This is a genomic window from Streptomyces sp. NBC_00083 (assembly GCF_026343295.1).
Lineage (GTDB): Bacteria > Actinomycetota > Actinomycetes > Streptomycetales > Streptomycetaceae > Streptomyces.
Genome location: NZ_JAPELY010000002.1, coordinates 1,417,361 through 1,475,031, shown reverse-complemented (window position 1 = coordinate 1,475,031; position 57,671 = coordinate 1,417,361). Strand labels below are relative to the sequence as shown.

45 protein-coding genes and 1 pseudogene (2 of these 46 running past the window's edge) are annotated in these 57,671 nt (G+C 72.3%); 10 read left to right on the top strand and 36 right to left on the bottom strand.

What is annotated here, in order from left to right; translation table 11 throughout:
• On the bottom strand, positions 1-520 hold the 5' portion of the coding sequence (locus tag OOJ98_RS22955) for an ABC transporter ATP-binding protein (RefSeq protein ID WP_267056815.1). It extends 296 nt beyond the left edge of the window; the window shows 520 of its 816 coding nt (coding positions 1-520); the start codon lies at positions 518-520; its stop codon lies off the left edge, out of view.
• A 159-nt stretch (positions 521-679) separates the two neighbouring features.
• Here OOJ98_RS22955 and OOJ98_RS22950 point away from each other — a divergent pair, with 159 nt between their 5' ends.
• Positions 680-1,363, top strand: coding sequence for a response regulator (locus OOJ98_RS22950; RefSeq protein ID WP_267056814.1), 684 nt, complete (start codon positions 680-682; stop codon positions 1,361-1,363).
• A 32-nt stretch (positions 1,364-1,395) separates the two neighbouring features.
• Here OOJ98_RS22950 and OOJ98_RS22945 read toward each other — a convergent pair whose 3' ends face one another.
• From OOJ98_RS22945 to OOJ98_RS22920, 6 genes are all read right to left on the bottom strand, one after another.
• Positions 1,396-2,991 (bottom strand): cation acetate symporter, encoded by a 1,596-nt coding sequence (locus OOJ98_RS22945; RefSeq protein WP_267057064.1) that lies wholly within the window; start codon positions 2,989-2,991, stop codon positions 1,396-1,398.
• Positions 2,991-3,539 carry a DUF485 domain-containing protein gene (locus OOJ98_RS22940; RefSeq protein ID WP_267056813.1) on the bottom strand — a complete coding sequence of 183 codons (549 nt, stop codon included), beginning with the start codon at positions 3,537-3,539 and terminating at the stop codon, positions 2,991-2,993. The genes OOJ98_RS22945 and OOJ98_RS22940 overlap by 1 nt, the downstream gene beginning before the upstream one ends.
• Before the next feature lie 117 nt (positions 3,540-3,656).
• Positions 3,657-4,352: a response regulator transcription factor gene (locus OOJ98_RS22935; RefSeq protein WP_267056812.1), complete on the bottom strand. Its 696-nt coding sequence runs from the start codon at positions 4,350-4,352 to the stop codon at positions 3,657-3,659.
• Entirely contained in the window at positions 4,349-5,539 is a 1,191-nt protein-coding gene (locus OOJ98_RS22930; RefSeq protein ID WP_267056811.1) for a sensor histidine kinase, read from the bottom strand. The genes OOJ98_RS22935 and OOJ98_RS22930 overlap by 4 nt, the downstream gene beginning before the upstream one ends.
• Entirely contained in the window at positions 5,536-6,069 is a 534-nt protein-coding gene (locus OOJ98_RS22925; protein ID WP_267056810.1) for a CcdC protein domain-containing protein, read from the bottom strand. The genes OOJ98_RS22930 and OOJ98_RS22925 overlap by 4 nt, the downstream gene beginning before the upstream one ends.
• Before the next feature lie 199 nt (positions 6,070-6,268).
• Positions 6,269-8,389: a type IIA DNA topoisomerase subunit B gene (locus tag OOJ98_RS22920; protein ID WP_267056809.1), complete on the bottom strand. Its 2,121-nt coding sequence runs from the start codon at positions 8,387-8,389 to the stop codon at positions 6,269-6,271.
• 432 nt (positions 8,390-8,821) lie between these two features.
• Here OOJ98_RS22920 and OOJ98_RS22915 point away from each other — a divergent pair, with 432 nt between their 5' ends.
• Complete coding sequence (locus OOJ98_RS22915; protein WP_100575885.1) at positions 8,822-9,052, top strand: hypothetical protein; 231 nt, start codon at positions 8,822-8,824, stop codon at positions 9,050-9,052.
• Between the two features lie 92 nt (positions 9,053-9,144).
• Here OOJ98_RS22915 and OOJ98_RS22910 read toward each other — a convergent pair whose 3' ends face one another.
• From OOJ98_RS22910 to OOJ98_RS22870, 9 genes and pseudogenes are all read right to left on the bottom strand, one after another.
• Positions 9,145-9,960: a serine protease gene (locus OOJ98_RS22910; protein WP_267056808.1), complete on the bottom strand. Its 816-nt coding sequence runs from the start codon at positions 9,958-9,960 to the stop codon at positions 9,145-9,147.
• A 132-nt stretch (positions 9,961-10,092) separates the two neighbouring features.
• Positions 10,093-11,646: an RNA polymerase sigma factor gene (locus OOJ98_RS22905; RefSeq protein WP_267056807.1), complete on the bottom strand. Its 1,554-nt coding sequence runs from the start codon at positions 11,644-11,646 to the stop codon at positions 10,093-10,095.
• A gap of 322 nt (positions 11,647-11,968) precedes the next feature.
• Positions 11,969-12,853 (bottom strand): FadR/GntR family transcriptional regulator, encoded by an 885-nt coding sequence (locus tag OOJ98_RS22900; protein ID WP_267056806.1) that lies wholly within the window; start codon positions 12,851-12,853, stop codon positions 11,969-11,971.
• Between the two features lie 160 nt (positions 12,854-13,013).
• Positions 13,014-14,738: an ATP-binding cassette domain-containing protein gene (locus tag OOJ98_RS22895; RefSeq protein WP_267056805.1), complete on the bottom strand. Its 1,725-nt coding sequence runs from the start codon at positions 14,736-14,738 to the stop codon at positions 13,014-13,016.
• Positions 14,739-15,052: 314 nt separating this feature from the next.
• The gene (locus tag OOJ98_RS22890) at positions 15,053-15,817 is read right to left on the bottom strand and encodes an NUDIX domain-containing protein (RefSeq protein WP_267056804.1); all 765 of its coding nucleotides are present in this window, start codon (positions 15,815-15,817) and stop codon (positions 15,053-15,055) included.
• A gap of 95 nt (positions 15,818-15,912) precedes the next feature.
• Positions 15,913-17,943, bottom strand: a complete 2,031-nt coding sequence (locus OOJ98_RS22885; RefSeq protein WP_267056803.1) for a glycogen debranching N-terminal domain-containing protein — start codon at positions 17,941-17,943, stop codon at positions 15,913-15,915.
• A 205-nt stretch (positions 17,944-18,148) separates the two neighbouring features.
• The gene (locus OOJ98_RS22880; RefSeq protein ID WP_267056802.1) at positions 18,149-19,486 is read right to left on the bottom strand and encodes a DUF4192 domain-containing protein; all 1,338 of its coding nucleotides are present in this window, start codon (positions 19,484-19,486) and stop codon (positions 18,149-18,151) included.
• Positions 19,487-19,945: 459 nt separating this feature from the next.
• Positions 19,946-20,150: pseudogene (locus tag OOJ98_RS22875) on the bottom strand (acyl-CoA carboxylase epsilon subunit).
• A 126-nt stretch (positions 20,151-20,276) separates the two neighbouring features.
• The gene (locus tag OOJ98_RS22870) at positions 20,277-20,666 is read right to left on the bottom strand and encodes a hypothetical protein (protein WP_267056801.1); all 390 of its coding nucleotides are present in this window, start codon (positions 20,664-20,666) and stop codon (positions 20,277-20,279) included.
• 386 nt (positions 20,667-21,052) lie between these two features.
• On the opposite strand from OOJ98_RS22870, the gene OOJ98_RS22865 reads away from it, so the two are divergent.
• The gene (locus OOJ98_RS22865) at positions 21,053-23,224 is read left to right on the top strand and encodes a RecQ family ATP-dependent DNA helicase (protein ID WP_267056800.1); all 2,172 of its coding nucleotides are present in this window, start codon (positions 21,053-21,055) and stop codon (positions 23,222-23,224) included.
• A 427-nt stretch (positions 23,225-23,651) separates the two neighbouring features.
• Complete coding sequence (locus tag OOJ98_RS22860) at positions 23,652-24,290, top strand: hypothetical protein (protein ID WP_267056799.1); 639 nt, start codon at positions 23,652-23,654, stop codon at positions 24,288-24,290.
• Positions 24,291-24,459: 169 nt separating this feature from the next.
• Here OOJ98_RS22860 and OOJ98_RS22855 read toward each other — a convergent pair whose 3' ends face one another.
• The 4 genes from OOJ98_RS22855 to OOJ98_RS22840 all read right to left on the bottom strand — a co-directional run bounded on the left by OOJ98_RS22855 (position 24,460) and on the right by OOJ98_RS22840 (position 28,269).
• Entirely contained in the window at positions 24,460-25,083 is a 624-nt protein-coding gene (locus OOJ98_RS22855; protein ID WP_267056798.1) for a hypothetical protein, read from the bottom strand.
• A gap of 320 nt (positions 25,084-25,403) precedes the next feature.
• A complete protein-coding gene (locus OOJ98_RS22850; protein ID WP_267056797.1) occupies positions 25,404-26,114 on the bottom strand; it encodes a ribonuclease HII in 711 nt (236 codons plus the stop codon).
• A gap of 562 nt (positions 26,115-26,676) precedes the next feature.
• Entirely contained in the window at positions 26,677-27,597 is a 921-nt protein-coding gene (locus OOJ98_RS22845; RefSeq protein ID WP_267056796.1) for an ADP-ribosylglycohydrolase family protein, read from the bottom strand.
• A gap of 12 nt (positions 27,598-27,609) precedes the next feature.
• Entirely contained in the window at positions 27,610-28,269 is a 660-nt protein-coding gene (locus OOJ98_RS22840) for a histidine phosphatase family protein (RefSeq protein WP_267056795.1), read from the bottom strand.
• A gap of 279 nt (positions 28,270-28,548) precedes the next feature.
• Here OOJ98_RS22840 and OOJ98_RS22835 point away from each other — a divergent pair, with 279 nt between their 5' ends.
• A complete protein-coding gene (locus tag OOJ98_RS22835; protein WP_267057063.1) occupies positions 28,549-29,238 on the top strand; it encodes a TetR/AcrR family transcriptional regulator in 690 nt (229 codons plus the stop codon).
• A gap of 23 nt (positions 29,239-29,261) precedes the next feature.
• Here the strand turns inward: OOJ98_RS22835 and OOJ98_RS22830 are convergent, their stop codons facing one another.
• Both OOJ98_RS22830 and OOJ98_RS22825 read right to left on the bottom strand, forming a co-directional pair.
• On the bottom strand, positions 29,262-29,867 hold the full coding sequence (locus OOJ98_RS22830) for a YdbC family protein (protein ID WP_267056794.1): 606 nt from the start codon (positions 29,865-29,867) through the stop codon (positions 29,262-29,264).
• A 91-nt stretch (positions 29,868-29,958) separates the two neighbouring features.
• Positions 29,959-30,867 (bottom strand): arylamine N-acetyltransferase, encoded by a 909-nt coding sequence (locus tag OOJ98_RS22825; RefSeq protein ID WP_267056793.1) that lies wholly within the window; start codon positions 30,865-30,867, stop codon positions 29,959-29,961.
• Positions 30,868-30,965: 98 nt separating this feature from the next.
• On the opposite strand from OOJ98_RS22825, the gene OOJ98_RS22820 reads away from it, so the two are divergent.
• Positions 30,966-31,496: a TerD family protein gene (locus OOJ98_RS22820; protein WP_267056792.1), complete on the top strand. Its 531-nt coding sequence runs from the start codon at positions 30,966-30,968 to the stop codon at positions 31,494-31,496.
• A 158-nt stretch (positions 31,497-31,654) separates the two neighbouring features.
• Here OOJ98_RS22820 and OOJ98_RS22815 read toward each other — a convergent pair whose 3' ends face one another.
• Both OOJ98_RS22815 and nrdR read right to left on the bottom strand, forming a co-directional pair.
• Positions 31,655-34,549, bottom strand: coding sequence for a vitamin B12-dependent ribonucleotide reductase (locus OOJ98_RS22815; RefSeq protein ID WP_267056791.1), 2,895 nt, complete (start codon positions 34,547-34,549; stop codon positions 31,655-31,657).
• 154 nt (positions 34,550-34,703) lie between these two features.
• On the bottom strand, positions 34,704-35,225 hold the full coding sequence (gene nrdR, locus OOJ98_RS22810; RefSeq protein ID WP_267056790.1) for a transcriptional regulator NrdR: 522 nt from the start codon (positions 35,223-35,225) through the stop codon (positions 34,704-34,706).
• Positions 35,226-35,797: 572 nt separating this feature from the next.
• Between nrdR and lexA the strand changes: the two genes are divergently transcribed.
• On the top strand, positions 35,798-36,589 hold the full coding sequence (lexA, locus tag OOJ98_RS22805; RefSeq protein WP_267056789.1) for a transcriptional repressor LexA: 792 nt from the start codon (positions 35,798-35,800) through the stop codon (positions 36,587-36,589).
• A gap of 138 nt (positions 36,590-36,727) precedes the next feature.
• Here lexA and OOJ98_RS22800 read toward each other — a convergent pair whose 3' ends face one another.
• The 5 genes from OOJ98_RS22800 to OOJ98_RS22780 form a co-directional block, all read right to left on the bottom strand.
• A complete protein-coding gene (locus OOJ98_RS22800; protein ID WP_267056788.1) occupies positions 36,728-38,698 on the bottom strand; it encodes an ATP-dependent DNA helicase in 1,971 nt (656 codons plus the stop codon).
• A gap of 37 nt (positions 38,699-38,735) precedes the next feature.
• Positions 38,736-40,826, bottom strand: coding sequence for an IucA/IucC family siderophore biosynthesis protein (locus OOJ98_RS22795; protein ID WP_267056787.1), 2,091 nt, complete (start codon positions 40,824-40,826; stop codon positions 38,736-38,738).
• Between the two features lie 60 nt (positions 40,827-40,886).
• Complete coding sequence (locus OOJ98_RS22790) at positions 40,887-41,624, bottom strand: GNAT family N-acetyltransferase (protein WP_267057062.1); 738 nt, start codon at positions 41,622-41,624, stop codon at positions 40,887-40,889.
• 486 nt (positions 41,625-42,110) lie between these two features.
• Positions 42,111-43,982, bottom strand: a complete 1,872-nt coding sequence (locus OOJ98_RS22785; RefSeq protein WP_267056786.1) for an IucA/IucC family siderophore biosynthesis protein — start codon at positions 43,980-43,982, stop codon at positions 42,111-42,113.
• Between the two features lie 37 nt (positions 43,983-44,019).
• Complete coding sequence (locus OOJ98_RS22780) at positions 44,020-45,444, bottom strand: diaminobutyrate--2-oxoglutarate transaminase family protein (RefSeq protein ID WP_267056785.1); 1,425 nt, start codon at positions 45,442-45,444, stop codon at positions 44,020-44,022.
• 336 nt (positions 45,445-45,780) lie between these two features.
• On the opposite strand from OOJ98_RS22780, the gene OOJ98_RS22775 reads away from it, so the two are divergent.
• Positions 45,781-47,004, top strand: coding sequence for a serine protease (locus OOJ98_RS22775; protein ID WP_267056784.1), 1,224 nt, complete (start codon positions 45,781-45,783; stop codon positions 47,002-47,004).
• 172 nt (positions 47,005-47,176) lie between these two features.
• Positions 47,177-48,346, top strand: a complete 1,170-nt coding sequence (locus OOJ98_RS22770) for a serine protease (protein WP_267056783.1) — start codon at positions 47,177-47,179, stop codon at positions 48,344-48,346.
• Between the two features lie 92 nt (positions 48,347-48,438).
• Here the strand turns inward: OOJ98_RS22770 and hflX are convergent, their stop codons facing one another.
• From hflX to miaA, 6 genes are all read right to left on the bottom strand, one after another.
• Positions 48,439-49,941 (bottom strand): GTPase HflX, encoded by a 1,503-nt coding sequence (gene hflX, locus OOJ98_RS22765; RefSeq protein ID WP_267056782.1) that lies wholly within the window; start codon positions 49,939-49,941, stop codon positions 48,439-48,441.
• Positions 49,942-50,186: 245 nt separating this feature from the next.
• Entirely contained in the window at positions 50,187-51,650 is a 1,464-nt protein-coding gene (locus OOJ98_RS22760) for a M1 family metallopeptidase (RefSeq protein WP_267056781.1), read from the bottom strand.
• 165 nt (positions 51,651-51,815) lie between these two features.
• On the bottom strand, positions 51,816-53,900 hold the full coding sequence (locus OOJ98_RS22755) for a bifunctional (p)ppGpp synthetase/guanosine-3',5'-bis(diphosphate) 3'-pyrophosphohydrolase (protein ID WP_267056780.1): 2,085 nt from the start codon (positions 53,898-53,900) through the stop codon (positions 51,816-51,818).
• Between the two features lie 245 nt (positions 53,901-54,145).
• A complete protein-coding gene (gene dapF / locus OOJ98_RS22750) occupies positions 54,146-55,009 on the bottom strand; it encodes a diaminopimelate epimerase (protein ID WP_267056779.1) in 864 nt (287 codons plus the stop codon).
• 78 nt (positions 55,010-55,087) lie between these two features.
• Complete coding sequence (locus OOJ98_RS22745) at positions 55,088-55,495, bottom strand: hypothetical protein (protein WP_267057061.1); 408 nt, start codon at positions 55,493-55,495, stop codon at positions 55,088-55,090.
• A gap of 281 nt (positions 55,496-55,776) precedes the next feature.
• Positions 55,777-56,715, bottom strand: a complete 939-nt coding sequence (gene miaA, locus OOJ98_RS22740; protein WP_267056778.1) for a tRNA (adenosine(37)-N6)-dimethylallyltransferase MiaA — start codon at positions 56,713-56,715, stop codon at positions 55,777-55,779.
• 197 nt (positions 56,716-56,912) lie between these two features.
• On the opposite strand from miaA, the gene OOJ98_RS22735 reads away from it, so the two are divergent.
• Positions 56,913-57,200 carry a hypothetical protein gene (locus tag OOJ98_RS22735; protein WP_267056777.1) on the top strand — a complete coding sequence of 96 codons (288 nt, stop codon included), beginning with the start codon at positions 56,913-56,915 and terminating at the stop codon, positions 57,198-57,200.
• 232 nt (positions 57,201-57,432) lie between these two features.
• On the opposite strand, the gene OOJ98_RS22730 is transcribed toward OOJ98_RS22735, so the two are convergent.
• Positions 57,433-57,671: the final stretch of a class III extradiol dioxygenase subunit B-like domain-containing protein gene (locus OOJ98_RS22730; RefSeq protein ID WP_267056776.1), read on the bottom strand. The gene runs 469 nt beyond the window's last position; the window shows 239 of its 708 coding nt (coding positions 470-708); the start codon falls outside the window, past its right edge — the gene reads right to left on this strand; it ends in the stop codon at positions 57,433-57,435.

Below are 57,671 nucleotides of genomic sequence, written 5' to 3'. Positions count from 1 at the left end.
GCACGTCGAGCGCGGAGAACGGCTCGTCCATGAGCAGGATCCGCGGGTCGTTGACGAAGGTCGCGGCGAGCGCGACGCGTTTGCGCTGGCCGCCCGAGAGCTGGTGCGGATAGCGGTCTTCGAAGGCCGTCAGGCCGACCCTGGCCAGCCAGGCGCGGGCCGACTCCTTCGCCTCGGCCTTCGGTACGCCGCGAAAGCGCGGGCCGGCCATGACGTTGGAGAGCACGGTGCGCCAGGGGAAGACCGCATCCTGCTGGAAGACGAAGCCGACCTTGTCGCCGATGCCGTCGACGGGCTCGCCGGCCACGAAGACCTCGCCATCGGTGGGCTCCTCCAGGCCGCTGACCAGGGTGAGCGTGGTCGACTTTCCGCAGCCGGTGGGACCGACGACGGCCACGAACTCGCCCTGGCGCACGCTCAGATCGAGGTCCCGTACGGCGGTGTGCAGCGCTCCGGACGGCGTACGGAACGCCTTGCCTGCGCCCCTCAGCTCGATGGCGGGGGCGGTGTCTGTGTTCATGGAGCGGGACCGTAGGCGCGGTCCGCTCTCCGGCGTCAGCCTTGTGGGCACTGGACGTACTTGTGCGCGCAAACCTCTGTTGTGCTCGTTTTGCGCGCGATACAACTGCGGGGTCCGGAGCGCGGGAAACGCCGGGCCGGGCCCGGGGAGGAGTGCTACGTGATCGACGTGCTGGTCGTGGACGACGACTTCCGTGTTGCCGAGATCAACGCGTCATACGTCGGGAAGGTTCCCGGGTTCCGGGTCGTGGCGCGTGCGCACAGCGCCGCCCAGGCGCTGGCCGCCCTGGAACGCCATCGGATCGATCTCGTCCTGCTCGATCACTTCCTGCCCGACGAGACCGGGCTCAGCCTGGTCCGCCGGATGCGCCAACAGGGCCACCACACCGACGTGATCATGGTGACGTCGGCGAGCGATGTGGCGACGGTGCAGACCGCGATGCGTCACGGCGCCCTGCACTACCTGGTGAAGCCGTTCACGTTCGCCGCGCTGCGGGCCAAGCTCGACTCGTACGCAACGCTGCGCCGCACCGTGGACCGGGCGGCGGGACGCTCCGGCGCCGAGCCCACGGCGCAGGACCAGGAGCAGGTCGACCGGATCTTCGCGGCCCTGCGCACCGGGCTGCCCAGCCGTCATTCGGTGCCGACGGCGGAGCTGATCCGCGATGTCCTGCACGACGCCGACCATCCGCTCTCCGCCCATGAGGTCGCCGACCGAACCGGCCTGAGCCGCTCTACCGCCCAGCGCTATCTGCGCCTGCTCGAACAGTCCGGGCGCCTGTGTCTCACCCTGCGCTACGGCGAGACCGGGCGCCCGGAACACCGGTACGCCTGGGCGGTGTGAGCGGCGGGCCGGGTGGCCGGGCGGGTCCTCGGCTACACCGCGCCCGCTCCCGTCAGGGCCCGGACCTCGGTCTCCGCGTGCCTCTCCTCGTCCGGGACCTCGTGCGAGGTGACCGTGCCGAGCCAGCCCGCGAGGAAGCCCAGGGGGATGGAGAGGAGCCCCGGGTTCTGCAGCGGGAAGAACTGGAAGTCCACGCCGGGGAAGAGCGATTCGGGGCTGCCGGAGACCACGGGTGAGACGAGCACCAGGACCAGCGCCGGGATCAGCCCTCCGTACACCGACCAGACGGCACCCCGGGTCGTGAAGTTGCGCCAGAACAGGGAGTAGAGCAGCACCGGCAGGTTGGCGGATGCGGCGACCGCGAAGGCGAGGCCGACGAGGAACGCCACATTGAGGTCGCGGGCCAGCAGGCCGAGGGCGATGGCGACCGCGCCGATCCCCACCGAGGCGACCCGGGCGACCGCGACCTCGCTGCGCTGCTTGGCGTGCCGGCGCCTGAGCGAGGCGTACAGATCGTGGGCGACGGACGCCGAGGACGCCAGGGTGATGCCCGCGACCACCGCCAGGATCGTGGCGAAGGCGACGGCGGCGACCACGGCGAAGAGGACCGTGCCGCCGGTGGAGCCCGCGCCGCCTCCCAGGTCGTAGGCGAGCAGCGCGACGGCGGTGTTGCCCGCCGGGTTGGACGCCTTGACCTGTGCGGAGCCCACCAGGGCGGCCGCGCCGAAGCCGAGCACGATCGTCATCAGATAGAACCCGCCGATGAGGCCGATGGACCAGATGACCGAGCTGCGGGCCGCTCGCGCGGTGGGCACGGTGTAGAAGCGGGAGAGGATGTGCGGCAGGCCTGCCGTGCCGAGGACGAGGGCCAGGCCGAGGCTGATGAAGTCGAGCCGCGCCGTCCAGTCACCGCCGTATTTGAGGCCCGGTGCCAGGAACTCCCTTCCGTGGCCGCTGTGTTGGGCCGCCGTGTTCAGCAGCAGGTTGATGTCGCCGTGGAAGCGCAGCAGCACGAGCACGGTGAGGGTGATCGTGCCGGCCATGAGCAGGACGGCCTTCACGATCTGGATCCACGTGGTGGCCCGCATCCCGCCGAGCGACACGTAGACCACCATGAGGGCGCCGACCCCGATGACCGTCCAGTTCCGCGCGGCGCCGCTGGTGCCGCCGAGCAGCAGGGCGACGAGGCTGCCGGCGCCGACCATCTGGGCCACCAGGTAGAGAACGGACACGGTGACCGAGGACGTTCCCGCCGCGATCCGTACGGGACGCTCGCTCATCCGGGCCGCGACGACATCGGCGAGGGTGAACTTGCCGCAGTTGCGGACCAGTTCGGCGACGAGGAGCAGCACCACGAGCCAGGCCACGAGGAATCCGACGGAGTACAGCATGCCGTCGTAGCCGAAGAGCGCGATGAGTCCGGAGATGCCGAGGAAGGAAGCCGCCGACATGTAGTCGCCCGCGATGGCAAAACCATTCTCCATAGGGGAGAACAATCGACCGCCGGTGTAGAACTCTTCGGCCGAGCCGTGCCGGTTGCGGCTCACCCAGGTGGTGATGGCGAGCGTCGCCGCGACGAACGCGCTGAACAGCAGCAGCGCCAGGGTCTGATGGTCTTGGCCGACGATCACTTGGTGGTCTCCTGTGTCGTTCCCTGGGCGCCGTCCCGCCGGACCGTGCCGGCCTGCCCGGTCCGCCGGCCGCGCTGATGCTGCTGGTTCTGCTCGAAGACGACCCAGCGCAGCTCCAGGGCGGCCCGGTCCCGGCGCAGCCGGGCGTGGCGCGCGTAGGCCCAGGTCAGCAGGAAGGTGGTGAGGAACTGGGCGAGCCCGGCGATCATCGCCACGTTCACCGCGCCGGCCACCGGGCGGGCCATGAAGCCCGGGGCGCCGACCGCGGTGATCACATAGGCCAGGTACCAGGCGAAGAAGGCGAGAGCGGCCGGCACGACGAACCGGCGGTAGCGGCGGCGCACTTCCTGGAAGGCGGCACTGCGGTGCACTTCCAGATAGATCTCGGACGGGCTGAGACCTTCGTCCTCGCCGGCCCGCTGCTGGGCGGGCACGGTCGCGGCCACCGCCCCGCCGTCCAGCTCGCCCCACCCTGAGGCGAGCGCGTCATACCAAGGGTCGTCGATCCGCGCCGCCGCGGGATCACGCCCTTCCTGCTTCTCCACCGAACAACTCTCCTTGCCCACGGCCGCGTTCGGCCACGAGCCCAAGGATGGGTGGAGCGAGCGGGCCGGAGGCCCTCCCACGGCGGCGTTTCACCCCATTAGGTGATGGAGCGGGAATTACGGAAGCGAACTTCCGGGAGGATCCGCCAGCCCGTTCCGATAGGCGTACCGCACCGCCTGCGCCCGGTCACGCACCCCCGACTTACCGAAGATGTTGTTGATGTGGGTCTTCACGGTGGCCGTCGAGATGTGCAGGGCCCGGGAGATCTCCGGGTTGGACATCCCCTCGGCGACGAGCCGGAGCACCTCCCCCTCGCGTGTGGTCAGCCCGTCGGGCAGCTCGTCGGGGGCGGCGGCCGGCGCAGGTGCCGTCACCCGCTCCAGGAGGCGGCGCTGGATGGACGGGGCGAGCCCGGCCTGCCCGGACAGCACGGCCTCTATCGCTCTGACGATCTCCTCGCCCCCGGCGTCCTTGGTGAGGTACCCCCGGGCCCCGGCCTTCAGGGCGGGGAAGAGCGAGTCGTCGTCCGCGTACGTCGTGAGGATCACCACCTCGGTGCCGGGGTGCTCGGCCCGGATGCGGCGGGTGGCCTCCACCCCGTCGCAGCGCGGCATGCGCAGGTCCATCAGGACGATGTCCGGGGCCAGTCGGGCCGTGAGGGCGACCGCCTCCTCGCCGTCACGCGCCGAGCCCACGACCTCGATGCCCGGCAGCAGCCCGAGCAGCATCACGATGCCCTCGCGCACCACGGACTGGTCGTCGGCCACGACCACCCTGATCACCCCCCGTGCCCCGGCGCCGGTCCCGCTCATGCGGGCACCCTCAGTCTCACCACGAAGCCCTCCTCATTCGGCCCGGCCTCCAGGGTGCCGCCGAGCAGTTCGGCGCGCTCCCTCATCCCCAACAGACCGTAACCGGAGCCACTGACAGCGAGCTCCCCCGACCGCTTCCGGCCCCCCGAGTCCCGTACTTCCAGGGCCACTTCATCCGGCAGGTAGGCGAGCCGGACGGCGACGGCGGCGCCCGGCGCGTGTTTGCGTACGTTGGTCAGCGCCTCCTGGACCACGCGGCGCACGGCCCCCGACGCCTCCGCCGGCAGCGCCCGGCGCTCGCCCGTCACCTGGACCGCGCTGCCCGCACCGAGCCCGGTCCCGCCTCCGGCCCCCTCGATCAGGGTGTGCAGGAAGTCCTCGACCGGGGTCATCTCACCGCGCAGCGCGGACAACGCCTGACGGGTCTCCGCGAGGCCTTCCCGCGCCATGCCCCGGGCGGCCACCACCCGCTCCAGGATCTTCTCCCTGAACTCCCCGGGCGGCTCCCGCTCGATCAGCAGCCGCGCCGCCTCCAGGTGCACGAGCTGCGCCGAGAGGCTGTGCGCGAGCACGTCGTGGATCTCGCGGGCGATCCTGGCCCGCTCGTCCAGCGCGGCGGACTCCGCCTCGGCGGCCCGCGCGGCCCGCTCCTGGTTCAGCAGCCGCTGGGCGTTGCCGCGCGCCTCGGCGTCGAGCCGCAGCACATATCCGGCGAGCCCGAGCCCGGCCGCGGTCACCGCGGTGGTCAGCCAGTTGTCGTTGTCGACCACCATGTAGGCGGCCAGGGCCAGGGTCGTGCACGGCACGGCGGCGGCCAGCGGAAGCCGTTCCAGGGCCGTCACCGCGCAGCCGCACCACAGGACCAGCGCCAGCACCGGCCAGCCTCCCGCCCTCGCCCCGGCCGCGGCCGCCATCACCAGGAGGAGCGAGGCCAGCGAAGGCGCGAGCCGGTGCGCGAGGGTGAAGCGGAAGAACTCCCGGCCCAGCAGGGCGCAGACCGCCACGAGAGCGAGCCCCGCCACCCATGCCCAGTGACCCGGCCCCTGCCGGCTGGAGAAGGTCGACCAGAGCAGAGCGCCGAGCACGACGGCTCGGACGCCCCACGCGAGGTTGCGTCTGACACGGGTCAGGCCGACGCGGGAAAGGGCTTCCCGCGAGGGCCAGTCGAGCCAGGTCTCCAGGGTCACACGCGGTCCTTCCACATCTGCCGGGCCGGGCCGGCGCCGGCGCGGACCGTGCCGGCGGCAGCGACACCGTACGACGGTGCAGCCGACTGGATCCGCCACATCATGATGGCGCCGCGCACGAGCAGGGAGGCGGCGAGGGCGAGCAGGATCGCGCCCGTGCCCAGGTGGATCCCGGCGAGGGCGCCGAGGCCCGCGAGCCCCACCCGCAGGACGATGCCGAGGACCCAGATCCCGGCGGTGGCCCTGGTGCCGCGGGTCCACGTCGTGCCGTCCGCCTCGGTCCACGTCTTCGACGTCCAGGCCCAGCCGACGCCCATGAGCACCCCGATGAGGACCTCCGCGCCGAGCAGGGTGGCCGACGCCGCCTGGTGGTGCGGGTCGACCAGACCGCCGTCCTTCACCGCGAAGAACATCAGGGCCGCGGGGATCAGCCACCAGCGCCGTCCGCCGCCGATCTGCTGGGGCTTGAACTGGCGGGCCAGGATCAGCGCCACCACGGCGAGGGCGACCAGCACGTTGACGAGCGACATCGGAGCCTCCGAAGGACGGACGGGACGGTCTGTACGTCTACGAAGCTACGGAAACGGGCTGGTCAGGGGCATCGGCGCAGGGGTGGACCACGGGTGGAAGTTCCCTCTCCACCCTGGGGTGGAGACGGCCGAACGCCGGCCCGCGAGCAGCGCGGACCGGCGTTCGTTCAGGCGGGTGCGGCCGGGGTCCCGGCCCCGCTCACGCGTCGATGCGCGAGCGGTCCAGGGTCGCGGCGGAGCTGGTGATGAACTCCTTGCGCGGCGCCACCTCGTTGCCCATCAGCAGGTCGAAGACCTGCTCGGACGCGTCGAGGTCGCCGATGTTGATCCGGCGCAGGGTGCGGAACCGCGGGTCCATGGTCGTCTCGGCCAGCTGGTCGGCGTCCATCTCTCCGAGGCCCTTGTAGCGCTGGATGGTGTCCTTGTAGCGGACGCCCTTGCGCTGGAACTCGAGCAGCGTGGAGCGCAGCTCGTTGTCCGAGTACGTGTACACGTACTTGTCCTGGCCCTTCTTGGGCTGGACCAGCTCGATCCGGTGGAGCGGCGGCACCGCGGCGAAGACCCGGCCCGCCTCGACCATCGGGCGCATGTAGCGCTGGAAGAGCGTCAGGAGCAGGATCCGGATGTGCGCGCCGTCGACATCGGCGTCGACGAGCAGCACGATCTTGCCGTAGCGCGCGGCGTCGATGTCGAAGGTCCGGCCCGACCCCGCTCCTATGACCTGGATGATCGCGCCGCACTCGGCGTTCTTCAGCATGTCGGAGACCGACGCCTTCTGAACGTTGAGGATCTTGCCGCGGATCGGCAGGAGCGCCTGGAACTCGGAGTTCCGGGCGAGCTTGGCGGTGCCGAGCGCCGAGTCGCCCTCGACGATGAACAGCTCGCTGCGCTCGACGTCGTCGCTGCGGCAGTCGGCCAGCTTGGCCGGCAGCGAGGAGGACTCCAGCGCGGTCTTACGGCGCTGCGCCTCCTTGTGCTGGCGGGCCGCGATGCGGGTGCGGGCTGCCGCGACGATCTTGTCGAGGACGGCCCTGGCCTGCGCCTTGGCGTCGCGCTTGGTGGAGGTGAGGAACTCCTTGAGCTCCTTGGCGACGACGTTGGCGACGATCCGGTTGGCCGCGGAGGTGCCGAGCACTTCCTTGGTCTGGCCCTCGAACTGCGGCTCGGCGAGCCGCACGGTGACGACGGCGGTGAGGCCCTCCAGGGCGTCGTCCTTGACGACGTCGTCCTCGGCGACCCGCAGCATCTTGGCGGAGCGGAGGACCTCGTTGACCGTCTTGGTGACCGAGCGCTCGAAGCCGCTGACGTGGGTGCCGCCCTTGGGGGTGGCGATGATGTTCACGAACGACTTGAGGTTGGTCTCGTACCCGGTGCCCCAGCGCAGCGCGATGTCCACGCCGAGCTCCCGGGTGACCTCGGTGGGCGTCATGTGGCCGCGGTCGTCGAGGACCGGGACGGTCTCCTTGAAGGTGCCCGAGCCGGTGAGGCGCAGGACGTCGTTGACGCCCCTGTCCTGGGCGAGGTACTCGCAGAACTCGCTGATCCCGCCGTCGAAGCGGAACGTCTCCTCGGTCTTGCCCTCGCCGTCGAGGCCGCGCTCGTCACGGACGACGATGGTCAGGCCGGGGACCAGGAAGGCCGTCTGGCGGGCCCGCTGGTAGAGCGTGTCGAGGGAGAGCTTGGCGTCCTTGAGGAAGATCTGCCGGTCCGCCCAGTAGCGCACCCTGGTGCCCGTGCGGTTCTTGGGGACGCGCTTGCCCTTGAGCAGCCCGTTGCCCGGGTCGAAGGGCGAGTCGGGCCCCTGCTCGGTGAAGATGCCGGGCACTCCGCGGCGGAAGCTGATGGCGTGGGTGGAGCTGTTGCGGTCCACCTCGACGTCGAGGCGGGCCGACAGCGCGTTCACCACGGAGGCGCCCACGCCGTGCAGGCCGCCCGAGGCCGCGTAGGAGCCGCCGCCGAACTTGCCGCCGGCGTGCAGCTTGGTCATGACGACCTCGACGCCCGAGAGCCCGGTCTTGGGCTCGACGTCGACGGGGATGCCCCGGCCGTTGTCCCGCACCTCGACGGAGGCGTCGTCGTGCAGGATCACCTCGATGTGGTCGCAGTAGCCGCCCAGGGCCTCGTCGACGGAGTTGTCGATGATCTCCCAGAGGCAGTGCATCAGGCCGCGGCTGTCCGTCGACCCGATGTACATGCCGGGTCGCTTGCGGACCGCTTCGAGGCCTTCGAGTACGAGCAGATGCCGAGCGGTGTAGTTGGAGCCGTCGCGGTCTGCCCCGCTCAGCAGCGCAGTGGACGGAACGGACGTCTCGGCGGTCACGCAGTTCGCTCCTCGCTGAATTTCAATTGCGCCCCGGTGGGTAAGGGGTCGGCGTCGGTCGCCGGTCAGAGGGTACCGAGGCCTGGTAGAGCCGTTGTAACGCCACCCTCGCGAAACGTCATGCTAGTCCAGCATCGCAAACATGTTCGATCCCTCATGGGGGTGATGCGGATGTCACGTTCCCAATCAGGCATGAACCATTTAGGCTCCGGGCACGTCCTCATGAACAACCGGCAACCCCGCCGGAGGGCCAAACAAGACAAGCAACGCGAAACCCGTAAAGCTCCGCAATACGGCTCATTCGCCGCCAACCGGCAGCAGACAGCCACCTTGACCAAGAACTTTCGAGGAAAAGCCACGAGCGGGAACGTTTTCGGCCTGGTTGGATGTTGACCCTGGTACGACAGCTCGTCGAGCTAGAGAAGAGGCGACGTGACTACTGTTCTGACCCCCGCGAGCCCCCTGACGGCCGCCGACCGTTGCGACCGCTGCGGCGCACAGGCCTACCTTCGCGTAGTCCTCACCAGCGGCGGCGAGCTGCTCTTCTGCGCTCATCACGGACGTAAGTTCGAGCCGGAACTGAAGAAGATCGCCGCTGACATACAGGACGAGACGGACCGCCTCACGGCGGTGCCCGAGTCCACAGGCGACGAGGACCGCTGAGTCTTCGCACACGACGAGCCAAGGCCGGTCCAGAACCGGCGACGGGCGGCACTCCCCGTGCAGGGGGAGGGCCGCCCGTTCTCATGTCCGCGTCAGGCAGCGGCTCCGGGCCACTGCACGGCCGCGACCCGGGTGTAGACGCCCGGGAAACCGCGCTGCCCGCAGCCGTTCCCCCAGGAGACCAGGCCGATGAGCTTGCCCCCGGCCACCAGCGGTCCCCCGCTGTCGCCCTGACAGGCGTCGTGACCGCCCCTGGGATCGCCCGCGCACACCATGGTGGCCCGCTGGTACGTGCCGTCCGAGTTCGGCGGGTAGGGAGCCTCACAGGAGGCGTCGCTCAGGACCGAGACGTGAGCCGCCCGCAGGGCGGTCGGGTAGCTCCCGGCGCCCGTGGTGTCGCCCCAGCCGTAGACGGTGGCGGAGGCGCCCGCCTGGTAGCCCGGGTCGTTCGCGGCGGCCGTCGGGATCACGTACGAGGCCGGCAGGGGCTGGGACAGGGTGAGCATCGCCATGTCGCCGGCGTTGGTCGCCGGATCGTATCCGGGGTTCACCCAGGTGGCCTTCACCGCGATCTCCTGGCCGGCGGAGCTCCGCAGCTCGGTGCGGCCCGCGATCACCTTGAGGTCGCGCACCTGGGACACGTCCATGCCCAGCACGTCGCTGCGCAGACAGTGGGCGGCGGTGAGGACCGTGGTCGGCGAGACCACCGCTCCCCCGCAGAACTGGCCCGCGCGCGTACCCCCGAACCGGTCACGGCTGGACAGCGCCACCGCCCAGGGGCTGTCCGAGATCCGGACCTGCTGGCCGCCGATGACGACCTCGTCGGCGGTGGCGGGCGACGGCGCGCCCAGGGCGGTGGCCGCAAGGGCGGCCACCCCCGTGACGGCGCGGCTGATGGAGCGGCGCATACGCTCTCCTGACTCTCGGTGACGCGGGCACACCCAGCGTCATTCAGGGAGCGGCGCCGCGCACCCTCGGGTACGCGCGAGGGCCCGGCCTCCGCTGGGGAGACCGGGCCCTCGCCGACGTACGACCGAGGTCTAGTCGAGGTAGTCGCGCAGGACCTGCGAACGCGACGGGTGGCGCAGCTTCGACATGGTCTTCGACTCGATCTGGCGGATCCGCTCGCGGGTCACGCCGTAGACCTTGCCGATCTCGTCCAGGGTCTTGGGCTGGCCGTCGGTGAGGCCGAAGCGCATGGAGACCACGCCCGCCTCACGCTCGGAGAGGGTGTCGAGGACCGAGTGCAGCTGCTCCTGGAGGAGCGTGAAGCTGACCGCGTCGGCCGGGACGACCGCCTCGGAGTCCTCGATGAGGTCACCGAACTCGCTGTCGCCGTCCTCACCCAGGGGGGTGTGCAGCGAGATCGGCTCACGCCCGTACTTCTGGACCTCGATGACCTTCTCGGGGGTCATGTCGAGCTCCTTGGCCAGCTCCTCCGGGGTGGGCTCGCGGCCCAGGTCCTGGAGCATCTGGCGCTGGACGCGCGCGAGCTTGTTGATGACCTCGACCATGTGCACCGGAATACGGATGGTGCGGGCCTGGTCGGCCATGGCGCGGGTGATCGCCTGACGGATCCACCAGGTGGCGTACGTGGAGAACTTGTAGCCCTTGGTGTAGTCGAACTTCTCGACCGCGCGGATCAGACCGAGGTTGCCCTCCTGGATCAGGTCCAGGAAGAGCATGCCGCGGCCGGTGTACCGCTTGGCCAGGGAGACCACCAGACGGAGGTTGGCCTCCAGGAGGTGGTTCTTGGCGCGGCGGCCGTCCTCGGCGATGATCTCCAGCTCGCGCTTGAGCTTCGGCGCCAGCTTGTCGGCGTTGGCCAGCTTGTCCTCGGCGAACAGGCCCGCCTCGATGCGCTTGGCGAGCTCGACCTCCTGCTCGGCGTTGAGCAGCGGGACCTTGCCGATCTGCTTGAGGTAGTCCTTGACCGGGTCGGCGGTGGCTCCCGCGACGGCGACCTGCTGGGCGGGCGCGTCGTCCTCGTCCTCGTCGGACAGGACGAAGCCCTTGCTCTCGCCCTCGGGCTCCTCGTCGTCGCCCTTGCCGGGCGCGGCGTCCTCGATGAGCTCGTCGCCCTCGACGGCCTCGTCGTCGTCGCCCTTCTTGGCGGCGGTCTTCTTCGCCGCGGTCTTCTTGGCCACCGTCTTCTTGGCGGCGGTCTTCTTGACGGCCGCCTTCTTGGCGACAGCCTTCTTGGGGGCGTCCTCGGCCTCGTCGGCCGACACGTCCACGCTCTCGGACGGCGTCGCGGAGGCGGCGACGGTCCTGGTGGTGGTCACGGTCGTCTTGGCCGCGACCGTCTTGGTGGCGGTGCGCTTCGCCGGGCTCTTCGCTGCGACGCTCTTGCGTGTGCGCTTCGGTGATTCCGCGGCACTGACCATCAGCGTCACACCCTCTTCCTCGAGGATCTGGTTGAGGCTGCGCAGAACATTCTTCCACTGGGTCGGCGGAATCTGGTCGGCTTCGAAGGCCCGACGCACGTCATCGCCGGCGATCTGTCCATCAGCCTTTCCCCGCTCGATGAGCGCCATCACAGACTCGGACTCGGCGATCTCCGGCGGGAGCGTACGGGATGTGCTGGCCGACACGAACAACCTCTCGAAACGATGGAAAACGGCTTCCGGCCCCGCCCAGGATCGGGCCGGAGCCGACGACCACCGGCTGGGGATGTGCCGGGGGCGCGGGCTGAACCTCGGAGCTGCACAGCGCCATGCCTGGCCGCTGTATTCCCTCCTCGGCTGTTACCTCTTAAGTCATCGCATGGTTCCGAGGAGTGTTACGCGCAATCTTCGTGGCCCGAGTCACACCTCAAAGGCGACCAAGGGCCCACAAGGGACAGATACCCCGTATTCGAGCCCGCCGGACCCCTCTGGGGGATCCGGCGGCCCGGGGCTCGGGGCGGGGCTGCGGTCAGTGCTCGCGCGGGGCGGGGACGACCCGCTCGACCTCGGGGTGGACGGTGAGCAGTTGACGGACGGCCGTCTCGGCGGCGATGGGGTCGCCGTTGGCGAGGGCGTCCACGATCCGGCCGTGGTGCGCGAGGGAGGCGTCCGAGGGGCGGTCACAGCCCGTGATGGGGGCGCCGGAGACCTGGAGGGCGGCCGAGACGATGCCGGAGAGGTGCTCCAGCATCCGGTTCCCGGCGAGCTGGATGAGGAGGGAGTGGAACTCGGCGTCGGCCCGCGAGAAGGTGAGCGCGTCACCCTGAGCGAGGGCGTGGCCCATGATCTCCACCATGTCGCCGATGCGCTGCTGCATGTCCTCGCGGCCGTGGCCCGCGGCGAGGCGGGCGGCGAGCGGCTCGATGGTCCAGCGCAGCTCGGCGAGCTCGCGGCGCTGGTCGTCCCGCTGCGGGCCGAAGGCGCGCCACTCGATGATGTCGGGGTCGAGCAGGTTCCAGTCGCTGACCGGGCGGACCCGGGTGCCGACGTTGGGCCGGGCGCTGACCAGGCCCTTGGCCTCCAGCACGCGCAGGGACTCGCGGACGACCGTGCGGGAGACCTCGAAGCGCTGGCCGATCTCCTCGGGGACCAGGGGGCGGTCCGCGCCGAGGTCGCCGGAGACGATCATCTGGCCGAGCTGCTGGACGAGTTGACCGTGCAGGCCGCGGCCCCGGCTGCCCGCGGTCCTGCGGCCCACCCGGCCGAGCTCGCCGTCGCCGCTGTCCCAGGAAGGGGCTCCGAGCCGGTCGGACGGGCGCGCCTCGCCGTAGGGGTAGCGGTCGAGCTCGGCCGGGGCGGAGAGGCCGGCTTCGGCGGTGCGGGCGGTCATCATGGTGTGCGCAAGGGTGCTCATGCACCCTTTGTCGGCGGGACTCCCGTGGCCCTTGAGGTCTTTGGTGAAAAGCACACGAAAGGGTGATCACCGCCACCCCCGCAATTGACGCTTTATCAGAAAGAAGCGGGCAATCCCCTGGGAGTTGTGGGCAGATCCTCACGCGCCGCCCGTGAGTGGGTCACCAACGGGCCCTGGCGCGCAGGCCGGTGAGCAGGTAGGCGCAGACCAGCACGGTGAGCGACAGGGTGAGCGCGGCTCCGACCGGTTCGGCGACCAGATGCAGCCCGGCGACGAGCAGGTGGTCGAGGGCGTGCGGCCAGCGCACCCACGCCAGGTCGCGGAGCCGGTCGGGCAGCCCGGCCACCGAGCGGACCGAGTGCCCTTCGACGGCCTTGCGCAGGAGCGGTACGACGACCACGGGCACGGCGAGCACGGCCGCGAGGCCGGCGGAGGTGGCCCGGAAGATCCCGGCGGCGAGGAGCCCGGCCCAGGCGCAGCCGACGGTGAGCCCGGCCCAACTCGCGCCCATGGCGGGCCACTCCCGCGCCGGCCCCGCCACTCCCCCTCCGTACACCAGGCGCAGAGCCTGGTAGTCCACGGCGACGGCGAGGGCGCCGATGGCCAGGGCCGCCGCCGCGGTCACGAAGAGTTTGGCGAGGAGCAGTCCGACCCTGCGCGCAAGGGTGCCGCGGTCGGCGGCGAGCACCGGGTAGCGGTACTCGTCGCCGAAGGAGAGCGCCCCGAACAGGCCGGCTGCGAGCGCCGCGGGCGGCAGCGGCAGCAGCCCCGGCCAGGCGGCGAGCAGCCGTGACGGCGGGGCGTGCCCGGCCCGTGCGAGCAGCACGGCGAGCATCGCCGACAGGGCCAGAACGCCCGCTGTCAGCAGGAAGGTTGTCCGTACGCCGAGGAGCCTGCGCAGTTCGTAGCGCAGGGGCCGCAGCGGGGTGCGGGCGGGCGCGCGCGTGATGGGCAGCGGGTGGGAACTCCGGGGCGGGCCGGGGCGTTCCCGGGGTGGGGCGTGGACGCCGGGGCCGGCGTCTCCGACCTCGTCGGCGAGGCGGTGCAGCAGCACGCCGTTGCGGAAGGCCGTCTCCCCCACCTCCGCGGTACTGCTGCCGTACACGGACAGGTGGTTGCCGTCCTCGGCGACGACTTCGACGGAGCGCTGCGCGGCGCGCGCCTCGCGGCTGACCAGCGCGCCCAGGCGGGCGGCGTGCGGGGTGGCGACGGCGACGCGCGGCCGCAGCCGGGTGCGGGCGAACGCGGTGGCGTCCTGGTCGGCGACGAGCCGGCCGCCGTCGATGGTGACGACGCGGTCCGCCACGCGGGCGGCCTCCTTGGGGTCGGCGAAGGTGCACAGGACGGTTCCGCCATGCTCGGCGTGACCGCGCAGCAGCCCGTGGAGCCAGGCGTTCTCGCGGGGGGAGAGGCCTTCCGCGGGTTCGTCGAGGAGGAGGGTGTGCGGGTCGCCGAGCAGCGCGGAGGCGAGGCCGAGGCGGCGGTCCATGCCGAGCGAGAGGGTGCCGAGGCGCTGGTCGGCGAGGCCGGCGAGCCCGACGACCTCCAGCATCTCCTCGGCACGCGACACCGGTACGCCGGCGACGGTGCACATGAGCTTGAGCTGGCCCCGCACGGTGCGGGCCGGGTGGCCGGGCACGTCACCGAGAAGGGTGCCGACCTCGCGGGCGGGGTGGGCGATCGCGTGCAGCGGGCGGCCCCTGAAGTACGTGACGCCCCGGCCGGGTTCGAGTTCGAGCATCAGGCGCAGGGCGGTGGTCCGGCCCGAACCCGGCGCGCCCAGGAGGGCCGTGAGCTGCCCGGGTCTCGCCTCGAAGGTGAGGTCGTCCACGGCGGGCGGGAGGTCGGGGCGGGGGGCGCTGGTGAGTCCGATTGCCTGGAGCATCGCTTCTCTCGCGGTAGGTGAGACCGCTCGGCCGACTGGGCGGGTACCCCAGCAAGATAACGCGACATTTCGGACTTTTGGCGCAGGGTTGAGGTGACGCGATCCCGAATGTCAGGCCTTTGGACGCGACTTCGCCCGGAGCCGGGCCCCGACGGCCTCCCTTCGGTCCCCCCACCCTGGCCGTACGGACCGGGTGACGCGTCCGGGCCGCGCGGCCGGTTCGGCGCGGACGGTGCGGGTCTGCGGGCGACGCCCCCGGTTCGGGCGGGGCCGGCGGCGCGGGCGGCGCGAGCGGAGCGTCCGGCGCGGGCGGGTCAGACCTCGGGGCGCAGCATGGGCGGGTTGAGGAGGGTGGCGCCGCCCGCGCGGAAGAGTTGGGCGGGGCGGCCGCCCTGGCGGGTCGTGGTGCCGCCGGACGGCACCAGGAAGCCGGGGGTACCGGTCACCTTGCGGTGGAAGTTGCGCGGGTCGAGGGCGACGCCCCACACCGCCTCGTACACGCGGCGCAGCTCTCCGACGGTGAACTCGGCCGGACAGAAGGCCGTGGCGAGCGACGAGTACTCGATCTTGGAGCGGGCTCGTTCCACACCGTCCGAGAGGATCCGGGCGTGGTCGAAGGCGAGCGGCGCGGGCTGTTCGCCGTCGCGGCCGAAGCCGCCGTCCTGACCCAGCAGGTCCTCGACGGGTGCCCAGCGCGCACTGTGCGCGTCGCCTCCCGCGCGCGGCGCCGGCAGGTCGGGCGCGAGGGCGAGGTGCGCCACGCTGACCACCCGCATCCGCGGGTCGCGCCGGGGGTCCCCGTAGGTGGCGAGCTGTTCGAGGTGGGCGCCGTTGGCGAGCGCCGGAGCCGAGGGGTCGGAGGCGCAGAGCCCGGTCTCCTCGCCCAGCTCGCGCGCCGCCGCGGTGGCGAGGTCCTCGTCGTCGCGGACGAATCCGCCGGGCAGCGCCCAGCGCCCCTGGAAGGGTGGCTCTCCGCGGCGCACCACGAGCGCGCAGAGCGCGTGGCGGCGCACGGTCAGCACGACCAGGTCGACGGTCACGGCGAAGGGCGGAAAGGCCGACGGGTCGTAGGGCGACATGCGGCGATCATAGTCGTCTGCCTGACGATAAACACTCCCTTCGACACCCTCCGCGCCGACTTCTCCCGGGGCGCCCGCCGGGGTGCTCACCACGCTCAGCCTCCCAACTGGAGCCGCTCGGCGGCCTGCTCGACCATGCCGACCCCGAGCCTGCTGACCCGTACCGTGAACGGCTCCCCGGCCACGCTCAGACCGGCGAGCCGGACCGCGCCGAGCGGGGCGGACCGCAGCGGATGCAGGGCGACCGAGCCGGCCGGGGCGTCCGGGCGGACCCCGGCCAGGGTGGCGAGCAGCTGGATCCCGGCGCCCGCCGCCACCGCGGCGGGGCGGCAGGCCGCCGGGTGCGGCACGGGCACACCGTCCGCGGTGCGCTGCTCCCCCGCGTACATCTCGGGCAGCCGGTGGCCGAACGCCTCCGCGGCGGCCAGGACCCCCCGCAGCAGGGCGACGGCCTCCTTCTCGTGGCCGGCGCCGGCGAGGCCCGCGACGGCGACGGCGCTCTCGTGCACCCGGACCGCACCCGCCCGGTGCCCGAACGGGTTGTATCCGGGCTCCTTGACCGCGAGTCCGCGCAGCCCCCAGCCGGAATCCATCGCCGGGCCGCCGAGCAGCCGGGCCAGCTGCTCCGTCTGCACCTTGTCCAGCAGCCCGGGTGCGAGACGCCCTCCGCCGAGCAGACCCGTGTCGAGGAGGTGGGCGGCGCCCGCGCCGAGCAGCGGCACCGGGCGGCCGTCGGCGGTGCGGGCCGCCGCGGGCCGGCCGCCGCCGATGTCGTCGACCCAGAACTCCGCCCGGAACCGGTTCCTCAGCGTCTCGGCACGCGCGGCCCAGTCATCCGCTCCGGGCCGCCCGCACTCCCGCAGCAGCTCCGCGCCGAGCAGCGCGGCCCGGTGCGCGTGGGCCTGGGTCTCGGCCCTCACGAACCCGGCGCCGGGGCCCTGCTCGGCGAGGTACCCCTCGTCGCCCAGCGCCGCACCGAGCCAGTGCAGACAGCGCTCGGCCGCGGGCAGCAACGCGGCCACCTCCGGCTCGGCCAGGCCCCAGCGCCGCGCCTCGGCGAGCACGACGGGAAAGGCCAACGTGGCCTCCACCCCCGTGCAGCCCGGCGGGAGGAAGGGCCCCGCATCCCGCAGCGGGCCCGGGATGCGCCCCGACTCCGCGCCCGATCCGCCGAGTTGGGTCCTCGCCAGCGTGCGCAGGGTGGCCGCGGCGAGGCGGGTGGACAGGGGCAGCGCCATCCGCGCCGCCCAGAGCGACTCGGCGGGCGCCGCGCCGCACCGCCAGGGGACGCCGCCCGCCGCGTACAGATCGGCGGGGCTCGCGGGGTCGCGGACCAGCAGGGCCCGCAGATCGTCGATGCTGCGCTGCCACAGCGCCGCCACCCTCGGGTCGTCCCCCTCGGCCCTGACCTCCTGGACCGAGGGCAGCGGGCTCGCGGCCCGGCCAGGCGGTCGCACGGGCCGGCCCGACCTGACGGACAGGTGGATCGTGTACGACCCTCCCGGGGGCAGCTCCACCGCCCAGCGCAGCACCCCCGCGGAGGCGAGCGCGTCCGTCGGCGGCGGCTGGGCCGTCACCGCGCAGTAGGCGTTCCCGGAGGTCCAGCGCATCCCCGAGTCGTGCACGCTGGCGGCCAGTTCGGGCCCGGCGCGCCCCGCCGCCACCCTGCCCAGCTCCGCCAGGTCGGTGCCGAGCGCGATCTCCACCGGGAACCGCACGGGCCGGCCCGCGGAGCTGGTCAGGGTGATCCGTTCGGTGCCGTCCGCGTGGCGCAGCCGCTCGACGGAGAGCTCGGGGTCGGGCCCGGCGTCCGCCGCGGTGCGCACCACGGCGACGAACCGGGCGCGGTCAGACGATATCGACCTGCCCTGCACGGCGATCGGGTCCCGCCCGGCCACCCTCAACTGGCAGCGGGAGAGCAGCCGTCGGCCGTGCTGGTAGAAGCCTTCCAGGCCGCGCCCGGTCAGCTGGCCGTGCTCGGGCGAGATCACGAGGCCGGGCAGCGCCACGCAGATCACGGCCGCGTGCACGGCCGGGAGCTCGCCGGGCGGAGGCCCGGGAGCCCGCGGCGATCCCGGGCCCGGCGTGCCCCCGGTGCCGGCGCGGGGAGGTGCGGTGGACACCATGCGAACCCTTCTGCGCGTTCCGGACGACGACGGCTGTGGGCCGGGCTGATGCTGCCGCCCGTGGGACGCGGCGCCCGGTGCCGCGCTCGCCACCCAGGTGAACGCCGCGGGATGCGACCGGGTCACGGACCAACACCCCCCGCGTGCCGCCCGGCCCCTCCCTCTCGCCCCCGGCCGCATGCCGGTCGCCCGGCTCCGGCGCCGCTCACCCCTCCTCCTTCGCCCTCTCGCCCGCCCGGCGGCGCACCCGGGTGCGGGGTTTCTGCTGTGTGGGGCCGGCCGGCGGGCGGCCCGCGCTGCCGGGCGGACGCGCGCCGCCCGTGCCCTTCCCCGAGGTCCGCCGCGACGTGCGGCGCGCCCCGTCCCCCGGCGTGGACCCGCCCCCCGCCGCGTCGGAGCCCGCCGACCGTGCCGCGCGTTCCTCCCGCAGGCAGATCCGGAGTTCCTCGGGGTCAAGCCCCTGGTTGCAGGCCTGGTGGAGCAGGTAGGCGAAGCGGTACTCGGGGTCGACGCGCAGGGCGAGGCCGAAGGCCACCCGGGCGTGCGGATCGTCGCCGGTGGACCAGGAGACCCAGCCCGCCAGGGTGAGCAGCGGGGCCGCATGGCCCCGGTACGGGCCGACGCAGCGGCGCGCCAGCGCACGCCACAGGCGCAGGGCGAGCTGGGCTTCCGCGCCCTCCATCCATTCGGCGGCCCAGTCCCGGGTCGTGCGGTCCTGGAGGCCGAGGATCACGGCCGCCGCCTCGTCGTGTGCGATCAGCCCGTCGTCCAGGTCGTCGACCGCGTTGCCGCCGAGGAGCAGTGTGCCGGCGGGGGCACCCCGGCCTTCCGCGAGCCGGGTGTCCGCGCCGCGCGGCGGCGCGGGCGCCTGCGCGATGCGCCGCATGAGCCGGGCCGCCAGGTCGAGCGTCTCGTCGGCCACACCACGCCGGTCGCCGTCACTGAGGATGCGGGGGAACATCTCCGCCGCCGCCGCGTCCAGCGCCCGTTCCTGGTCCTCGGCGGCCGTCGACCGCCACGGCGCGAACCGCTCCTCCATCTCCCGCAAGGAGCCCCGCACCTGAATGCCCGCGTAGGTGGCGGCGGCCGCCATCACCGACGTGCCGGGCAGCGCCATCACGTTGCCCTCCGGCGGGCAGCAACGCGTGTCCGGGCAGCAGTAGGACCAGTAGCGGCCGTCGGAGATGCACAGCGCTTCGAGCACGGGAACGTCGAGGCTGCCGCAGGCGATGCGCAGCCGCTGGGCCAACGGCCGCAGCCGCTCCATCACTTCGTGCGCGCTCCCGTCGCGCGACGGGTCCTGGCAGAGGAAGACGACGATGCCGTCCGGCCGGGTCCCCCGCCGCTCGCTCCCTGTGACCAGGCACTCGGCGAGCTGGTCGGCGATGTCGGGCCATTCCTGCGGCGAGGCGGGCAGCCCGACCCTGACCCGGCCGCCGAATCTCCCGCTCTCGCCGTGCAGCGCCACCAGAACGGCCGAGTCGGTCGGATGGAAGCCCAGCAAGTACGGCAGGGCGTCGGCCAGTTCAGCCGGCCCCCGCAAGGTGATCCGCGGCTCGCCCGACGGGCCGCGGGCACCGGAATCGCGGGAGGAGGATTCATGGGAACGGGATTCGCGCGGCCGGGAATCACGGGATCGGGATTCGCGCGGCCGAGAATCACGGGATCGGGATTCGCGCGGCCGGGGCTCCTGGGTCCCTGATTCGCGGGTTCGGGATTCGGCGGATCGAGATTCAGGGGACTCGGATCCATTGCCTCCGGACTCAGGGGATTCAGACGCGTGGGCCCGGGACTCACGGGGACGGGACTCGTGCGGACGGGGCTCATGGGGAAGGGACTCGTGGGGACGGGGCTCGTGGGATCCGGAATCGTGGTGCTCGTTCATGTCTCGCATGCCCCGAGGGTTTCGCGATTCTTTCTTCGCCACCACCCCTGTGGAAAACCTTATCCACAGCCCAAAGGTGCTGGTCATACAAATTGGTCAAGCGTGCAGAGTTTCCGTTCACCCTTTCCAGGAATTCGGTGCCCGGAAACCGGCGGCACGCTCCAGACGGCGCCGACCGGCAGTGGAACGGCCGCGCCCGGAGGCCCCCATTGGGCTGGGTCGCGGAGGGCTGGGCCCCGGCTCGGGCGCGCAGCACCGCGGTGATCGCGGTGAGCTGTTCGGACCGGCCTCGTCCCCGCTCAATACGTACGACGGCACGCATGCTCACACTCGTGCCCATAGTGGGAACTCACTTGTCTTCCAAGGACTTTGGAGCAGTGAACAATCCGGATGCGTTCCTGGGCGTAGGTGTCGCTGACCTCGATGATGGAGGTGTGCAGTTCTTAGGTCACCACCTCGAACGGCACGCGGGTGCCGAACCAGGCCTACTTGCCCGCGCCGAGCCGGACCCGGGTCCGAAGCGGTCCGAAAGGGCGCTGTGGGTAGCCGAGTTGACGCCGTCGGCCGCCACCACCAGGTCGTGGCCGCCCGCGAGTTCCGCCGCGTCGGCCGGGTCCTCGAAGCGGAGCCGTACGCCGGCCTCGGCGGCCTGTTCCTGGAGGACGGCGAGCAGGGTCTTGCGCGCTACGGCGGTGAAGCCGTACCCGCCGTAGCGCAACGCCCGCCCTCCGTACCGAAGTTCCATGTCGGTCCAGGCAACGCTCGCCTCGACGATCCTGCGGTGCGTCGCCGGGTCGGCCCGCTCGAAGGCGGACATCGTGCGGTCGGAGAAGACCACCCCGAACCCGAAGGTGGCGTCCGGGGCGTTGCGCTCGTGGACGGTGACCTGGCGGGCGGTTTCCCCGCAGCATCAGGAGCCTGGCGAGGAACAGTCCTCCGGGACCTCCCCCGACGACAGCGACATCCAGCACGGCCAGCACCTTCTTCCCTGCTCGGCGGTGTCTGCCCGGGTCGGTCTCCGGGCGACGCCAGGGAGCTTCGCGTGGGTGCCTCAAGCCGTTCTCAAGCTGTCTTCAAGGTTCGCCACAGACGGCCGCGGGCGGGCGCCGGTCACCATCGCCGCCGGGGCGGGCGGACGCTCGAACCGGCCCCTGACCAGGGCGGACGACCGCTCGGGGGCGGCATCGTTGCGCGATTGTCCGACCCGTCCTGTTGTATGGGGGCATGGAGCACACGAGCAACGCGGAACTGCGCACCGAGGCCGACACGGTCCTGGCCCGTCTGGTCGGGGACACCACCGGCACGGCGCGGCTGCGCGAGGACCAGTGGCGGGCGATCGAGGCCCTGGTCGCCGACAAGCGGCGGGCGCTCGTCGTGCAGCGCACCGGCTGGGGCAAGTCCGCGGTGTACTTCGTGGCCACGGCGCTGCTGCGGAACCAGGGCGCGGGGCCCACGGTGATCGTCTCGCCGCTGCTCGCGCTGATGCGCAACCAGGTCGACGCGGCGGCCCGAGCCGGCATCACGGCCCGCACCATCAACTCGGCCAACCCCGAGGAGTGGGACACCATCCAGGAGGAGGTCGCGGCCGGCGCGGTCGACATCCTGCTGGTCTCGCCCGAGCGGCTCAACAATCCGGACTTCCGGGACAACGTCCTGCCGAAGCTGTCCGCGGCCACCGGCCTGCTCGTGGTCGACGAGGCGCACTGCATCTCCGACTGGGGCCACGACTTCCGTCCCGACTACCGCCGCCTCCGCACGATGCTGGCCGAACTTCCGCCGGGCGTCCCGGTGTTGGCGACCACGGCGACCGCGAACGCACGGGTGACGGCGGACGTGGCCGAGCAGCTCGGCACCGGCGGCGGTTCGGACGCGCTGGTGCTGCGCGGCCCCCTGGACCGCGAGAGCCTCAGCCTCAACGTGGTGTCGCTGCCGGACGCGGCGCACCGCCTGGGCTGGCTCGCCGACCACCTCGACGAGCTGCCGGGCTCGGGCATCATCTACACCCTCACCGTGGCGGCGGCCGAGGAGATGACCGCGTATCTGCGCCGGCGCGGGCACACGGTGGCGTCGTACACCGGCAAGACGGAGAACGCGGACCGCCAGCAGGCGGAGGACGACCTGCTCGCCAACCGGGTCAAGGCCCTGGTCGCCACGTCCGCGCTCGGCATGGGCTTCGACAAGCCCGACCTGGGCTTCGTGGTCCACCTGGGCTCGCCGTCCTCCCCCATCGCCTACTACCAGCAGGTCGGCCGAGCGGGCCGAGGCGTGGCCCACGCGGAGGTGCTGCTGCTGCCGGGCCGCGAGGACGAGGCGATCTGGAAGTACTTCGCGTCGGTGGCCTTCCCGCCCGAGGAGCAGGTCCGGCGCACCCTGGACGTCCTGGCGCAGGCCGGCCGCCCGATGTCACTGCCCGCCCTGGAGCCGCTGGTCGAGCTGCGCCGCACCCGGCTCGAAACGATGCTCAAGGTCCTCGACGTGGACGGCGCGGTGCACCGCGTCAAGGGCGGCTGGACCAGCACGGGCCGGCCGTGGGTGTACGACACCGAGCGGTACGCGTGGGTGGCGCGGCAGCGCTCCACCGAGCAGCAGGCGATGCGGGAGTACGCCTCGACGACGGGCTGCCGGATGGAGTTCCTGCGCCGCCAGCTCGACGACGAGCAGGCCGCGCCGTGCGGGCGCTGCGACAACTGCGCGGGCGCCCGCTTCACGGCGGACGTGTCGGGCACGGCCCTGGACGAGGCCCGCGGCGAGCTGACCCGGCCCGGCGTCGAGGTGGAGCCCCGCAAGATGTGGCCCACGGGCCTCGCTGCGATCGGCATCGACCTGAAGGGTCGCATCCCGGCGGGCGAACTCGCCTTCCCCGGGCGGGCGTTGGGCCGCCTCTCCGACATCGGCTGGGGCAACCGGCTGCGCCCGATGCTCGCGCCGGGCGCGCCGGACGGCCCGGTGCCCGACGATGTGGTGCAGGCCGTGGTGAGCGTGCTCGCCGACTGGGCCAAGGGCCGCGGAGGCTGGGCCTCGGGCGGCCCGGACGCGCCGCCGCGCCCGGCGGGCGTGGTGACGCTCCCTTCGCGCACCCGGCCCGCCCTGGTCTCCTCCCTCGGCGCCCGGATCGCCGAGATCGGCCGGATGCCCCTGCTCGGCTCGCTCGCCTACGCCGAGGGGCCGGAGGGCGAGCGGGTCGCGCAGTCCAACAGCGCGCAGCGGGTGCGCGCGCTGCACCACGCGTTCACGGTGCCGGAGGACCTGGCGGCGGCGCTCGCCGAAGCCGCCGGACCGGTGCTGCTCGTCGACGACGCCTCCGACACGGGCTGGACCCTGGCCGTCGCCGCGAGGCTGCTGCGCCGCTCCGGAGCGCAGGGAGTCTTCCCCCTGGTTCTGGCGGTCCAGGCCTGAGGGCGGTTGAGGGGGGCGGTGCCTGGCCTGAAGGCGGTCCGGCGGTGCCCAGCCTGAGGGCGGTCCGGCGGTGCCCAGCCTGAGGGCGGTCCGGCGGTGCCTGGCCTGAAGGCGGTCCGGGGGTGCCCGGCCTCAGGGCGGTTGCGGGGGTGCTGCGCCGGTGGATCCTGGCTTCAGCCGCCTGCGGGTTCTCGCCAACGCTGGTGGCCGGAGCGGGGCTCAGGGGGTGATCGGGGGCGTGCCTGGGCAGGGATACACATGTGTGCCCGCGGACCCGATCGGCGTCCCGACCCGCCCGTCAACCGACCGCAGGGCAGCGACCATTGGGACCCGCCCCGCCCCCATCCGGGTGGTACGGACGGGCTGTGCCGGTGCGGGTCCGCCCGGCCCCGCCCGCGCGTGGGGCGCGTCTCCTGAAGGGAGGACCGTGACCTTCGGATTCGCTCCGTCCGCGGCTTCGGCCGCCGCTTCCGGCCTCCTGTCGACCGGCTCCGCGAACCGCTGCACCCGGATGCTGGAGCCCGCCGAGTGGGCCGCGGCCGGCATTCCGCTGCTGCGCAGTCCCCGCGAGGTCGTCGACGGGCTGCACGAACGGCACCGGCCGGCGCCGGGGACCGCCGTCGTCGCGGTCCTCGACCATGAGGAACGGCTCGCGGCCAGCGCGTCGTTCACCCCGCGGGCGGCGCCGGCCGACGGCTGGGAGTTGCGCAACGCGCTCCTGGCCCATCTGCGCCGGGTGGTTCCGCACGACCTTCGCCGCCGCGCCCCGGTGCGCACGGCGGTACTGCTCTACTGCCGTGACGGGGACGAACGGTGGACAGAGGAGGACGGCGCCTGGATGTGGGGGCTGCGGGACGCCTGCACCCTGCACGGGCTGCGCTGCGGGGCGTACATCACGCTCACGCGCGTGGGGTGGCAGGTGCTCGGCGAGGGCCGCGGCGGCCGCCGCCCCAGCACCGCCGTCGCACCGCACACGATGACCGGGGCCGGACGCATGCAGGCCCCGCTGTCGCTGCGGTCCGGCACCGGAGGCCTGGACATGCCACGCCGCACGGCCGCGCGCTGAACCGTCACGGCACACCCCTGTACAGGGACGCTGCCATGGACAGGGGCACGAGCGCGGGGACCGGCACGTCCATGACGGCGCTGACGGCGCTCGCCGAGGTTACGGGCCGGGCCCCTACCCGCGCGTCCGGCCACCCGTGCGCGGGGCCGGATCGCGCGTGTGGGGGGCTTCAGACTCCGGCGCCGAGCGCCTCGTTGACGCGCTCCGGGTCGCCGCACACGATGAGCAGCACCTCGGCACGGGCCAGGGCGAGCGGCAGCGCGCGCGTCGCGGCACCGTCGGCCTCCCCGGCGTTGGCGGCGACGACGACCACCGGGCGGGACGAGGCCCGCGCGACGGTTGCCGCGTCCGCGTAGAAGACGTCGTCACGGGCGTCGTGCTGGGCCCAGTAGGCGTCCTCGCCGAAGGACAGCTCGTGCGCTGCCCACGGGTGCGGCTCACCGATGGTGAGGACCAGGATGTCGCCCGGCGCTCGGCCGGAGTCGAGCAGCAGGTCCACCGCTTCGCCCGCGGCGTCGAGCGCGCCGTCGGCGGGGGAAGGGATCAGCTGGATCTGCGGACCGGCCGGGCTCGGAGGTCCGGCCGGCGGGGTCTGCGCGACGGAACCGTGCGACCGCTGCGCGGGGGGCGTGGGCCGGGCAGGGCCGGGGCCCGGACGTCCGGGACGCGGCACGGCCGCGGGACGCGGACCGGGTACGGGGCGAGGGGTCTGCGCGGTGCGGCCGGCGGCCGGGGTGACGCGGGGACCCTGGGCACTCTCGTGAATCTGAGGCTCCTCGGGGATGAGAGGCATGGATGGATGTCTATCAAATGCCGGTGAGGGCGTCACCGGCGGGTGGCACAAAGGTGCGATCGGGGCGGATTCTCCCCGCAACTGGGCGGGAAAGTCCAGGGATTTCGGGACGCGGACCCGGACTTTGACGCTCCCACGAAGCGGACCGGAAGACTCCGGCAGCAGGGGGACGCCATAGGGAGAACGGACCGGAAACCTGTGGCGCGAGGCCGGGCTCCGGTGTCGTCCGGGGTCAGGATCCGGGTCGCCGTCCCGGGCAGAGAACCAGGGACGCGATCCGGGGACGCGATCCAAGAGCTCGATTCGGGGGCGATCCGGGGTCAGAAGTCGAAGCCGAGCTGTCCCCCGCTTTCGAGTGCGGCTGCCTCCGGGGAGAGCCGCGTCTTCTTCAGGTGGCGCCATTGGGGCAGCGCGTCCAGGTACGACCAGGACAGCCGGTGATAGGGGGTGGGCCCCCGCTCCTCCAGCGCCGCCTTGTGCACGGGCGAGGGATAGCCGGCGTTGTCGGCGAAGCCGAACCCCGCGTACTCCCCCTGCGTGCCGGTCAGTTCGGCCATCACCGCGTCCCTGCGCACCTTGGCGATGACCGAGGCGGCCGACACGGCGACGCAGGACTGGTCGCCCTTGATCACCGTACGGACCTGCCAGGGCAGCCCGAGATAGTTGTGCTTCCCGTCGAGGATCACCGCGTCCGGCCGGACCGGCAGCGCCTCCAGGGCGCGGACGGCGGCCAGCCGCAGGGCGGCGGTCATGCCCAGCTCGTCGATTTCCTGAGGCGATGCGTCACCCAGCGCGTACGCGGTGACCCAGCCCTCCAGTATCGCGGCGAGCTCATTGCGACGCTTGGGGCTGATCAGCTTGGAGTCGGTCAGTCCGGCGGGCGGTCGGCGCAGCCCGGTGATGGCGGCGCACACCGTGACGGGACCGGCCCACGCCCCGCGTCCGACTTCGTCGACACCGGCGACGATCTTGGCCCCGGTGGTGGCGCGAATCGAGCGCTCGACGCTGTGGGTGGGTGGTTCGTACGGCATGGCGCCTGCAAGGTTACGCCGCCTGCGCCCGCCCGCGACACCCAGGTCACCCCCGCCCGCCCACGGCGCCCTCGAACGCCTCGCCCCCGGGCCGTTCTCACCCCGGATGCGGACGCAGCAACCTGGCGGCAACGGCAACGGCACCGCGCCCTGGCCGTTGGCTCCGATCATCGCCACGACGCGCGGTCGCCGTATTCGCTCCCGCACATCTGCGAGCAGACCTCCGTCAACCCCGGTTACGTTCCACGGGACGCCCCCGGAACGCCGTCGAAGACCGGCCGGCCGATGCCACCCCCGGCGCACAGCACACCGCCCATTCCCCGCCGCCCCCTCTCACGGAGACCCCGCTCGCGGGCTCGACGACCCGGTGCTCCACAGCCGCTGGAACCGGTCGGCCATGGCACTGTCGTCGCACGCGTAAAGCATCAATCGGCCCGCATCACCCGACCCCGCCCCACGCCGAGCGGGCGGTGCGGCCTCGGGAGCCCGCCCTCGGGACCCCGCCCTGGGTGCGGCCCCGGTCCCGCCCTCGACTCCGGCTCCGGCCTCGCCGGGCAGCGACTCAGCCGGTCGGGGCGGCCGGGATCCAGTCCGGGAGGGGCTCCGTGTGTTCCAGCCAGGCCGCGGGCGGTGCTCCTGCCGTGCCGGAGGCGATGACGCCGCCCACGATCGCGCACGTGGTGTCGACGTCGCCGCCCACCTGGGCCGTCGTCCAGAACGCCCTCTCGTAGTCGCCCAGTCCGCGCGCCGCCGACCAGAGGGCGAACGGCACGGTGTCGTGCGCGCTGGTGCGCCGACCGGAGCCGAGCACCGCGGCCACCGTCGCGGCGTCGTCGTAGTCGAGCATGTCCCGCGCCCGCCGGAGCCCGGCCCCCACGGCGCTGCGCGGCACGAGCGCGATGACCGCGTCGAGGAGGTCGCCCGGTCCGGGCGGCCCCTCGGGCGCGGCGGCCAGTGCCGCGGCCGCCGCGACGGCCATGGCTCCCACGACCGCCTCTCGGTGCTGGTGCGTCGTGTACGAGGAGATCTCCGCCTGGTGGGTGGCCTGTTCGGGGTCGCCGGCGTACCAGGCGCCGAGCGGCCCGATCCGCATGGCTGACCCGTTGCCCCAGGAGCCCTGGCCGTTGAAGAGCGCGGAGGCCAGCTCCCGCCAGTCCCCGCCCTCTCGGACGAGGCGCAGCATCCGGTTCACGGCGGGACCGTAGCCCCGGTCGAAGTCGTGGTGCCGGGCGAAGGACTGCGCGAGCGCGTCCTGGTCCATGCGGTCGTGCGCGGCGAGCACGGCCAGCACCGAGCAGGCCATCTCGGTGTCGTCGGTCCACTGCCAGGGGCCTTCGGGCAGTTCCCGGCGCTTGAGGCGGGGATAGTTGACGGGGACGAAGAACTGGGAGCCCAGTGCGTCGCCGACGGACAGCCCGCGCAGGCTGTTCAGCGCGCGGACGAGGCGCGGGTCGAATGCTTCGGGGGAGGAGTCAGCGGTCATCGCACAGCCACTCTATCCGGTGATGCCGTACGGCTCGGGGGCGCGCCAGCGCTGGAACGGCCGGTCCAGCGAGTACCGCCCGTCGGCGCCCAGGAGCAGGGTTCTGCTCTCCGCGTTTCCGGGGTTGGACAGCGACTCGAAGTCCGCCACGCTCCAGTGGAACCAGCGCATGCAGAACAGCCGCATGGTGAGCCCGTGCGTCACGAGCAGCACGTTGGGCGGGTGGTCCGGTGCCTCGAAGCTGCGGTAGAGGCTCTCCAGGAAGGCGCCGACCCGGTCGTACACATCGGCTCCCGACTCGCCCTGGGCGAACCGGTAGAAGAAGTGGCCGTACGCGTCCCGGTAGGCCTTCTGCAGTTTGACATCGTCCCTGTCCTGCCAGTTCCCCCAGTCCTGCTCGCGCAGCCGCGGCTCCTCCCGGATGCGGACCTGCTCGGGGGCGAGGCCGAACGCCCGGAACGTCTCGTGGGTGCGTCGGTACGGCGATACGTACACACTGACGCGCTCCTCGCCGAACAGCGCACGCAGCCGCTCCCCCGTCGCCTCGGCCTGCCGCAGGCCGTTCTCGGTGAGCCTCAGCGCATGGTCGGGCTCGCGCTCGTACACGGTGTCGTCGGCATTGCCCTCCGACTCGCCATGCCGGACGAGGACGATGCGCCGTGGTCTTGCCATGACCAAACCCTAGATCGCCCGCGCCCCTGTCGAGCGCATGTGCGGCCTCCATCCGGCGTAGGCCCGGATCCACCCGGCGGTCGATCCCGGTCACGAGCCCGTTTTCCGGGGCGTCCGCCAGGGACCGCGGGAAGGGGTGGGCGGGTGTGAGCGACATGGGCGTCTCCCGTTCCGTCGGCGGCGCGGCATCCCGCACCGGCTTAGTAACGCAACATCTGTGGCGTTACGACGAGTGTGGCAGACTCGGACCGACTAACGCAACGGGAGTCGCAATTGAATGTGAACCTGGACCCTCAGGACACCCCCGCGCCGGGGCCCCCCGATCCGCCGAAGGCCCCTGCACCCCCGGCCGCCCCCGGCAGCAGACGCCCCGGCGGCCGCACCGCGCGCACCCGCGCCGCGGTGCGCGAGGCCGTGCTCACCGGACTGTCCGAACAGGGCTATCCGGGGCTCACCGTCGAGTACGTGGCCGAGCACTCGGGCGTTCACAAGACGACCCTCTACCGGCGCTGGGGCGGGCTCGAGGGACTTGTCGCCGACGCGCTCGACCTCGCGGGCGAGGAGGACTGGAGCCCGCCGGACACCGGGAGCCTGGAGGGCGATCTGCGCGCCCTGGCCCGCGAGACGGCCCGGTCGTTCACCGACGGCGGCGCCGAGGGCGCCGGTCCCACCGCGCTCATCGCGGCGGCGTTCACGTCGGCGCGCGCGGCGGACGCGCTGCGCGTCTTCTACACCGAGCGGTTCGCGCGCGGCGAAGCGGTCGTGCGGCGCGGCGTGGAGCGGGGTGAAGTGCCGGCCGGCACCGACGCGGGCGCCGTGGTGCGGGCCGTTTCGGCCCCCCTTTTCCTGCGCCTGTTCATCACACGCGAACCCGTGGGCACCCGCCTCGCCGACCAGTCGGCCTCGGCCGCCCTCGCCGCCGCCAGGGCGGGCGGCTTCATCAACCAGCCGCCGGGACAAGCCGGTTGAGATCCCACGATCGGCCGGCCGGGTCAGACCGTCCAGGCCTGGTCGAGCCGTACGACGTCCCCGCTCAGGGCCGCGACATCGGTCTCGGTCCCGGCCCGCAGCGAGAGCCGCTCCAGCCCGTCGGCCCGGTACTTTCCTCGCTCGGCGGCCGAATGCCACATCGAGAGCACCAGGAACTCATGGCCGGGCGCCTCTGCGAACACGCCGCGCACCATGCCGGGCGATCCCGCCATGGCGGGGTTCCACACGCGCTGCTGCATCAGCGCGAAATGGTCGACCCGCTCCGCATGGACCGCGCAGTGCGCGACCCGCACCACGTCGGCGTCGGTGAAGCCCGGTTCGAAGCCGGTCTTCACATCGAAGCGGTGCACGAAGAGCTTCGTCTCGACGTCCTTGTACGTGCCCGCCTGGGAGGCGGCGAGCCGGTCGTGCGCCCGCGCCATGAAGGAGTCGTAGAACGCACGGCTCTCCCAGAAGCCGAAGACATGGGCCACCTCCGGCCGTCTGCGGCTCCAGCCGCCGCCCTGTCCACGGAAACCGGGCTCGCCCAGTAACCCCGCCCACTTCCGCTGCCCCCGCTCGAAACCGCGGCGGTCCACCACGGTGCAGCGAGTCCACTTCACCAGCACCGCGCCATCGTACGGCGCGCCACCATGCCCCGGTCATGCTCCGGCGGAGTACGTTCCCAGCAATATGCCGCACGGCCCGAAGGCCAGTGCACTACCGAACACGAGCCCGGGGCACCGCACCCCTCACCCCTCCCGCCAGGGCGCCCAGTTGTACGAGATCCTCCTGCTCCATCACGATATCGAAGGCCTCTGACAACAGCCGTCCGAGCTCGTCGGCGGACACGCTGCGCCAGTCCATCGTGCCGTCCGTACGAGAGGTGGTGAACTCGTCCCTGACCAGCGCTCGGCGCACGCCGGGCGCGGCTCGCTGCACCACCACCTGCCCCACGAAACGGGATTGGGGGTGCGAGGAGCTGTAGTGGTTCATCACGGTGAAGTCGGCGGGGTAGAGGGGCCCCGGCGTGAAGGCATAGAGGTCGGTCCATCCCCCGGGCCGCCGCGTGCGCAGCACATGGGCCCCGTCGCCATCGGATGCGATGCCGTAGGTCCATCCGCCCTGTTCGACGACGGCGCCGTCCCGCAGTGGCACCGGCTCCAGCGGCCCCTGGTGCCCGAATCCCGTGTCGCACAGCCAGGGTTGACCGTCCACGGTCGCGATGAGCAGCGCGTGGGTCACCGGCGTGATCGACGCAGCGTCCCGCCTCCTCACGCGCGCCCCACGGGCGGCGAAGGTGAAGCCCAGCCGTTCCAGAACGGCCGCGAACAGCGAGTTCTGCTCGTAGCAGTAGCCTCCGCGGGCCTGTCCGACGAGCTTCCCCATCAGGCTCTTGACATCCAGCGGCACGGGCCGGCCAAGGGCCGCGTTCAGGTTCTCGAACGGGATCGTCGTCACGTGCGCCCGGTGCAGCTCCCTCAGGGTGTCGAGCGTGGGTGACGCGTCACCGTCGTAGCCGATCCGCCGGAAGTACGCGTCCAGGTCGACGTCTTGGCCGTTCCACATCCTGCTTTCCCCCCGCTGAGAACCCGGAGCCCCTCCGGCCCCGCCGTGCTCAATGATCACCGATCGCCACCGCGAGGCCAACTGGCGCCGCCCGCAGGCGACATGGAGCGTGGCAGCATGGGTCCAGGCGGGGTGGCAGGTTCGGGGAGGGGTCTGGAATGAGCGGCATCAGCAAGGGTCTCGGCACGGTCGAGGTGGCACTGCGCTGGGATCCGAGCCCCATCGGCTCGCCCGCGCACGACCTGGACGTGGTCGCGGGCGTCTACTCGGCGAGCGCTCCGTACGGACCGCCCGACTACCGGGTGTACTTCGACAGCCGCTCCCCCGACGGAACCATCCACCTGGATCGCGACAGCCGCACCGGCCAGGGGCTCGGGTACGACGAGGTCATGACCCTGGAGTTCGCCCGCATGGCGGCGGAGCACACGCGCGTGGTGGTCGGCGTCGTCATCCAGCAGGGGGCGGGGCCCCGGGTCTTCGGCGAGGTGTCCAACCCCGGCGTGCGCATCCGCGAGGGCTATACGGAACTGTCCCACCACGCCCTGTCCACGGTCGCGGACGCCACGGCGGCCACCGTCGCGGAGTTCGTCCGGGGCGAGTCGGGCGCCTGGGAGTTCCATGAGGACATCCGGGGATTCACCCTTGACCCGGATTCCTTCATCGCCGCTATGGGCGCGGCACCCGCCTGACAGCGGGAACCGGACAGAGGTGGGGGCCTGAAAGCGAGGGCCTGAAAGCGAGAAGGGGACCGGCCGAGGCCGGTCCCCTTCTCCTGGCTCAGTGCGCTCCGTTCAGCCGCACGCGCGGACCGTGCGGGACGGTGCTGTTCCGCACGGCCCGCCCGGTGTCAGCTGCAGCCGCTGGTCGAGCCGCAGCCCTCGCAGATGTAGCAGGACCCGGCGCGCTGCATCTTCGTACCGCAGGAGAAGCAGAGCGGTGCGTCGGCGCTGACGCCGAGCTGCATCTCGACGAGCTCGGCCGAATTGTGCGCGACCTTGGGGGCCTCGACGACGGCCGGCTTCGGCGCGGCGACGGCCTTCAGGGGCTCGCTCTGGCGCGGCGCCGACTGGGCCAGGCTCTCCACGTCCAGCTCGTCGTCCTCCATGGTCGGCTCGTACGAACCGGTGTCCAGGTGACGCTGACGCTCCTCGGCGGAGTGGATGCCGAGCGCGGAGCGCGTCTCGAACGGCAGGAAGTCGAGCGCCAGGCGGCGGAAGATGTAGTCGACGATCGACTGCGCCATCCGCACGTCCGGGTCGTCCGTCATGCCGGCCGGCTCGAAGCGCATGTTGGTGAACTTCGAGACGTAGGTCTCCAGCGGCACGCCGTACTGGAGGCCGACCGAGACGGCGATGGAGAAGGCGTCCATCATGCCCGCGAGGGTCGAGCCCTGCTTGGACATCTTCAGGAAGACCTCGCCCAGACCGTCGTCCGGGTAGGAGTTGGCGGTCATGTAACCCTCGGCGCCACCGACCGTGAACGAGGTGGTGATCCCCGGGCGGCCCTTGGGCAGGCGCTTGCGGACCGGGCGGTACTCGACGACCTTCTCGACCGCGGTACGGATGGTCTCCTCGGCCTTGGCGGTGACCGCCTCCTTCTCCTTCTCCTTGGTCTTGGCGGAGAGGGGCTGGCCGACCTTGCAGTTGTCGCGGTAGATGGCGAGCGCCTTGACGCCCATCTTCCACGCCTCGAAGTAGACCTCTTCGACGTCCTCGACCGTGGCGGTCTCGGGCAGGTTGACCGTCTTGGACAGAGCGCCCGAGATCCACGGCTGGATGGCCGCCATCATGCGGACGTGGCCCATCGCGGAGATGGAGCGCTCACCCATGGCGCAGTCGAAGACCTCGTAGTGCTCGGTCTTCAGGCCCGGGGCGTCGATGACGTTCCCGTTCTCGGCGATGTGGGCGACGATCGCCTCGATCGCCTCCTCCTGGTAGCCGAGACGGCGCAGCGCCTGCGGCACGGTGCCGTTGACGATCTGCATCGAGCCGCCGCCGACCAGCTTCTTGAACTTGACCAGGGCGAGGTCGGGCTCGAGGCCGGTGGTGTCGCACGACATGGCGAGACCGATGGTGCCGGTGGGCGCGATGACCGAGGCCTGCGCGTTGCGGAAGCCGTTCTTCGCGCCGAGCCGGATCACGTCCTGCCAGGCCTCCGTTGCGGCGGCCCAGATCGGGTTGTCCAGGTCGTCCACGTGGACGGCCGTGGCGTTGGCGTCGGCGTGCTGCTTCATGACGCGCTGGTGCGGCTCGGCGTTGCGGGCGTAACCGTCGTACGCGCCGACGACCGCGGCGAGCTCGGCGGAGCGCTTGTAGGAGGTGCCGGTCATCAGCGAGGTGATGGCCCCGGCGAGCGCGCGGCCGCCGTCGGAGTCGTACGCGTGGCCCGTCGCCATCAGGAGGGCGCCGAGGTTGGCGTAGCCGATGCCGAGCTGGCGGTAGGCGCGGGTGTTCTCGCCGATCTTCTGCGTCGGGAAGTCCGCGAAGCAGATGGAGATGTCCATCGCGGTGATGACCAGCTCGACGACCTTGGCGAAGCGCTCGACCTCGAAGGACTGGTGGCCCAGGCCGTCGTCCTTGAGGAACTTCATCAGGTTCAGGGACGCGAGGTTGCAGGACGTGTTGTCCAGGTGCATGTACTCGCTGCACGGGTTCGAGCCGTTGATGCGGCCGGACTCGGGGCAGGTGTGCCAGTGGTTGATGGTGTCGTCGTACTGGATGCCCGGGTCGGCGCAGGCCCAGGCCGCCTCGGCCATCTTGCGGAAGAGGGACTTGGCGTCGACCTCTTCGATGACGTCACCGGTCATGCGGGCGCGCAGGCCGAACTTGCCGCCGGTCTCGACGGCCTTCATGAACTCGTCGTTCACGCGGACCGAGTTGTTGGCGTTCTGGTACTGGACGGACGTAATGTCGTCGCCGCCCAGGTCCATGTCGAAGCCCGCGTCGCGCAGCGCGCGGATCTTCTCCTCCTCCTTCACCTTGGTCTCGATGAAGTTCTCGATGTCGGGGTGGTCGACGTCGAGGATGACCATCTTGGCGGCGCGGCGGGTGGCGCCGCCCGACTTGATGGTTCCGGCCGAGGCGTCGGCGCCGCGCATGAAGGAGACGGGGCCCGAGGCGTTGCCGCCGGAGGAGAGCAGCTCCTTGGAGGAGCGGATGCGGGAGAGGTTCAGGCCGGCGCCGGAGCCGCCCTTGAAGATCATGCCCTCTTCCTTGTACCAGTCGAGGATCGACTCCATGGAGTCGTCGACGGCCAGGATGAAGCAGGCCGAGACCTGCTGCGGCTGGGGCGTGCCGACGTTGAACCACACCGGCGAGTTGAAGCTGAAGACCTGGTGCAGGAGCGCGTACGCCAGCTCGTGCTCGAAGATCTCGGCGTCGGCGGGCGAGGCGAAGTAGTCGTAGTCCTCGCCGGCCTTGCGGTAGGTCTTGACGATCCGGTCGATGAGCTGCTTCAGACCGGTCTCGCGCTGCGGGGTGCCGACGGCCCCGCGGAAGTACTTGCTGGTGACGATGTTGACCGCGTTCACCGACCAGAAGTCGGGGAACTCGACGCCACGCTGCTCGAAGTTGACCGAGCCGTCGCGCCAGTTGGTCATGACGACGTCACGGCGCTCCCAGGACACCTCGTCGTACGGATGCACGCCGGGGGTGGTGTGGATGCGCTCGATGCGCAGCCCCTTGGTGGCCTTGGATCCCTTGGCTCGGGAGCCTCGTGCCGGGCCGCTCGCCGTCTCTGTCATTGCCGCCTCCCATACGCGGGCAAAAACGCCCAAAAGTGCCTGAATGTTCCCAGAGCACGGTGTTTGTCTGGTGCCACGGGCGCAGCAGAAGCGCACCCCTGGCAGGTCCTGGATGCCGCCGATCGGCGACCGCGGGCCCGCTGGGGCCCCTCGGTCAGTCGGCAGCGGTGGCGGGCACGGGGACCTCGGGGGTCACGCCGGCCACGCACTCGTCTGATGGATCCCTGGGAGGCCGCTGCTCGCGGAGTTCCACGATGGCGGCCTCGAAGTCTTCGAGGCTGTCGAAAGCCCGGTATACGGACGCGAAGCGCAGGTACGCGACGAGGTCGAGCTCCTGCAGGGGGCCGAGTATGGCAAGGCCCACGTCGTGGGTGGTCAGCTCGGCGCTGCCGGTGGCGCGCACCGCCTCTTCGACCCGCTGGCCGAGCTTGGCGAGGGCGTCCTCGGTGACGGGCCGCCCCTGGCATGCCTTGCGGACGCCGGAGATGACCTTGGTGCGGCTGAAGGGCTCGGTCACGCCCGACCGCTTGATGACCATCAGCGAGGCCGTCTCCACCGTCGTGAAGCGACGGGAGCAGTCGGGGCACTGACGGCGCCGGCGGATCGACGTGCCGTCGTCGGTCGTACGACTGTCGACGACACGGCTGTCGGGGTGCCTGCAGAAGGGGCAGTGCATGGTTCCCAAGCCTCCTTCACAGCACGACTGAATAGCCTCGGCGGGCCCGGAACCGGCCCCGTGAAGCGACCACAAGCATAGGCGATGGCCAGGGTCTTGAAGGACCACGGACCACAACTTCTGGGCGGCTGCACCAATCCAACCACTAGATCTAGTAGATCTACGGTTTCGCCACTTATCCAGCGCTCCCGCGTGTCGCGGAAACCCGGCGCCCCGGCCGACGATTTCCGGCCGCCCACGAGGGTACGGGAAGCGCGTCGCAGCGCTGGATCGCGGGGTGCCGGATGACAGACTGTGCGCCGGTGCACCACCGCCGCGCGCGACGCGCGGCAGAGGCCCCGAAAGGTCCCCGAAGGGGGGTCGCCCGGCGCTCGCCCCGGCGGTGAAGGCTACCGTAATGAACCGAATTGCCGTTCGACGGGCCTCCGGTCGGGGCTCGCACATACACCCACACCCAGGGCCCATGTAGCACCTTCTGCGATTTTTCACTCGAACGTGTGTTTGGCGCAACCTTTCGAAAGCCACTACCGTTGTCCAGCCTAGGGAGACCACATTCGAGAGGGGCCGCCGACGTGACCACGACCGCAGACAGTGCCACCATCACTGCCCAGGACCGCTCCCAGACCCGACTTGAGCCGGTGCATGCCATGAATGACGCAGTCACGAACCAGGGAGGGGACGCCGCGCGTCCGGCCCGCTCCCTGCCCGGCCGACCTCCAGGCATCAGGGCGGACAGCTCCGGCCTCACGGACCGGCAGCGGCGAGTCATCGAAGTGATCCGGGACTCCGTGCAGCGGCGTGGCTACCCGCCGTCGATGCGGGAGATCGGCCAGGCCGTCGGCCTCTCCAGCACCTCGTCCGTCGCCCATCAGTTGATGGCCCTGGAGCGCAAGGGCTTCCTGCGCCGCGACCCGCACAGGCCGCGCGCCTACGAGGTCCGCGGTTCCGACCAGCCGAGCAGCCAGCCCACCGACACCGCCGGCAAGCCGGCCGCCTCCTATGTGCCGCTGGTCGGCCGGATCGCCGCCGGTGGCCCGATCCTCGCCGAGGAGTCGGTGGAGGACGTGTTCCCCCTCCCCCGCCAGCTGGTCGGCGACGGCGAGCTGTTCGTCCTGAAGGTCGTCGGCGACTCGATGATCGAAGCCGCCATCTGCGACGGCGACTGGGTCACCGTCCGCCGCCAGCCCGTCGCCGAGAACGGCGACATCGTCGCCGCGATGCTCGACGGCGAGGCCACGGTGAAGCGCTTCAAGCGCGAGGACAACCACATCTGGCTGCTCCCGCACAACGCCGCCTACCAGCCGATTCCCGGCGACGACGCGACCATCCTGGGCAAGGTAGTGGCGGTGCTCCGGCGGGTCTGACCCCTCCGCCGGTTCTGAACCGGGCCCCGGGACCTCCTGCGCCGGTCCCGGGGCCCTGCTTTGTCCCCGGGTGCCGCGACAGGGCCCTCTCAGACTCAAAACCAAGACCCGCTTCGGGCCCCGCACCTCGCCCGGGGCCTACTTGCCGTCCGCCGTGGCCGCCGCGTCGATGGCGGCGAGCGAGCGACGCGCCTGGTTGCGGTCGGTGGTGTACCAGAAGTCGGGCAGCGAGGCCCGCAGATAGCTGCCGTACCGGGCGTTGGCGAGGCGCGGGTCGAGCACCGCGACCACACCCCGGTCGCCCGTCGCCCGTACGAGGCGGCCCGCGCCCTGCGCCATCAGGAGCGCCGCATGCGTGGCCGCGACGGCCATGAAGCCGTTGCCGCCGCCCTCCTCCACCGCCTTCTGGCGGGCGCTCATCAGCGGGTCGTCGGGGCGCGGGAACGGGATGCGGTCCATGACCACCAGCTGACAGCTCGGCCCCGGCACATCGACGCCCTGCCACAGCGACAGGGTGCCGAACAGACACGTCTTGGGGTCGGCCGCGAACGTCTTGATCAGCTCGCCCAGCGTCTCCTCGCCCTGGAGCAGGATCGGGTTGTCGAGCCGGCCGCGCAGCTCCTCGGCCGCCGCCTGGGCGGCCCGCATCGAGGAGAACAGGCCGAGGGTGCGGCCCCCGGCCGCCTCCACCAGCTCTGCCAGCTCGTCCATCATGTCGCCGCGCGAACCCTCCCGGCCGGGCGTCGCCAGGTGCTTCGCGACGTACAGGATGCCCTGCTTGGGGTAGTCGAACGGGGAGCCGACGTCGAGGCCCTTCCACTGCGGCACGTCCTCTCCGCCGGTGCCCTCGGCGGAGAGACCGAGCGAGGCGCCCACCCCGTTGAAGTCGCCGCCCAGCTTCAGGGTGGCGGAGGTCAGCACGACCGAGCGGTCCGCGAACAGCTTCTCCCTGAGCAGCCCCGACACCGAGAGCGGAGCGACCCGCACCGAGGCGCCGAAGCGGTCGTGCCGCTCGTACCAGACGACGTCCCACTCGGAGCCGTTGGTGATGCGCTCCGCCACGCCGTGCACCGTCTCCAGCATGGCGAGGGCCTGCTTGCGCACCGCGTCCTCGTCCTGGACGGACTTGTCGCGGGTCGAACCGAGCGCCGAGATCACCTCACGGGCCGCGTCGCGCAGCGCCATCAGGGCGTAGCCGAGATCCTCGGGGACCTCTTCGAGGCGGCCCGGCAGCGCCAGCTCCATGACCCGCTCGAACCCCTCGGACGCGGTCTGGAGCTGGTCGGCGACCTTCTCGTTGACGAGCTTCGCGCTGCGCCGCACCGCCCGGTTGACCTGGCCCGGAGTGAGCTCGCCGGTGGCGACACCGGTCACCCGGGAGACCAGCTCGTGGGCCTCGTCGACGATCAGCACCTCGTGCTGCGGGAGCACCGGCGCGCCCTCGATGGCGTCGATGGCGAGCAGCGCGTGATTGGTGACGACCACATCGGAGAGCTTGGCGCGCTCACGCGCCATCTCCGCGAAGCACTCCGCGCCGTACGCGCACTTCGTGGCGCCCAGGCACTCCCGCGAGGACACCGAGACCTGGCCCCAGGCCTTGTCCGAGACGCCCGGGGTCAGCGCGTCACGATCGCCGGTCTCCGTCTCGTCCGCCCAGTCCCGCATGCGCAGGAGGTCCTGGCCGAGCTTGCTGGTGGGCGCGGCCGACTCGAACTGGTCGAAGAGCCCCTCGTCCTCGTCCTGCGGCGCGCCCTCGTGGAGGCGGTGCAGACACAGATAGTTCGAGCGGCCCTTCAACATGGCGAACTGCGGACGGCGCCGCAGCAGCGGATGCAGCGCGTCCACGGTGCGCGGCAGATCGCGCTCCACCAGCTGGCGCTGGAGGGCCAGCGTGGCGGTCGCGATCACGACACGCTCCCCGTCCGCGAGCGCCGGCACCAGGTAGCCGAGGGACTTTCCGGTGCCCGTTCCGGCCTGGACCAGCAGGTGGGAGGCGTCGTCCACGGCCTCGGCGACGGCGGTGGCCATGGCGACCTGGCCAGGCCGCTCCACACCGCCGACGGCGGTGACGGCGGCGTGCAGGAGCTCGGGGAGTGAAGGCTTTGTCATAGCCGGACCAGCCTAAGGCTCGCCACTGACAATCGGATCACTCCGCCTGGGCCAGGGGGTTCGCCACCGTTCCGTACACGGTGGCGTGCGGCCGCTCGGAGCGGTCCCGGTAGCCGTCGGTGTGCAGCCGGTTCCGGTTCAGACAGAGCCGGTCGATCCGGGGCGTGAGCAGGTCGAACGTCTCGTAGCGCTCCTTGTCGTCGGGGAAGCGTGCCTGGTAGCGCAGGATCTCCTCGCGCACCAGCGCCCAGAAGTCCGCCTCGGCGACGCCCAGTTGGTCCTCGCACAGCGGCGCGAGGAACCGGAAGACACCCACGAAGAGCCCCGAATGAATGAACTGGGTGAGGAAGTCGGGCGCCTCGGCGAGCAGGATCCTCCGTACGTCGTCGGGCATCGAGTCGTGTTCCGGCAGGTGCTCGGCGCTGACGTTGATGTCGTCGACGAAGTCCTTGATCGCCAGGCGGACGGGGACGTCCTGGTCGTCGAAGACGACGATGGCGTTCTCTCCGTGCGGCGAGAAGACGGTTCCGTAGCGGTAGAGGAAGCGCAGCAGCGGCGGCAGTATGGCGCCGAACAGGCGGCGCAGCCACACCTGGGGCGCGAGTCCCGAGCGGGCGACGAGTTCGGCCGTGAAGGCGCGCCCCTGGGGATCCGTGTGGAGCAGCGCGGCGAGGGTGCGGGCGCGCTCTCCCGCCGCGAGCCTCGGCGGCAGCGGCTCGCGCCAGATCGCACCGAGCAACTCCTTGTACTGGTAAGGGACTTCGCCGGTGCGGTCGTAGATGGGGTGCTCGACGGCGACGGAGGCGACCTCGCCGAGCAGGATCACCCGGCAGTCGTCGCGCAGGAAGGCGTCCCGGTCGCACAGGCCCTGCACCCAGGCCGTGACCGCGGGCGCGGCGACGGTGCGCTCGGTCGGCAGGCCCCGCCACACCAGGGTGTTGAGGATGGACAGCGGGAGCTTCACGGTGTGGCGCTCGGGACGCGACAGGTTGAGGAAGGTGCGGATGGACTGCTGGGGAAGGCGCACGTCGCCGTCGGTGGGGAGCGGCACGATGGCGTGGTCGGCGACCGCGGGGGCGAAGAGCGGAAGGATCATCTCCGTCCACTGCCAGGGGTGGACCGGCAGGTAGAGGTAGCGGGCCGGGTCGAGTCCTCGGGCGCGCAGCGCGGCGGCGAACGAGGCGCGGACCGACGCGTCGAGCTCCCGGTCGTAGAGGCGGTCCGGCGTGGCCAGCGCCTCGGTGCCGCGGTAGCCGGCCAGGTCCGTGCGGACCGCGATCCACGGCAGCCTGGCCGGAGTGCGGGCCTCCGGACTCCACCGTGCGGCGTCGTCGGCGGAGAAGCCGAGCCGTCCCTTGTTGAGTACGAGCCAGGGGTGCCCGCTCTGGTGGCCCTCCAGTTCCGCGTAGCCGAGGTCGGCGAGCTGGGCCGCGGGCAGCGCGGTGGTGTGCAGGCGGGTGTCGGCGGCGAGGGTGGCGGAGAGTTCCCGTACGAGGTGGCCGAAGGTGGCCCCGTCGACGCCGAGCGTCCGGCGGGCCAGCGCGAGGAAGCGCAGGGGGTCCGCGAGGGCCTGGCCCCCGGGGACGGCGGACGGGCGGCCTGCGGGGCCCTGGCCATCGGGCCGCACGGTGGGCGCGGGGCCGGGGCCGGCGGGCGGCTCGGCGCGTGCCGGGCGGGGGCCGGTGGGCGGCTCGGCGCTGTCGGCGGGGGCCTCGGGGGGCTGCCCGGCCGACCGCCCCGCGGGCTGCTCGGCGGGGCTCTCGGCGCTTCCCGCCGCGCTCTGCGGCGTGTCCGCCGCCGGCCGCTCGATCCGTCGCACGGAGTCGGGGTCGACCTGCCAGCCGCCGTACGCGCCGCGTCGCGCGGCGAAGGTCAGCGTGCTGCCGTCGTCCAGCGTGAACCCGTACTGACCTGCGGCTTTCTCGTCCGGACCGGCATTGTCAGTGGCGGGCCCTACGGTTGGTCGCACGATTTCCTCGTACGCGAAGGCACCGATCATCTTGGCGAGGAGGAGGCGTCCCGCGCGGTCCCAGGCCTCGGGGTTCAGCTCGGGCGGGGCCAGCAGTCCGGGCGGGGGTTCGGGGTCGAGGAGGCCGCGGGAGTCATGGGGGGAAGGAGGGTTCGGCACGGAGACTCCTCGGGGTGGGACCGATTCGGGGCTGGGTGTGTATGCGGAGCGGCGGGGCGTTCACAGCAGGTTCCTGAGCGCGCGGTCGCGGACCATGAGGGCGGCGCGCTTGTCGGGAAGGTCGACCTCCGCGTGGAAACGGAAGCCGGCGCTGAGGAACGCGGCGATGGAGGGGGTGTTGCGCAGATCGGGTTCGGCGATCACACGGGTGCAGTGCGGACGGTTGTCGAGGACGAGGTCGGCGACGGCCCTGAGCAGGGTGGTCCCGACGCGGCGGCCCCGGTCGGCGACGCCGCCGACGAGCAGATGGATGCCGGTGTCGTGGGGACGGGCCGGATAGTGGCGGGCCAGGGGGTCGAGATCGGCTCGGTAGAGCTCCCAGTAGCTCATGGGGGTTCCACCGAGGACGCCCAGGCAGGGCACGCTCCGGCCGTCGCCGTCGAGTTGGTCGCACAGGTGGGCGGCGGTGACGGAATCGGGTCCCGCCAGCTCCCAGAAGGCGGCCACGGCGGGGTCGTTCATCCACTGGGTCAGGAGGGGGAGGTCGCGTTCGAGGCGTACGGGGACGAGGTGGAACGGCCCGAGCGGGGTCGTGGCCGGCGCCCAGTCGCCCGGGGTGTCGAGCAGGTCCTCGGCGGCGGGGCGGGCGAGCCGGGTGGCGCCGCCCGGCCCCGGCGGCGTCGGCCCCGGTAGGGGCGCCCGTCCCGGCAGCCGGCCGGTGGCGGTGGACCGCGGGGCGCCGTCACCCGAGCCGGTCGGTGCGCCCGGAGCCGGGGCCGGCGCGGGGGGCGCCGTCACCTGCCCGGTGAGGGCGGCGGATCCGGGACGGGCGGGGCCGCCGTCCGGCCCGGTCGCGGGCACACCTGCCGGGGTGGGCCCGCCGAGTGCGCCGCTCGGCGTGAGGCCGCCGGACCCGGGCCCCGGGGCCTCGACGGACCGGTCCGGGCTCCGGGTGCCGGGCCCCGCCGAAGCGGGACCGCCCGAACCGGCCGAACCACGCGGCCCGCCCGGCCCACCGGGACCGCCCGAACCGCCGGGACCACCGCCCGAACCGGCCGGCTCGCCCGCACCGCCGGGGCCGCCGGCGCTGCCTGGGCGCTCAGGCCCGGCAGACCCGCCGGGTCCGGGGAGGCTCTGGTCGAAGAGGGTGACCAGTTCATCGGGCAGGTGCAGGTCCAGGGTGTCCTCGGCCGCCGTCTCCGGCCGGGGGGCCGGGCCGGTGCCGGCGTCGGTGCTCGCATCGGTGGGAGGCACGGCGACGCTCCTCTCAGCAGTTCGTACGGATCACGTGCCGTTGGTGTGAAGGGGGTTGGTGATGGTGACGTAGACGGACTGGGTGTCGACCGGGCCGACGAGTTCGTCGAGGCCGTGCAGCCGGGTGAGGAGGTTGGCCTTGCAACGCAGGGTCGGGCTGTTGAGCAGGTGCTCGGGCAGGGGCGAGCCGAGACCGGTGGCCTTGGCGAGGAACTGGCGCAGCGCGGCCAGCAGGACGCGTTCGTCGGCGAGGTGCTGGGCTCCGAACGCGCCGATGAGACCGAGGACGTTGTTGATGCCGAGGTAGTAGGCGAAGCGCTCGTCGGTGACGGCGTCCGGCACGAAGGTGTCGCTCACGGCGCCGATGCCCGGCAGCCGTCGCTCAAGGGCGTCGCGGTGCGACTCGCGGAAGTAGTAGCCCTGGTTGTCGCGGTAACGGCCGCCCACGGGCCAGCCGTTGGGGTCGAGCAGGACCAGCGTGTTCTGCTGATGGGCTTCGAGGGCGATGCCCGCCGTGCCGTCCAGCCAGAGCAGTGGGCGTACGACCTGGTCGAGGTAGCGCAGGAACCACTCGGCGCCGACGGCCGTGGTGGGCCGGCCGGTGCGGGCGGCGAGCCCGCCCACCACGTCGGCGAGGCGCGAGTGCATGCCCGTGCGGCCCGGCATGGGGCGCGGCGCGGTGAGCGCGGCGATGCAGACCGCGTCGTCGCTGTGGGTGAAGGGGTTGTGGCGGACCACGGCGTCGAGCCCCGGCAGGGGTGCGCCGTCAGGGGTGTCGACGGCGAGCCAGGCGGGGTCGCGGACGATGTCGAAGCAGGGGTGGGCGGTGCCCCATTCCTCGCCGAGCCCGGCCCGCAGCAGGCGGTGGACCTCCACGCCCCGGTGGAGTTCTTTGCGGAGGTTCTCTCGACGGGAGTTGGTGATGCGTACGCCGAGCGACAGTTTGAGCATGGCGTCGGCGCCGGGGCGGTGCACCGTGCGGACGGACGACGTGGGGTACCAGTGGTCGCCGTGGGCGCCCAGGTCGTGCAGGAGCCCGGCGTCGAGGAGGGCGGCGACGGCGGGGCGCTGGGCGACGTCGCGGGCCTGCCAGGGATGCAGGGGCAACGGGACGGTGCCGGGCGGGAGTTGGAGGCCGGGTCCGGCGAGCCGCCGCGTGAGGTCGGCGGCGCTCACGGTGCGGCCGCCCTCCGTCCACGCCGAGTCGCAGGCCAGCACCGAGGGATCGACGGCCATCCAGTGCAGCCGGAAGGAGCCGTACAACTCGGGCGAGTAGCACTGTACTTCCGTCTCGGAGAGGCCTTCGCGGCTCTTCGGGGTGGGGTGCAGCGGGTGGCCGAGGAGGAGGGACTGTTCGGCCGTGAGGAACAGGTCGGCTGTCTCCCGGGGACCGGGGCGGGTGCGCCGGTCGGCGATGAAGCACGCCGTGCGGCGTACGGAGTCGGCGACGCGGCCCACCAGGTCGGCGCCCTCGCTCTGGCCTGCCTCGCGGCCGAGCAGGGCGGCGACGGTGACGGCGTCGGCGGGCGGGGCGTCGGCGCGGGCGCCGTGCAGGGCGGGCCGGCCGAAGCGGTGCCAGCCGGTGGCCGACCAGTACGGCACGGGCACCAGCAGGGCGGTGCCGCTCGCGGGGAGCGGGATGCGCAGGACCATGCCGTCGGGCGCGGCGAGGTCGTTCTCCCGCACCCAGCAGCGCAACAGGTTCTCGACGGCGGCGGCTTCGGCCGCGGCACCGGCGTCGGGGGCGTCGAGCGGGTCGGATTCGTCGTGGGCGGTCAGTCGTTCGCCGTGGATCCCGGCCTTCTGGCGCGGCACCGTCGTCGGCTCGGCCACCAGCGGGCCGCGGTGGGCGGTGGCAGGGCCGTCGGGCTCGTGCGCATCGGGGGCGGGAGTGGGATTCACGGAGGTCTTCCTTGGGAGGTCGTGGGGTGGTCCTGGGTCAGTGGGACGGTCCGGTCCGGTCCCCGTGGTGCGCGCCGGCCCCCGCGTCGGCGCGTGCGTGGGAGGGGCGTGCGTGGGAGGGGCGCGCGACGGCGGTCACGGCGTCGGCGAGCCGGTCGAGGACGGCCACGGCCTGTTCGTCGGTGAGGGTGAGCGGAGGGAGCAGCCGTACGACGCTGGAGTGGCGGCCGCCGAGTTCGACGATGAGTCCGCGGCGCAGGCACTCCTGGCGCACGGCGGCGGCGAGGTCGGGCGCGGGCGGCGGCGGGTTGCCGGAGCTGAGGTCCTCGCGCTCGGGGTCGACGAGTTCGATGCCGATCATCAGGCCGCGGCCGCGCACGTCGCCGATGCAGGGGTGGTCGGCGGCGAGGCCTTGCAACTGGCCGAGCATGCGGGCTCCGAGGACGGCGGCGCGGTCGGCGAGCCGGTTCTCGCGGACGTACGCGAGGGTGGCGGCGCCGGCCGCCATGGCGAGCTGGTTGCCCCGGAAGGTACCGGCGTGCGCGCCCGGTTGCCAGACGTCGAGGCTGTCGCGGTACACGATGACGGCGAGGGGCAGCGAGCCGCCGATGGCCTTGGAGAGCACCATCACGTCGGGTACGACCTGGCTGTGTTCGACGGCCCAGAACGTTCCGGTGCGGCCGACGCCGGTCTGTACCTCGTCGGCGATCAGCGGGATGGAGCGGCTCGCGGTGATCTCGCGCATCCGGCGCAGCCACGCGTCGGGGGCCGGGATGACGCCGCCTTCGCCCTGCACCGGTTCGACGATCATGCCGGCGGGTGCGGGCACTCCGGCTTTGGGGTCGTCGAGGACGTTCTCGGTCCAGCGGGCGGCGAGTTCGGCGCCGCGTTCGCCTCCGACGCCGTAGGGGCAGCGGTAGTCGTGCGGGTAGGGCAGCCGGGTCACTCCGTCCTCGCGGGCGCCGCCGGAGACGGCGAGGGCGCCCGCGGTCATGCCGTGGTAGGCGCCGGTGAAGGCGAGCATGCCGGTGCGGCCGGTCGCGGTGCGGACCAGCTTCAGGGCGGCCTCCACGGCGTCGGTGCCGGCCGGTCCGCAGAACTGGATCCGTCCGTTGTCGGCGAGTTGGCGCGGCAGCGTCGCGAACAGCTCCGTGGTGAAGGCGTCCTTGACCGGTGTGGCGAGGTCGAGGATGTGCAGCGGCGCCCCCGAGTCGAGGACCTTGCGGATCGCTTCGAGCACGACGGGGTGGTTGTGCCCGAGGGCCAGCGTGCCCGCGCCGGACAGGCAGTCGAGGTAGCGCCGCCCGTCCGCGCCCTCGATGGTGAGGCCGCGGGCCCGCACCGGCACGATGGGCAGCGAGCGGGCATAGGTGCGGGCCGCGGACTCCCGCAGGGACTGCCTGCGCAGGATTGCCTCATGAGCGCCCGGCAGCGCCGTCGGGGCTGGTTCGGTCACGGCCACGACTGCTGGTCCTCCCGCTGTGACGGTTCCGTATCGCGTCCGTTGCGCGGTGCGTACGCCCGCGCTGAACGCTGTCCTGATGTCCCCCGTACGTACCAACGACGCCGCGACCGCTCGATCACGGCCTGAGGTGAAGTTCCTTGCCACCGAGGAAGGTTCGCCTTACCCGGGGGCCGGAACGGCTCCGGAGGGGCGCGACCGTGGGCCCTGCCGCGAAGCGCTCCGGCGGGCAACGGCATAGTGGGGGCCGCACTTCGGCGCCGGTTCGCGGCGCCGTAGTTGACGCGTACAGAAGACGAAGACGCTTTGATGACAAGGTTCCAGGGGGAATTCGAGATGCGACCGACACGCCCGTCCAGCGCCGAGCGCACCGGGAGGAGCGCGCGCCGCGGGGCCTCTCCCGTGCTGGCCGCGCTCGGCCTCACGGCCGCGCTCGCGCTGACCGCCACCGCGTGCGGACCCGGTGACTCCAGCGCCGACAGCAAGCCGACGGCGTCGGTGGCCACGGGGGGCACCGACAAGTTCCAGATCCCCGCCGATGTCCAGGAACAGCTCAAGAAGCACGGGATCGACCTGGACAAGTGGAAGAACGGCGAGTGGAGGAACTGGGACCGCGCCACCTGGCTGCGTGAGGCCAAGGACTACATCAACCCGGTCATCCAGGGCCTGTGGGACCCGGACCGGATGCGCAAGGCGGAGAAGCCCCCGGAGAAGGCCGTCCCGAACGACATCTCCGGCGACAAGGGCGTCACGGACCCGACGCCGGCTCCCGTCAGGGCGGCCCAGGTGAAGGCCCCGTACCACCAGAACCTGCCGGAGCTCGGCAAGCTGTTCTTCGACAGCCCCGAAGGCTCGATGGTGTGCTCGGCGACCGTCGTGAAGGACCCGGCGCACCCCGGCAAGTCCAACATGGTGTGGACCGCGGGGCACTGTGTGCACGCGGGCGCGAAGGGCGGCTGGTACCGCAACATCGCCTTCGTCCCCTCCTACAACAACACCGACCTGCCGACGGCCCAGCTGCAGAAGGCCACCAAGCAGCAGATCGCCCCGTACGGCGTCTACTGGGCCGACTGGGCCCAGACGTCGCAGCAGTGGATCGAGGGCGGCGGCCCGACCGGCGGTCAGGGCGCCCCGTACGACTTCGCGGTGCTGCACGTGACGCCGGAGAAGGGCTCGAACGGCAAGTCCCTGGAGGAGACCGTCGGCGGTGCGCTGCCGGTCGACTTCAACGCGCCGGCCGTGCCGAAGATCAGCTCCATGACGGCCAACGGCTACCCGGCCGCGCCTCCGTACGACGGCCAGAAGCTGTACCAGTGCAAGGCAAGGCCCGGCCGGCTGTCCCTGGAGGCGAGCATGCCGACCATGTACCGCCTCGGCTGCACCATGACCGGCGGCTCCTCCGGCGGCGGCTGGATCGCGACGGGCTCGGACGGCAAGCCGTCCCTCGTCTCCAACACCTCCATCGGCCCGGTCACGGCGGGCTGGCTGGCCGGCCCGCGCCTGGGCAAGGAGGCCAAGGGCGTCTTCGACTCGGTGAGCACCAAGTACGCCGGGCGCTGAGCGCCGTGCGGGGGTCCTGTGAATGCCGGGGCCCCCGCTCGTCCCCCTCCTGCCCAGCGGGCATAGTAGGGGGCCGCACGGTGGGCGACAGCGGATCTCCGCCCCCACCGTACTGACAAGTGCATGGCAAAACCTGCCTCGACGGGCAGGCACACCAGGGGGAACCGTTCTCATGCGATCCATACGTCCGCTGCTGGCCGCTTCCGGCCTCGCGGCGGCTCTCGCGCTGACCGCCACCGCGTGCGGTCCGGGCGGGAACGACGCCGACAGCAAGCCGTCCGCCTCCACTTCCGCCACCGCCAAGGACGGCGCGACCGCGCCCTCCGACCTGGCCGACGCCCTCAAGAAGCACGGCGTCGACCTCGACAAGTGGAAGGACGGCGGCTGGAAGAACTGGAACAAGGACACCTGGCTGCGGCAGGCCAAGGACTTCGTCAACCCGGTGATCGACGGCCTGTGGAAGCCGGACCGGATGAAGTCCGCCAAGGACCCGCAGAAGACCATGGCGGCCGGCGACGTCAACGGCGGTACGGGCATCTCCGACCCCGTGCCCGCGCCCGTCAGGGCCGTCCAGGAGAAGCTGCCCTACCACCAGTACGCGGCCCCGGTCGGCAAGGTCTTCTTCGACTCCCCCGAGGGCCCCATGGTCTGCTCGGGCACCGTCGTCAAGGACCCCGCCCACCCCGGCAGGTCCAACATGGTGTGGACCGCCGGCCACTGCGTCCACCAGGGCGGCACCGGCGGCTGGTACCGCAACATCGCCTTCGTCCCCTCCTACAACGACAAGGGGAAGTCCGCGGCGGCCCTGAACAACGCCCGGCCGCAGGAGATCGCCCCCTACGGCGTCTACTGGGCCGACTGGGCCTCCACCTCCAACGAGTGGATCAATGACGGCGGCCCCACCGGCGGCACCGGCGCCCCCTACGACTACGCGGTCCTCCACGTGCAGCCGGAGAAGGGCACCAAGTCCCTCGAAGAGACCGTCGGCAACGCGCTGACGGTCAACTTCTCCGCCCCGCAGGCCAAGTCCGTCGCCTCGATGGGCGCCTGGGGCTACCCCGCGGCACCCCCCTACGACGGCCTGCAGATGTTCCGGTGCGTCGACCGCCCCGGCCAGCTCTCCATCAGCCCCGGCACGCCCCCGATGTACCGCATCGGCTGCACCATGACCGGCGGCTCCTCCGGCGGCGGCTGGTTCATGAACGGCCCCGACGGCAAGGCCCAGCTGGTCTCCAACACCTCCATCGGCCCGGTCACGGCGGGCTGGCTGGCCGGCCCCCAGCTCGGCGCGGGAGCCAAGGCGCTCTTCGACTCGATGAGCGCGAAGTACGGCGGCCGCTAACCCGGCACCCCTCGGCCCGTACCCCGGAACGGCACAAGGCCCGCTCCCTCACCAGAGGGAGCGGGCCTTGCCGTGTCGGTTCGTACGGACGCTCAGTGCGCGGCCGGCACATACGGAGCGAGCTCCGCGGCGAGCACCTCGTGCACCCGCGCCTTGAGCACGGTGCCCTCCGCCACGTGCTCCTCGGAGATCACCTCGCCCTCGGCGTGCGCACGGGCGATCAACTGCCCGTGCGTGTACGGCACCAGCGCCTCGATCTCGATCGAGGGGCGCGGCAGCTCGGAGTCGATGAGCGCGAGCAGCTCCTCCATGCCTTCGCCGGTGCGCGCCGAGACCGCGATGGAATGCCGCTCGATCCGCAACAGCCGCTGCAGCACCAGCGGATCCGCCGCATCCGCCTTGTTGATCACCACGATCTCGGGCACATTGAGCGCGCCCACGTCGCGGATGACCTCGCGGACGGCGGCCAGCTGCTCCTCCGGCGCCGGGTGCGACCCGTCCACCACGTGCAGGATCAGGTCGGAGTCGCCAACCTCCTCCATCGTGGAGCGGAACGCCTCAACGAGGTGGTGCGGCAGGTGCCGGACGAATCCGACGGTGTCCACCAGCGTGTAGAGCCGCCCGCTGGGCGTCTCCGCCCGGCGCACGGTCGGGTCGAGGGTGGCGAACAGCGCGTTCTCCACCAGCACGCCCGCGCCAGTCAGGCGGTTGAGCAGCGAGGACTTTCCGGCGTTGGTGTAACCGGCGATCGCGACCGACGGCACCTTGTTGCGGCGCCGCTCCTGACGCTTGATCTCGCGGCCCGTCTTCATCTCCGCGATCTCACGGCGCATCTTCGCCATCTTCTCGCGGATCCGCCGACGGTCCGTCTCGATCTTGGTCTCACCGGGGCCACGGGTGGCCATGCCGCCGCCACCGCTGGATCCGCCGCCGCCCATCTGACGCGACAGCGACTGACCCCAGCCTCGCAGCCGCGGCAGCATGTACTGCATCTGCGCGAGCGAGACCTGCGCCTTGCCCTCACGGGACTTGGCGTGCTGCGCGAAGATGTCGAGGATCAGCGCGGTCCGGTCGACCACCTTCACCTTGACCACGTCTTCGAGGTGGATCAGCTGGCCGGGGCTCAGCTCACCGTCGCAGACCACCGTGTCCGCGCCGGTCTCGAGGACGATGTCACGCAACTCCTGCGCCTTGCCGGAACCGATGTAGGTGGCCGGGTCGGGCTTGTCACGGCGCTGGTAGACGCCGTCCAGCACTTGGGCGCCCGCCGTCTCGGCGAGGGCCGCGAGCTCGGCGAGCGAGTTCTCCGCGTCCTGAAGCGTCCCCGTGGTCCATACGCCGACCAGCACGACGCGCTCCAGGCGCAGCTGCCGGTACTCGACCTCGGTGACGTCCTCGAGCTCGGTGGACAGACCCGCCACGCGCCGCAGCGCGGCACGCTCCGAGCGGTCCAGCTGGGCGCCGTCACGCGCTCCGTCGATCTCGTGGCTCCAGGCGACGTCCTCTTCCATCAGGGCATCGGCCCGAAGGCTCTCGGTGCGGTGCGTGTCCGCGAAGCTCTGCTCGTCCTGGGAAGGGGATGAAGAGGAGGTCATTGGATCCTTTACGTCGTCGGAATTACGGACCGGAAGCCCCCCGGGGGGACTCCGGCTGTGTCGGTCACAACGCGTAATGGGCCCAAATGATTCCCGTACGGAATCCGGTCCTGGCGGCGCCGCCGACGACAACGATGGTCGCACGGGGCCTCCGGGCCCGTCACCCCGGTTTTCCGCTCCGCCCGGCCCCGCACGTCGCGCCCCCGGCCGGCCCCGCGCCTCCCCGCGCCCGGCCCCGCGCCGGGTCAGGCGTGCTTCGGCGCCTGGCTGTGCCACTCCGGGTGGCCGGGCATCGGCGGGGTCTTCTCGCCGTACAGCCACGCCCTGAAGAACCCCGACAGGTCGCGTCCGGCGATCCGCGAGGCCAGGGCGGCGAAGTCGGCGCTCGACGCGGTGGAGTCCCGGTGGTCGCGCACCCAGCGCCGCTCGACACGGTCGAAGGCGCGGTCCCCGATCTCCTGGCGCAGGGCGTACAGGACGAGCGCGCTGCCGTCGTAGACCACCGGCCGGAAGATGCCGATCTTCTGCCCCGGTCCTGCCGCCCTGGGCGCGGCCGGCGGGCCGCCCGCCGCGCGCCAGCCGTCGGACAGGGCGTATGCGGCGCGCATCCGGCGCTCCATGGGCTGCTTGCCGAACTCCTCCGCGTACCGCGCCTCGTACCAGGTGGCGTGCCCCTCGTTCAGCCACAGGTCCGACCAGGCGCGCGGCGAGACGCTGTCCCCGAACCAGTGGTGCGCCAGCTCGTGCACCATGACGGAGTCGACGTACCACTCGGGGAATCCCGGCCGCACGAACAGGGACCGCTCGAACAGGGTCAGGGTCTGCGTCTCCAGCTCGAAGCCCGTGTCGGCGCCCGCGATCAGCACCCCGTACGTCTCGAAGGGGTACGCGCCGACCTGCTGCTCCATCCACGCGATGTGGCCGGGTGTCTTCGCCAGCCACGGTTCGAGCGTCGCCTTGTCGGCCGCCGGGACGACATCGCGGATCGGCAGCCCGTGCGGTCCCTCCCGGTGCAGCACCGCGGAGTGCCCCATCGACACCTGGGCCAGCTCGGTCGCCATGGGGTGGCTGGTGCGGTAGGTGGAGGTGATCGTCCCGCCCTGGCGCCGGCGCGGGTCGGGCAGGCCGTTGGCGACCACCGTCACATCGGCGGGCGCGGTCACGTGGAAGGTGAAGTACGCCTTGTCGGAGGGGTGGTCGTTGCACGGGAACACCCGGTGGGCGGCGTCCGCCTGGTTGGCCATGACCAGGCCGTCGGTGGTGCGCACCCAGCCGCCGTCGCTCGCTGCGTCCGGGACGCTGGTGTGCCGCACGGTGATCCGCAGCCGTTCGCCGGCGGTGACGGGGTGCTCCGGGGTGATCACGAGGTCCTCGTCGGCGCCGGCGAACCGGGCCGGGTGCCCGTTCACGTCGACGCCGTGCACCGTGCCCCGTGAGAAGTCGAGGTTGATCCGCTCCAGAGCGTCCGTCGCCACGGCGTCGATCGTGGTGACGGCCTCCAGCGGCTTCTTGTTGTCGCCGAGATAGGTGAGGCCGATGTCGTACGAGAGCACGTCGTAGCCGGGGTTTCCCAGGTGCGGGAAGAGCGGGTCCCCGATGCCGAGCGGCACCGCGGCGGGCAGGGCCGCGGCGACTACGGAGGCCGCGGCGGCGACGAGGAGCACGGCACGCAGATGGCGGGGGCGGGGACGGCGCGGGGTCAGCGGCATGCCCTACCGCTACCAGCGCGAGGGGGCCCGCCCGTGCCGACTCGCATGGGGGCCACCCGAACGGGGGTGGTGGGCGGTGCGATGACGGATGTCAGACGTTGACCATTGTCAGCGCCTGCCGCGCCGGCGTCACCCGCCCGCGTCCTCCGCCCGTGTCCTCCCCCGTCATCCCGCCGCGGCCGGATGCTGTGCCCGGCTCACGTCGTACACCCCGGCCACGTCGCGCATGGTCCGCATGAGGGCGGGCAGCCCTGCCGCGTCCGGGAGTTGGAGGGTGTAAGTGTGCCGGACGCGTTGTTCGCTGGGGGGTTCCACGGTGGCCGAGACGATGGCCACGTCGGCGCCGGCGATGGCTTCGGTGAGGTCGGCGAGGAGGCGGGGGCGCCCGAAGGCCTCGGCGACCAGGGTGACCCTGCACTGCGCGGTGTTCCCCCAGCGCACCTCCACGGGCGCGCGCCCCACGGACTGCATCCGCACCACGGCCGGACACTCCTGGCGGTGCACGGTCACCGCCGCGCCGCGCACCGAGAAGCCGGTGACGGCGTCGGGCGGCACGGGGGTGCAGCAGCCGGCGAGGCGTACGGTCACGCCCGGCAGGTCGGTCACCGCGCCAGCGGCGGCGCGCCGGTCGGCCGGCACGTTGACCTGGGGGCGCGGCGCCGCGGCGGGCACGGTGACGCCCTCCGGGTTGGCCGCGAGCCAGCCGGTGATCGCGATCCGGGCTCTGGGGGTCCTGGCGTGGTCGAGCCAGTCGGCGGAGGGTCCGGAGGCGGCGTCCTGGGCGAGCAGGAGCTGCACGGTGTCGCCGTCGTCGAGGACCGTACTGAGCGTCGCGAGGCGGCCGTTGACGCGGGCGCCGATGCAGCTGTGGGCGGCAGCGCCGTACTGCGCGTAGGCGGCGTCGACACAGCTTGCCCCGGCCGGCAGGACCAGGGTGCGGTCGTCGGCGCAGAACACGGTGATCTCGCTGTCCCCGGCCAGTTCCTCGCGCAGGGAGGACCAGAAGGTGTCGGGGTCGGGGGCGTTGCGCTGCCAGTCGAGGAGGCGGGAGAGCCAGCCGGGCCGGGTGGGGTCCTCGCGTTCGTCGCCCGTCTGCTGCGGCCCGTCGCCGGGCCCTTGGGCGTAGGGGTTGCCGAGGGCGATGACGCCGGCTTCGGCGACGTCGTGCATCTGGCGGGTGCGGATGAGGACTTCGGCGACTTCGCCGGACGGGCCGACGACCGCGGTGTGGAGCGACTGGTACAGGTTGAACTTGGGGGCGGCGATGAAGTCCTTGAACTCGGAGACGACGGGTGTGAAGCAGGTGTGCAGTTCGCCGAGGACGGCGTAGCAGTCGGCGTCCTCGCCGACCAGGACGAGCAGGCGGCCGAAGTCGCTGCCGCGCATGTCGCCGCGTTTGAGGTGGATGCGGTGCACGGATACGAAGTGGCGTGGGCGGATGAGGACTTCGGCGGGGATCCCGGCCTCGCGCAGCACGGCGCGTACGCCGTCGGCGATGCCGGCGAGGGGGTCGGGGGTGCCGGCGTTGGCGGCGATCAGGGCCCGGGTGTGTTCGTACTCCTCGGGGTGCAGGATCGCGAAGACGAGGTCTTCCAGTTCGGACTTGAGGGCCTGCACGCCGAGGCGTTCGGCGAGGGGGATCAGTACGTCGCGGGTCACCTTGGCGATGCGGGCCTGTTTGTCGGGGCGCATCACGCCGAGGGTGCGCATGTTGTGCAGCCGGTCGGCGAGTTTGATCGACATGACACGGACGTCGTTGCCGGTGGCGACGAGCATTTTGCGGAAGGTCTCGGGTTCGGCGGCCGCGCCGTAGTCGACCTTCTCCAGTTTGGTGACGCCGTCCACCAGATAGCTGACTTCTTCGCCGAATTCGGCCCGTACCTGATCGAGCGTCACCTCGGTGTCCTCGACGGTGTCGTGGAGGAGCGAGGCGGTCAAGGTGGTGGTTTCCGCGCCCAGTTCGGCGAGGATCAGCGTCACGGCGAGCGGGTGCGTGATGTAGGGCTCGCCGCTCTTGCGGAACTGGCCGCGGTGGGACGTTTCGGCGAGGACGTAGGCGCGGTGCAGCACGGCGAGGTCCGCGTCGGGGTGGTGGGCGCGGTGGGCGTCGGCCACATGGCCGATGGCGTCGGGCAGCCGGTCCCGCGGGACGGGGCCGAGCAGTGCCGCGCGGCCCAGCCGGCGGAGGTCGATCCTGGGGCGGCCGCGGCGGCGGCTCTGCGCACCAGGATTCGTGGCCTCTGCGCTCATGGGGCACCTCCGGCAGCATCGACCGGTGGTGGAGGGACCGGCTTGCCCCTCCGGACCGGTGCTTGATGCTACCGAGCCCACCACGTGGCGCAGTCCCGCTCTCGCTCAGCGTGAACCGGATCACCCATTCGAGCGAAGGTTTTGGCCACGCCCGTTTCGCCGCCGACCGGTCCGGTCACGTCCGGTCACGGCGGGGTGATCCGCTCGGCGGGGGCCCGCGGTGGCGGCGCCGTCGGGGGTGGCGCTCAGGCCGTGAGGAGCGCCGGGTCGATGACGCCTTCGGCGACGATCACGGCGGGTCCGGTCATCTCGATCTCGCCGTCCGGGTATTCGGTGATGACGAGGGTGCCGCCGGGCAGGTCGACGGTGTAGGTGACCGGGGTGTCGGTGACCGCCGGGTCGGCGCCGTCCCTGCGGGCGGCGGCCACGGCGACGGCGCAGGCGCCGGTGCCGCAGGAGCGTGTCTCGCCGGCGCCCCGCTCGTGGACCCGCATCGCCACGTGGCGCGGGCCGCGGTCGACGACGAACTCGATGTTCACGCCGTCCGGGTAGACGTCCGCGGGGGTGAAGGGCGGCACCGTGCGCAGTTCGCCGGCGTGGTCGAGGTCGTCGACGAACGCCACGGCGTGGGGGTTGCCCATGTTGACGTTGCGGGCGGGCCAGCTGCGGCCGTCGACGGTGACGGTGACGCCGGCCTCGGGGAGCAGGGCGCGCCCCATGGAGACGGTGATGTCGCCGCCCTTGGCGAGGTGGACCTTCTTGATCCCGCCGCGGGTGGCGACGGCCAGGTCGCCGGCCGCGACGAGGCCGGCGCGCTGCAGGTAGCCGGCGAAGACGCGCACTCCGTTGCCGCACATCTCGGCGATCGAGCCGTCGCCGTTGCGGTAGTCCATGAACCATTCGGCCTCGTCGGCCATGGTCTTCGCCTCGGGGTGGGCGGCGCTGCGCACCACGTGGAGCAGGCCGTCGCCGCCGATGCCGGCCCGGCGGTCGCAGAGCCTGGCGACGGCGGCTGCGGGCAGGTCGAGGGCGTTGTCCGGGTCGGGGACGATCACGAAGTCGTTCTCGGTTCCGTGGCCCTTGAGGAAGGCGATCGGCGAAGTGTTCACGCGTCAATCGTACGGGGGTGCGCCGACAACGGGCCGGTCAGGCGGTGTCCGCGGGCGGCGCCGGGGTGTGCGGCGGTGTCAGCGGAGCCGGGCCACGCGCCATACGGCGAGGGCGACGAGGACGGCGGCGACGCCGACGTACAGGGCGAGGACGCGCCAGTCGGGGCGTTCGCACGAGCCGCGGCCGGGCAGGCCGGGCCAGGTGTGGCCGACGCGGCGGGCGGCCATCATGCCCCAGCCGGCGGCGCAGCAGCTGATGAGCAGGCCGAGCATGGCGACGACGGGTCCGCCGTCGCCGAATTCGAAGGCGAGGGGGAAGGCGAACATGAGCGAGCCGAGCGCCGCGAGCGTCACGATGGGGGCGAGCTGCCAGATCCTGAGCCGGCGCTGGGGCCGCAGTTCGACCTCGACCTCGCCGCCGTCGGAGACCGCTCCGATGGAGCCGTCCTCCGGCCCGTCGGGGCTCAGGCCCGAGGCGCCGAGCACCGCGGAGCCGAGCGCCGGGGGCGGTGCCGCCGTGTCGTGGGCGGTGCCGGTCGGGTCCTGGGCGGCGGATTCCGCTTGCGGGGGCTGCGTCACCGCTGACGCGTGGTCCGGTGAGCTCGGGGGCGCGGTGTCCTTCCGCGATCCTTGCTCTCTGTCGCGAGGGCCGGCCTCCATCGCCACGCGCCCTCCCAACTCGGACTCCACTGGTGGATCGACGTTTGATGATGGCACGCGCGACAGCGCCGCATTGACCGGCGGAGCGTCCCGATGCCATCACGTGATCAGGCTGTAACCGCTCGTTCGACCAACGCCAGCGCCTGGTGCGGGAGTTCCGCCCGGTCGTGTGTCGCGCCGCTCATCCAGTGGACGCGGGGATCGCGCCGGAACCAGGAGTCCTGGCGGCGTGCGAAGCGCTTGGTGGCGCGTACGGTCTCGGCGCGCGCCTCGTCCTCGGTGCAGTCGCCGGCGAACGCCGCGAGGATCTGCTGGTAGCCGAGGGCTCGTGAGGCGGTGCGTCCGTCGCGCAGGCCGCGCTCCTCCAGGGCGCGCACCTCGTCGACGAGGCCCGCTTCCCACATGCGGTCGACGCGCAGGGTGATCCGTTCGTCGAGTTCGGGGCGGCCCACGTCGACGCCGATCTGGACGGTGTCGTACACCGATTCGTGGGTGGGCAGGTTGGCGGTGAAGGGCTGTCCGGTGATCTCGATCACTTCGAGGGCGCGCACGATGCGGCGGCCGTTGCCGGGCAGGATGACGCGGGCCGCCTCGGGGTCGGCGGCGGCGAGCCGACGGTGCAGGGCGCCGGGGCCTTCCTGTTCCAGTTCGCCTTCCAGGCGGGCGCGTACGGCGGGGTCGGTGCCGGGGAAGTCGAGCACGTCGATGGCGCCGCGTACGTAGAGGCCGGATCCGCCGACGAGGACGGGGGTGCGGCCTTCGGCGAGGAGGCGGTCGATCTCGGCGCGGGCGAGCTTCTGGTAGAGCGCGACATTGGCCGGTTCTGTGACGTCCCAGATGTCGAGGAGGTGGTGCGGGACGCCGCCGCGCTCGTCGGGCGTCAGTTTGGCGGTGCCGATGTCCATCCCCCGGTAGAGCTGCATGGAGTCGGCGTTGACGACCTCGCCGCCCAGCTGCTGGGCGAGGAAGACGCCCAGATCGGACTTTCCGGCCGCTGTCGGACCGACGACGGCGATGACCCGCGGTGCGGGAGCTGCACTTCTCACCCTCACAGTCTCGCAAACCTCGGCGGCCGTTCTCGAACGAGCTACGTGACGGGGCGCGGCCGGGTTCGTTGCCTGTTGCGAGGTTCCGAACGCCGGTTTGTTGACCGGTGCCGCCGGGCGACGCAATGAGGCGCTCCGGCCGGCCCGGGATTTCGCCCACACGAGTACGTTTTGGAGTAGATATGGGCGTTTTTTCGATGTTTCGCCGTAAGGCCGACGCGGCTGTCGCGCAGCCGGCCGAGGAGGCCTCGGCCACCACGCTGACGGCGGAGCCGGAGGCCGAGGGCGACACCGCCGCGGCGGGCTGCTGCCCCGCGGCCGACGCTCCCGAGGGGTCCGAGGACGCGACGGGTGGCGAGGCCGCCGCGGAGAGCGGCGCGGGCGAGGCGGCGCAGGGCGCGGCCGCCGAGGGGGTCGAGATCCCCAAGCAGCAGTCCGCCGGGGAGGCCGCGGACAACGAGGCCGGCGAAGGCGCCCGCAAGTAGGTTCCCGCCCCGCATGACCCGCAAGGACGCCGACGGCCTCACCGTCCGCGTCCGCGTCGTGAACCACGCGCGCCGGAGGGCCGTGGAGCCGCCCGCTCCACGGCCCTCCGGGGTGTCGACGGCCCGCCGGCTCCCTGCGCGCCGCCGGCCGCGGCCGCTCGGCGCCGCCAACTCCCTTGTGCGCGGAGCGATTACGGGAGAGCCGGCCCGGCCCCGGGCCCGCGACGGGGTTTCAGGACCAGACGCCGACGAAGTAGCCGACTCCGTACGGCGCGTCCTCGTAGAGGAGACGTCCTGCGAGACCGGCGCCGCCCGCAGCCCCCGCGAGGACCTGCCAGGGCGCGCGGCCGGCGGCCTTCAGTTCGTGCGCCCGCTGGTCGTCGAGACCCGTCAGGGCCGCGAGATCGGCGGAGCCGAGGGCCTGCGCGGCGACCCGGTCGAACGCTGCGGCCCGCTCGTCGAGGTAGCCGG

Excerpts from the sequence above, each read along its gene's own strand:
- OOJ98_RS22935 (WP_267056812.1), bottom strand. The coding sequence starts at position 4,352 with ATGAGCGGGACCGGCGCCGGGGCACGGGGGGTGATCAGGGTGGTCGTG.
- OOJ98_RS22925 (WP_267056810.1), bottom strand. The coding sequence starts at position 6,069 with ATGTCGCTCGTCAACGTGCTGGTCGCCCTCGCCGTGGTGGCGCTGATC.
- OOJ98_RS22910 (WP_267056808.1), bottom strand. The coding sequence starts at position 9,960 with ATGCGCCGCTCCATCAGCCGCGCCGTCACGGGGGTGGCCGCCCTTGCG.
- OOJ98_RS22900 (WP_267056806.1), bottom strand. The coding sequence starts at position 12,853 with ATGAGCACCCTTGCGCACACCATGATGACCGCCCGCACCGCCGAAGCC.
- OOJ98_RS22895 (WP_267056805.1), bottom strand. The coding sequence starts at position 14,738 with ATGCTCCAGGCAATCGGACTCACCAGCGCCCCCCGCCCCGACCTCCCG.
- OOJ98_RS22890 (WP_267056804.1), bottom strand. The coding sequence starts at position 15,817 with ATGTCGCCCTACGACCCGTCGGCCTTTCCGCCCTTCGCCGTGACCGTC.
- OOJ98_RS22885 (WP_267056803.1), bottom strand. The coding sequence starts at position 17,943 with ATGGTGTCCACCGCACCTCCCCGCGCCGGCACCGGGGGCACGCCGGGC.
- OOJ98_RS22865 (WP_267056800.1), top strand. The coding sequence starts at position 21,053 with ATGGAGCACACGAGCAACGCGGAACTGCGCACCGAGGCCGACACGGTC.
- OOJ98_RS22855 (WP_267056798.1), bottom strand. The coding sequence starts at position 25,083 with ATGCCTCTCATCCCCGAGGAGCCTCAGATTCACGAGAGTGCCCAGGGT.
- OOJ98_RS22850 (WP_267056797.1), bottom strand. The coding sequence starts at position 26,114 with ATGCCGTACGAACCACCCACCCACAGCGTCGAGCGCTCGATTCGCGCC.
- OOJ98_RS22845 (WP_267056796.1), bottom strand. The coding sequence starts at position 27,597 with ATGACCGCTGACTCCTCCCCCGAAGCATTCGACCCGCGCCTCGTCCGC.
- OOJ98_RS22840 (WP_267056795.1), bottom strand. The coding sequence starts at position 28,269 with ATGGCAAGACCACGGCGCATCGTCCTCGTCCGGCATGGCGAGTCGGAG.
- OOJ98_RS22820 (WP_267056792.1), top strand. The coding sequence starts at position 30,966 with ATGAGCGGCATCAGCAAGGGTCTCGGCACGGTCGAGGTGGCACTGCGC.
- OOJ98_RS22815 (WP_267056791.1), bottom strand. The coding sequence starts at position 34,549 with ATGACAGAGACGGCGAGCGGCCCGGCACGAGGCTCCCGAGCCAAGGGA.
- nrdR (WP_267056790.1), bottom strand. The coding sequence starts at position 35,225 with ATGCACTGCCCCTTCTGCAGGCACCCCGACAGCCGTGTCGTCGACAGT.
- OOJ98_RS22800 (WP_267056788.1), bottom strand. The coding sequence starts at position 38,698 with ATGACAAAGCCTTCACTCCCCGAGCTCCTGCACGCCGCCGTCACCGCC.
- OOJ98_RS22775 (WP_267056784.1), top strand. The coding sequence starts at position 45,781 with ATGCGACCGACACGCCCGTCCAGCGCCGAGCGCACCGGGAGGAGCGCG.
- OOJ98_RS22770 (WP_267056783.1), top strand. The coding sequence starts at position 47,177 with ATGCGATCCATACGTCCGCTGCTGGCCGCTTCCGGCCTCGCGGCGGCT.
- hflX (WP_267056782.1), bottom strand. The coding sequence starts at position 49,941 with ATGACCTCCTCTTCATCCCCTTCCCAGGACGAGCAGAGCTTCGCGGAC.
- OOJ98_RS22760 (WP_267056781.1), bottom strand. The coding sequence starts at position 51,650 with ATGCCGCTGACCCCGCGCCGTCCCCGCCCCCGCCATCTGCGTGCCGTG.
- OOJ98_RS22755 (WP_267056780.1), bottom strand. The coding sequence starts at position 53,900 with ATGAGCGCAGAGGCCACGAATCCTGGTGCGCAGAGCCGCCGCCGCGGC.
- OOJ98_RS22735 (WP_267056777.1), top strand. The coding sequence starts at position 56,913 with ATGTTTCGCCGTAAGGCCGACGCGGCTGTCGCGCAGCCGGCCGAGGAG.